Origin of the sequence: Microcoleus sp. B3-A4 (genome assembly GCF_036705385.1) — a bacterium.
GTDB lineage: Bacteria > Cyanobacteriota > Cyanobacteriia > Cyanobacteriales > Microcoleaceae > Microcoleus.
This window is the reverse complement of the sequence record NZ_JAUBUI010000028.1, coordinates 1-57,671: the sequence shown is the minus strand read 5'-3', so window position 1 is coordinate 57,671 and position 57,671 is coordinate 1. Positions and strand designations below refer to the sequence as shown.

Genomic DNA, 57,671 nt, shown 5'->3' with positions numbered 1-57,671 from the left:
TTAAGTCTGCACGAGCCTTGGCATGTTCCGCAATTTCTTGTAATAAATGCTGATTTTGAGATTCAATAGTTTGAGTTAAATGCCTCAGATCTAAATGAGTTTTAATTCTCGCTAAAACCTCTTCTTTTTGAAAAGGTTTAATAATATAATCTACAGCTCCTAAAGACAAACCTTTGACAACATTATCTGTTTCCGAAAGAGCCGTAATAAAAATTACAGGAATTTTACTGTATAGGGGGTTTACTTTCAAGCGTTCATAAGTTTCAAATCCGTTTATTCCGGGCATCATTATATCTAATAAAATTAGATCGGGAATCACATAATTTATTTTTTGGATAGCACTTTCTCCATCTTGAGCTACCAAAACCTCAAAACTAGCTTCACTGAGGAAATCCGATAAGATTTTTAAATTAGCAGGGACATCATCCACTACCAAAATTGTATTTGAGTAAGACCTTAAATTGTTCATAAATTTATTTCCTTGTATTGAGTGAGCATTTCCAAGATTTTTTTCTCTTGAAAGTCTTTAGCTAACTGCCGCAATTTTGACGCAAATGACATATATTTGGGATCGGTTTTTTCAAGAGTTTCTGTCTGTTTTATAATCTCTTTCAAATTACCTCGCAAAGCCAAATTAAACAGTTTATCTAATGCTTCTGGAGGAGGAGGAACAATTTTATCGTAATTGGGTTTTCTTCCTGAAGGCATCAATGATACAGCTTCATAAATCCACTCTATTTGTAAATGAAGTTCTAACTTTTCTAAAAGTTCTTCAGCTTGAACAGGTTTGGCTAAAAAGTCAACTGCTCCCGCTTGTAAGCTTTGATTTTGGTCTGTTTCAAAAACACTCGCTGAAGAAACAATTATTTTAATATCTTTTAATTCTAAGCTTGTTTTCCAGTATTCCATCAATTGAAATCCATCCATTTCTGGCATAACTAAATCTGTAATTACTAAATTTGGTTTAGCCTGAGTTGCTATGTTCAATCCTTGTTTACCGCTGGTCGCTTCTATTACTTCAAATCCTAGAGGAGTCAGTAAATTAACAATGACCGAGCGATTTTCCCAACGATCGTCAATCACGAGAATTTTTTGGGTATCTGCTTTAAATCCAATAATTTTACCTCTGTCAGTTTGAGAACTTGTATTAACCCATTCTGTGGCTTCTAATAAATCTAAATCAAACCCAAAAATACTGCCCATTTGTAATTGACTGGTGACTTGAATGGTACTGCCCATTAATTGAATGATTTTTTGAGTGATTGCCAGTCCTAATCCCGTTCCTTCTGCTTGATTTTTGCGAGATCCAACTTGTTCAAAAGGTAAAAATATTTTGGCGATTTCTTCTGGTTTAATTCCTATTCCTGTATCTTTGACACTGAAGCGAATTTTATAGCGGTTTTGATTGGAACAATTAATATTTTTTTCAATTAAACTGACACTAAAACTTATGTCTCCTATTTTGGTAAATTTGATGGCGTTACCAAGGAGGTTAATTAATGCTTGTCGCAAGCGTTTTTCGTCGGCGTGAATGGCAATGGGTAAATCGGGATCGGGTTGGTAGCTAAATTTGAGACTTTTTTGTTCGGCGCGAATGCGACAAATTTCGGCAACGGCTTGTAGAAAAGCGGGAAAATGAAATTCTGTAGGGTAGAGTTCCATTTTCTGAGCTTCTATTTTAGACAGATCGAGAATATCGTTAATCAAAGTTAGCAGGTGAGAACCGCACTGGTAGATAATGTCAATGCTATTTTGTTCGTGTTCTCCTAGTTTTACAGAACGTTTGAGGATTTGGGCATAGCCTAAGATCCCGTTGAGTGGGGTTCGCAGTTCGTGACTCATGTTAGCCAGAAACTCGCTTTTGGCTTTGTTGGCATTTTCTGCTGCTTCTTTAGCGGCATAAATTTCTTGTTCGGCACGTTTGGATTCGGTAATGTCTTCTACTGTACCTTCGTAGTAGAGAATATTGCCATTATCATCACAAATAGCGCGAGCATTTTCTGAAATCCAAATAATATTACCGTCCCGGCGATAAACTTGAGATTCAAAGTCGGCAATACTGCCGCGATCGCTTATAATTTTTATAAATTCTTCTCGACGGTTGGGATCTATATAAAGTTGTTGGTTAATATTGGTTAATTTGCTAATGAATTCGCCAGGAGAATTATAACCATAAATTTCAGCCAAGGCTGGATTAGCGCTAAGATATTCGCCGGCTGGCGTAATTTGGAAAATTCCATTAATTGAATTGTTAAAAATGCTGCGATATTTGGCTTCAGCAGCTTGCAATTCTTTTTCAAATTGCTGGCGCTTTTTGCGGTTGCTGATCAAAGCTAGAAAAACGTAAGTAACTACCGCTAATACTAGCAGTGCAAACCCGATGATTTGATATTTTCTACCAACTAACTGATTCAGCCGCTGTTCCAATAAACGATCTAAAAGTGGAAAAGCTGTATCGTAAAGGTTTAATTGCGACTTTAGGGCCGTTTCGGCTGTAGCTATATATACGAATGGCTGTAAGTTGATGCTGTTGGCATTAATGATATCTTTGTCGAGTAAGTCAATAAATCTTTTGATATCCTTGAAATTTTCGCGCATGCTCGTGGATAGTTGCCGGTGAATTTGCGGATTAGCATTAGCAGAAATTTGCAAGCCTCTTTCTACTGATTGTATAGGCGGTGCAATTAAACTCCGAATAATCAAAAGTTTTGCTCTATCGCTGTCGGCAATTTTTTGTTTAGCGTGTTGAGCGGCGATTTTTGCACCTATATCTTTAGCTTGAGCCGTATTTTCTACCGTTAATGGTAGCTGCTTGATCACGGTATCCATTAAATAATAACTGTCTAAAGCTGGATCGAGAATGAGATTAGAAACATCTCCGATGTGGGCAATTAAAGCGAGGATATCATTAACAATATTTGTATGCTCTTGCCAGCTTTTGGTAGGAGATAAGTTTAAATTTTGCTTTTTTAATCGCTGCCAGTTGCCATTAATGGAAGTTTTGAGCGCTAGCCATTGCGGGCTAGTTTTAAAGTGGGGCGATAGCTGTTTTTCCACTGCATTGAGGTTTTGGATTGCCGTCTCGATCTTTTGTGTTGCCGTGGCGATCGCAGGGGCTAAAGACTTGTCCCCATTTAAATATTGGTTAACTTGCGTGCGGTGTTCAATAACAGCGACAAGCAAATTTTTCAAAGGAGAGTTATAAGCCAAGCCGAGTTTTTCTTTTTGAGTAGATTCAATTTTAATATCAATTTCAGCAATTAATTGATAAACTACCAGAGCAAAAGGAAATATAAAAATCAACAACAATGCGATTAAATTTATGGGTTCTGTGAGGTGCTGATGTAAGGGCTTGTTCATAATCTAATAAGTAATGGATAATGATTGATTTTTAAAGGGCTATGAGGATAATTGTCAATCTGTATTCTAGCCTCATGGCGGAGTTTGACAATTTATTGAGTAGCTATTTGTCCATTCTGTAAAGAGACATACCCCGTTATTCCTACACCCCCAAAAATATTTAGGATAAAAGGTCGAACCAACAGGGTAAACGCATCTTGTCAATAACGAGGGGTTTTAGCACTGCGGACTTGGCTTTATTGTTGTTTATTGAGAACGGTTTTTCCACCTGTAGCGTTTGTGTCTCTACTCAAACGCTATATATGGGAATTTAGAAATTAGATGCGTTTACCCTAGTGGAACCAAGAGCAGACCTAACGGAACTTTGGGAGTTGCAGTCATCCACTAACTGGCTGAGGCTTTTTTAGAATTTGTCCAGGTACTTGGTTAATATCAATATTACGCTGTCTTTGGCCCAGCAATACGTATTATAGTTGAACGAAGATGCTAATCCCTGTCATTTTTATTACATTACATTAATTAAAATTCTTACAAAAAACTTTAGTCCTATAACTACTTTATCCTCTTCTCTACGGAAGACTCCTACCTTTGGTAAATATTCTATTCTTCGACACCATAGAGTCATACATTTTTTGACAAATTTATGTATAGAATTGTTTCTGATTCTCAGAAAAGACCGCTCCCCAGTATCTTACTTCTAAGACTTACGCATTGACAAAATATTTATATTGTGTATAACTGCCCCTAGAGGCGATCGCTATTTCCAGAGCAGACAGAATTAAGTAAAATTACTCAAGTTGTCATTGGGAGCAGAAACATTAGACATCTCCCCAAAAGCTGAATCACCTAATGGGACACAATTGTGCAGAATATGCACACCCAGTTGACTTCACCTCGATTTGACGACAACATCAGAATGAGAAGCAATTCTAGTTAAAAGCTAGTCCAGAAATAGCGCTTAGTTTAGTCGTTTTTCTGATAATGATGAGGGAGAGTCTACATCATCAAACGAGCGCTAAAGCTATTGAGTAGAGGATTGATATTGCTGGGGCGATCGCCCTTCCTTCCCTCGCATTCAAACAAACTTAGCTACAATAAGCTATACTGTGCTCGGCGACCCCCCAAATCGAACAATTTGCCGTGGTTTATGTCTAACTCCTCCCTCCTCACCCCTGGTTCGACTCTCGAAAAACGCTACCGCATCCTCCGCGAATTGGGCCGGGGCGGCTTCGGTCGCACTTATCTCGCCGAAGATATCAACCGCTACAACGAACATTGCGTGCTCAAAGAGTTTTCTCCGGTGGTTCACAGTCCGAAAGCTGCCGAATTGTTCGATCGCGAAGCGAGTATGCTTTACCACCTCCAACACCCGCAAATTCCCCGCTTTCGAGAACTGCTGCGAACCGATTTGGGCGGGAATCCATCTTTATTTTTAGTACAAGATTATATCAACGGTCAAACCTACGAAGAAATATTGATATCGCGCCAGCAGCAAGGTAAAAATTTTACCGAAGCCGAAGTTACTCAACTGCTATTTCAGCTTTTACCAGTTTTAGAATACATCCACTCAAAAAATTTAATTCACCGCGATATTTCCCCGGATAATATTATTCAGCATGATGCTGACAAACTACCCTTTTTAATTGATTTCGGTTCCGTCAAGCAAATCGCAGCCAATGCCGTACTTCAGTTTAACGGACAATCGGATACGGCGATCGGCAAACAGGGTTATTCGCCTGCCGAACAAATGCGACTGGGTAAAGTTTCTGCAGCTAGCGATTTGTACGCTTTAGCCGTCACGGCTTTGGTACTGCTAAGCGGCAAAAAGCCTCAAAAATTGTACGATATCAATAATAAAACTTGGGATTGGCGATCGCACGTCCGTGTCAGCTCAAATTTAGCCACGGTATTGGATCGGATGTTAGCAGAACAACCGGGCGATCGCTACCAATCTGCAAAAGCAGTCCGCGAAGCATTCAAAGATCCAAAACTATCTCAAATTGGCAGTATAATTTCCCAAATGGTGACAATGAACTTTGTCGGCCGCCCTTTCAAAAACACCACTCAAACTGCTACCAGCAATCATACTCCTGTTCACCAAAATCCTCAAATTGTTAACCACAACAGTACATTCAAGTTAATTCCTTGGAAAACCCTAGGGAGTTTAAGTGTGATTTTGGTGCCAGGAATTTTAGCTTTTAGTGTAGTCAAATCTGGTTTCACGTTGCCCAAGTTGCCGGATTTACCTAAATTTACTTCGCGCCAGCAACCTCCCGATACATCCTTAGAGGAAGCCGAAATAATTCGTCAAGAAAAGATTGGTAAACGGCGCAAAAATCTCAACATTAATCAAGATATTTTCTATCAAAAAGTTGATGAATTATATTACAATAAATATCCAGAATTACAAAGGCGCAGCTTGACAGAAAAGCCAGAAGATGCTGAAATTAGGCGGAAATGGTATGAAGTTGCTGAGGATTTACTCGACAAGTTGGAGAAAGGAGGAGAGTTATAAAATCTAAGATAGAATAAGAGTGATTGAACCGCAGAGGGCGCAAAGAGCGCAGAGGGAGAAGGAAAAGGGCAAAAAAAGAGAGAGAAGAGAAAGAGAACTTTATCTGGTTTAATACAAATTGGTATAGACAACGCACTTTTAGTTTATTGCAAAATGGATTCTATTCAACTTACAGGAATTCGCTGTTACGGATATACGGGCTATCTGCCGGAAGAGCAAGTTTTGGGGCAGTGGTTTGAAGTGGATGTTACTCTCTGGCTGGATTTATCGCAAGCTGGAAAAAGTGATGATATTCAACATACTCTTGATTACCGCAGCGCAATTACTCTAATTCAAAAGCTAGTCCAAGAGTCGAAATTTTTATTAATCGAACGCCTAGCAGATACTATTGCTCAAGCGCTTTTAGAACTACCGTTAGTGGAAAAAGTTAAACTACAACTCTCGAAACCTGCGGCCCCCATCCCTGATTTCGGGGGTAGAATTACTCTAGAAATTACTAGAAGTCATTAGTCCTTAGTCATCAGTCTTTAATCTGCATTAGTTTCTCGCTAATGACTGATGACTGATGACTGATGACTATTGATTAATTACCACTTCAGCAAGTTAAATTCTTCCATGTCTACGGTATTGCGGTTGCGATAAATCGCCAAAACAATTGCCAAACCCACCGCAGCTTCAGCCGCCGCTACCGTAACTACAAACACGGTAAATACTTGGCCCTTAACTTGTACGGGGTCGAGATAATTGGAGAAACCCATCAAATTGAGATTGACAGCATTCAGCATCAACTCGATCGACATCAACACGCGCACTGCATTTCGGCTGGTAATCAAACCGTAAATACCAATACAGAAAAGTGCGGCGGCTAATAACAGGAAATACTGGAGTTGCAGTTGCATAAATTTTTTGAGTCTTTCTCAATAAACATTACTACAAGACAGAGAGATAGGTGCAGTGAACACCCTACTGTAGCGTGTCTAAATCATTCATACACTAGGGGTAGTTATTAGCTACCTACCTCCGAGCGGGGCAACCACGGGTAAATTCCCCCTACCTTAAATGTACGAATCATTTAGACTAACTACTTTTATTTAGATTCTGGCGAAGACACATCTCCGGCAGAAACTAATTCGCGAGGTCTTTCCGGCAAACTCAAAGCAGGTGTTTCGGATAGCTTCTTTGAAAGTTCATCCGGGAAAAAATCGCGGCGCGCCAACACAATTGCTCCGACCATTGCCATCAGCAAAAACACTGATGCTAACTCGAAAGGCAGCAAAAAGTCGGTGAAGAAATGTTTGGCGATCGTGACGATCGAACTTTCTGCCGGTGCTCCCGTCGTTGCCACAATAGTCCAAGGAGTAGACACCACCATCGTACCCAAAAGCGCAAACAAGCCTACGCAAACTACTGCGGTTGCTACTTGACGCACCCAAGCGTTGGGAATTGTGCGGAAATCTTCTCGCTTGTTCACCAACATAATCGCAAACAAAATCAAGACGTTAACAGCGCCAACATAAATCAATACCTGCGCTGCTGCTACAAAGTCGGCATTCAGCAACAAGTACAAGCCGGCAATGCTGGTAAATACGCCGCACAGCAAAAAAGCTGAGTAAACGATGTTGGATAACAGCACTACTCCTAGTGCTCCTGCAATCATCATTACGGACAGTATGCCAAATGAAACAATTTGAACCCCTTCAGCTAGATTCACAATTTTTTATCCTTTGGTAATTGGTAATTGGGAATTGGTAATTGGGCATGGGGACATTGGGCATGGGGCCTTGGGCATTTGTTAGTAGTTATTTAGTTATTAGAAAAACTACTAACAAGTAACCACTCATCACTAATTACTAACTATGCCCCATGCCCCATGCCCCATTACCTACTTTTCGATAATTTCCTCTGGACGCAGACCGGCGCGGCGATCGGTGCTGGGAACTTCATGAGGGTCGATCGCACCTTTCGGCAAATAAGCGAATTCGCGCATCGGTGTCACCATCGGGTCATCTGTAACCTTGTAAGGTAAACGTCCGAGGGCCACGTTGTCAAAATTCAATTCATGACGTTCGTAGGTGGCTAACTCATACTCTTCTGTCATCGACAAACAATTAGTCGGACAATATTCTACGCAGTTGCCGCAGAAGATACAAACACCGAAATCGATACTGTAGTGCTTGAGTTGTTTCTTCTTGGTTTCTTTGTTAAATTCCCAATCCACTACAGGTAAGTTGATCGGACATACCCGAACGCACACTTCGCAGGAGATGCACTTGTCAAATTCAAAGTGAATTCTGCCCCTAAAACGTTCGGAAGGAATTAATTTTTCGTAAGGATACTGCACCGTAATCGGGCGGCGTCTCATGTGGTCAAAAGTAACACCTAGACCTTGACCGATATACTTAGCAGCTTGAAAACTTTCTTTGGCGTATTCGCCTACTTGATTGAGGAATTTTAACATGGTGTTCTCTCTCTGTACTTGAGTTTTTGGTAATTGCTAATTGATAATAGGTAATTGGTTAACAGCTATTTTTTTTAGCTGTTGCCATTTACCTATTATCAATTAACCGCCAAAAGCAAAGGGAAAGGCAAGCTTCAAAGCTGCGGTCAATAGCAAATTAACTAAAGCAACGGGCAGCAAAAACTTCCATCCCAAATCTAGCAATTGGTCGATCCGAACTCGCGGCAGAGTCCAGCGGAGTAGAACTGCCAGAAACAGGAAAAAGTAGGCTTTCAACATGGTCATTGTAATGCCCAGCAAGCCAGTAATTACCTGCAACCAAGGAGTCGTCTCGCTCAATCCCAGCGCATTTGTCAGCACTTCGACAGGAATGGGGGATTCCCAGCCGCCGAGGTACAAAACTGCTACTAGCAGGCAAGAAAGGACGAGGTTAACGTAGGAAGCGATATAGTACAAAGCAAATTTCATGCCTGTGTACTCAGTCTGATATCCTGCTACCAATTCTTCTTCTGCTTCCGGGAGGTCAAAGGGCAAGCGTTCGCATTCTGCTAGTGCTGCAATCCAGAAAATCAGGAAACCTGCGGGTTGGCGCCAGATATTCCAGCCGACAATGCCGTAGCCGGCTTGCTGGTGTACGATGTCGATCGTACTGAGGCTGTTGGACATCATCACGACTGCCAATACTGCCAAAGCTAGGGGAATTTCGTAGCTGAGGGATTGAGCCGCGGCTCTGAGTCCTCCGAGGAGGGCGTATTTGTTGTTTGAAGCATAGCCGGACATCAGCAAGCCGATCGGCTGAATGCTAGAAAGAGCAATCCACAGAAATATCGCTGTCCCGATATCGGCGATCAGCATATGCTCTCCGAAGGGCACGATTAAGTAGGAGAGAAAAACTGGAATCACCACAATTACCGGGCCTAGGGTAAATAGCAGCGCGTCAGCTTTGGCCGGTACAATGTCTTCTTTGAATACCAACTTCAGACCGTCAGCAACGGGTGCTAGCACTCCCAGAGGGCCGATAAATTCCGGGCCTACCCGCTGTTGAGCGGCGGCGGAAATTTTCCGTTCCAGCCAGACGCTAGTGAGTACCCCGAAAACGGCAGCGACAATCATCAGCAACATCGGCAGCGGTAGCCAAAGCACTTGGGCGATGTCCGCCGGTAAGCCCAAATTCATGAGGGCTTCTACGAAACTTCCTTGTAAGTCAATTCCTGGGTTCATTTGTCCAGCTTTTGAGCGGTCAGCATATAATTTTTCACCCGTCCTTCGTAGGAGTAGGCTTAGAAATCGGGGTCTTTGTAAAGATTTTTAATGCTTTACCGCCTAATAGTATATCGCCCGACAGGCTCCAAGAACGCACAGACAGGGTGAAGTTCTAATTATATGAGTCCGCAGCGTAGCTAATGGGTGGGTAATTTATGTATTTTTACTTAGTCGATCCAGCTAATCTATTTTAGATTTTAGATTTTAGGTTTTAGATTGAACATGGAATGCCAAACAAAAGGGCCCAGAGTTAACTCTGGGCCCTTTTAATGCTTTAAAGTAACTTTCAAATGGCTTAAACCATTGATTTTACGTCACTTTTTTTATGGAACTGGGCAGAATCGAACTGCCGTCCAAAGCGGGTATTTACCTTCCGATCGTTCACAGGTTTATCCCCTCTAATCCTCGGGGCGGGAACCATTTTTATCCCAAATGGGGGGATTTTCTAGTGATTGCTTTCCCAGCTAGCCGACTAGAAACGTTTAGCTAGGGCATCCGTTGGGGGTTGTTATGCTACCGTTAACGGAGTCAGGTGGCATACACTCTAAACCAAGCTCAAGAAGTTTTTAGGCTACAGCTACGGCTTTGCGAGCGAAAGGAACGATGTTGTTCGCATTTACTATTTTTTTTGAGCCGATATTAACGAGAGTAGACTCCCTCTCGACCTGCATCACGGAGCAGCTTTCGCCACCCTGTCGAAACCATTACAGCCCCTCGTGTGTTCTTTTATGATAGACAATATTTCGTGTTGCGTCAAGTCAACCGATTTTAGATTTTGGATTTGGGATTTTGGCACAAAGCTGAGTCTGGAATATTTACATCTTGCACCATTTTCTTGAACAGGCTTTCGGGCCTGTGGCACAAGAGTTGAGTTTTCCTGTGGGGTGGGCCGAAGATCCCGCCCAGGTTTATTGACAAGGGTGCAAAATGTCAGCCCTGCCAAGTTTAATGCAAATTTTCGTCCCAGACGCCGATGTAAATCCGATCGCGCTCGTTGCGTTCGATCATCCCTTCAAGCGAACCCTTCCTAAACGTAAACCGATTGCTCCGGCGCTGCTGCACGTCGCCCAATCCTTGCAAAATCTCCCGGCTGGCGCCGCCCACCATCCCGTTTAAGGCGGTTCGCACCACCAAATCGTCCACCGACTGGGCAAAAGAACCCTCTGTTTGTACTAGCTCGCCCGAATCGCGATCGTAAATGTACCCGAGAGTAATCCGATTGGGCAATATTTCGTAAAGTGCCGTGCGAGTATTCGGCCAATAGCCTCGCGCTTGAGAGTCAGTGGGTTCTCCCAATTCCGATAAAATCTGACTTTCCGCCGTACCAACGGTATACCCAGGGATTGTGGGACTCTTCTGATAATTGGTTCCCGGTTGTTCGCTAGGTGCGGGCGATCGATCTGGCGGCAACTCTTTGTCAACAAGTTTTTCCGTTGGTGTGGGTTCGACAGCTTCCGGAGAAGGCGCTGGTGTTGGCGCTGGGGCTGGTGTTGGAGTTTCAGCAGCGGGCGCTGGAGTTTCAACAGCCGGCGCTGGATTTTCACCAGCCGGCGCTGGTGTTTCAGCAGCCGGCGCTGGTGTTTCTCTGCGAGTCGGCGCTGGCGTTGGTGTCGGCGCGGGAATGGGTGCGGGGCTGGAGCGCGCGTCTGGATCTGCAGGGGCCGAAGTGCGATCGTCCTGGGCGACTGGTGCGGGTTCCGAAGACGGCCGGTTGAGGAAAACCCTAGCAATACCGACAAAACCTGCCACAATAAGTGCGATCGTCACGAACCCCAAAATCCACCAAACCTTGCGGTTGTTGTCCCCAGAAGACACCACAGCAGGCGCTGTTCTGGAACCTGCAGGCGACTGAGGCCCGTGTCCCGGAATCACCGCCACTGTCGGCCCGGTGCTCGGCGACGCTGCACCCCCCTGCCCATGCAGCAGCGACAGCCACTCATCCACACTAGCAGGGCGATTTTGAGCTTCTACCGTCATCCCCCGCATCACCGCAGAGCTGACAGTCGCACTTAGCTGAGGCCGCAAGTCACGGGGTGAAGGCATCGGCTGGCTGGTACGCAAAATTGCAGCCACCGGCACTTGTGCTGTCAGTAAGGTGTAAAGCGTCGCCGCCATACCGTAAACATCTGTGGCGGGCGTATATTTTCCTTGAGCGAAATACTGTTCTGGGGGCGCGTAGCCGTCGGACACCATATTAGTGTGACTTTGGGTTGCGCCGGGAGTAAACTCGCGGGCAATGCCAAAATCAATCAGCACGACTTCCTGAGTACCTTGGCGCAAAAGAATGTTTTGCGGCTTGACATCTCGGTGCAGCAAACCCTTTTGATGAACTGCCTTCAACGCAGCCCCAATTTGACTGATGTAGAGAATTGCGAGATTTTCTGGTAGCGGATTATTTGAACCGACTACATCGCCCAAATTCTGACCGGCAATGTAGTCCATCACCATATAAGGCTGCCCGTCTTCCACAAAGAAATCGCTGACGCGGACAATATTCGGATGGACGCAGGAAGCCAACCGCCTCGCTTCGTCTTGAAACTTGCGATCGAACTCAGCAAAATTGGGTTGCTGCCGCAGAGATTCGTTGAGGGTTTTAATGACTACAGGCTGTCCTAAATAGCGGTGATTTGCCCTGAAAGTTATTCCAAAGCCGCCGCGGCCCAATTCTTGTTCGAGGGTGTACTTTCCACCCTGTAAAGTTTTGCCGATTAGCGCATCCATAGGTTCAGGCGATCGCGTACCAGAGAATATGGCTGATTATTGCACGTCTAGTGGGTTCTCCTCACCACTCCAAAGAGCGATCGATCTACCCCTGTATTAGTTAACCTGTTAGAAACACTACTCATAATGCGTCCACATCCGCAAAATTTTTACCGTATTCTCGGACTCAATCACCTCGTACACCAGACGATGCTGAATGTTGATTCGCCGTGAATATGCACCTTCCAAATCTCCCACCAATTTCTCATAGGGTGGCGGATTCTGAAACGGATTGGTTTGAATGATGTCGAGTAACTCTTGCGCTTTGTCTCGTAAATTGCTAGAAGCGAGCTTTTTGGCATCTTTCTGTGCCTGTTTGGTATATACCAGATTCCAATTCACCACTCCAACTCCCTAGCGCAATCCTCGATCGGCGTTGCCATTCCTTCCCGAATCGATTCCCGCATCCCTGGTACTGATAGAAGATACAGTGTCTCCTGCACAGATGCCGAGTCAGCTTCAGAAAATAACACTGCATTGCTACTCTGTCCTGCAATAACAATGGGTTGATCCGCAATCTTAGTCATTGTCATGAATACAAGAACAACAACAGGCATGATGTAGGCTGCTGCCGTACCTATTACTGGGGCGATTGCTGCTGAAACAGAACTCACAAGAGTTTTTTGTAGTACCTCTGACGAAGAAAGTAGCTGTTTGTGTTCATCAGCGTATTTTTCATCGCCGCTTAAGAATTTTTCCATTTCCTCCCGGACTTTTTCAATAGATAGATTTTTCGCTTGTTGGGTTCCAAATGGGAATGTGTGCTCTGGCATTGCATTCAGCCACTGTTTTGCTGCCTCTTCGTAAGAGTTAGTGGAATCCACTAGCTGCTTGATCATTTTTTCTTGGTATTTAGGCAGCGTTTTGAGCCACTCTTCATTATCAACCTGAAATAATTGTTCTAATTTATTTTCCATATCTACAACATTTCCCTAACGTACTCAACAGAGACCGCATGAGTAGTCTGATGGAGGGTATGCGGATCTACTCCACCCAATGAAATACCGCCTCCACCACCCGGAGCATATGACCCAATGAGAATAGCAACGACTGTAGTAGTGTATGCAGAGAATATAGGGCTTCCAGATTGACCTGGGCGAGCCTGAGTATTTAGCACGACGTGCTTGGTTTTGACTATTCCATTTTTAATTAAGATTCGTGCACCGATCTCAGTTCGTTGATGAGTGAGTACCAATCTTCCATGATCTGCGTGAGGATAACCAAAAATATCAACAACACTGCCAAAATTTAGAAGATCTGTGCTACCCATCGATATATTAGAGAACGCATTAATATCAGCAGACAAAATACACAAATCTGTGAAAGGATCAATAGCTTCAATGCGAACCGGAATTCCCTGAACTCGCTCATCAGAAGTATCTTGATAGTCATTAATGCTCGAATTATCAGGTTTTACAACCACGACTAGATTCTGCTCATCTTTATTAGTAACATGGGCCGCCGTAACAAACTTTCCAGGACTATTTAGTAGAGTTGCTGTACCAAGCAGCGATATAACATTTGCTTCTGTTCGTCCGACCGGAAATACTATGTTTGCGAGAGATGAGTATGACATTTGACTTCTTACCATTAAAGTATGAACTTGCCATATAACTATTAATTATACTACAACGGCGGTAGAAGAACACTCTCATTGATAGATCATACCGCACTTTCGCCAAAGTTATGTTTCTAAGTCGAGTAAATCGTACCGCAACTTCAACATCATACCTGATCAGAGTATCAATTGGCGCAGCAATACCTCGCTCTTTCTCGAACCGCCTGTCTCGTCGGATTACTGATTGACATCTTCAGCCACCATGATTGCATTGATGTGGGTAAAGATACGATCTAATTCCCCAATGGCATCGAGTTCCGCTACCTCTTCTGCCATTAGTTGATCAGCCTTCTTCTTCTCTAACAAATTTTCCAGGCGCTGTTGCAGCGATTCACTAAATTTGAACAACTTCCACCCCTCGACTTTTTCAAGGCAAATCTCATGGATTAACGAGGAGGGGTTGTTGAGAATTGAAACCATTGTAGGCTCCGAGCTTCGGCTTTTAGGTAGTGACTAGATTATAGCTTTGATTCAATCTGGCAGATTTTATGCTCCAACCGAGAACCTTCAAATTACCGCCAAAACCAGTGACTTAAACAGCGAAACGGCGTTACAGTTCAAGTCGGATGATATTCATCCCTGCTTATTTGCCATCGCCATATCTTGCCTTCTTCAGGATCGTCCACCTCTACAATGAACTTCATTCCCACTTTTTGCAACACCCTATTTGAGGCATTTTTTTCAGCTAAAGTGTGGGCGATGACTGCTTTAACCTCCTCGTGAGCGAAAGCATAATCGATCATTCCCTGTACCACCTCGGTTGCAAATCCGCGATTCCAATATTCGGAAGCAATTTCATAACCTATCTCTATAGTCCCCGACTCATCAGGTGAGCCTTTGAAACCTCCATTGCCGACAAGCACTTCATTTTTGGGATGAAGAAAGAAGTAGTTGCCCCAGTCAGTTGGAGGTGGATTGGATTCGCAAGATTCGTCAGCAGGGAGGGAAAATGCTTCCGGGAAATGAGGCCAGCTATTCGGCAATATGACATTTAAAATTGCTGCAAGCTCGCTTTTATTGCGTAACAAAGCTTCTACGTGAATCCTTTCGACGGCAAGTAGTTCAAAATTGTTAGTTTTAATCATTTTTCTACCTTCTTTAACAAGTATGAGATCACACTATAGACACTAGCGAAACGCGGTTCTCGGAACCCTGGCGAGTTGGTAAGCGCCCCGACTCTCCACCAATTGATATTGATTTGGCTGCAATCCTAATTGCACAAATTTCTCGGGATATCCCAGCACCAAAATAGAGGGAGAAGTTGGGTTTTTAGATTCCTTAACGTAGTCGATCGCCTTTTGGACAGCTCGGTAGTAAGTCACCGGCCCTTCGGTATAAAAAACCAGACTTGGTTTCCAGAAACCAACCATCAGCAACTCTTCCCCCGGCAGTTTTTGTTGAACCGCAACCTGCGCTAACTGTCTCAGAGGTAATTGGCGGTTGATATCGACCACTTTGTAGGCTGGAGTAAGACCAAAGATGATAAATGCTACTAACCCGATCAGGTTAGCAACCAAAATCCAGCGCTGTTGCCGCTTCCAGAGTAAAAGTGCGATCGCCACCGCTGTAATTATCCAAATCGTACCGCCGACAATCAGCACTCCCGACTGCTGAATTGCTTGGGGAAAATTGGGCATTGCCGGGTCGTCTCCGAGCCAGTTGTAGCAGTAGAAAGTTGCTCCGGCTATAATTAATAAAAATACGACATTGAAAATGTATGTAGCTAACAGCCCTCGCGGTAAATAATTCGGTTTTTTTTCTAACTTTATCCGCCTGTTATCGGGTTCATTGCCTGCAATAATATCGCTCCACAGCAGCGTTACCAAAATCGCAGCGGCGGGGATTAAAGGCAATACATAACTCGGCAATTTGGTAACGGCGATCGTGAAAAAGCTAAAGATGCAGCCGAACCAAAATAGGGCAAATAAACTCAACTGAGCCGATCGCGGTTGACGACGCCAGTAACTGCGCTGCCAAAAACGGGTGCGGGCGATCGCCACAGGCAAATAAATCGACCAAGGCGCAAAACCCACTAGCACTACAAAAAAGTAAAAATACCAAGGCGCCGAGTGCTTGTTCACTACTCCAGTAAAACGCTGGAAATTGTGATAGCCAAAAAAGCTGTCAATATAAGTTTGACCGTTGGCTAAAATAACTAAAATGTACCAAGGCAACGCGATCGCCAGAATAATCAAGATTCCCGACACCGGACGCATTTCGCGCCAAAGTTGCCGAAAATTTCCCAAATAAAGCCCGAAGCTGCCAACAATCAGCGCTGGCACGACAATTCCCACAGGCCCCTTAGCCAGAATTGCTAAGGCAATTAGTACGTAAAAAATCAGATACCACTTATTGGGAAATCTGGAAGCGGAAACGGTGGAAACTTCTGCTTGTTCTCTCTGTTCTTCTAGAGTGTAACCGAGGAAAAAGGCAAGCAGTGCCGAACACATACAGCCGACTAATAGCATATCTGAAACGCCAGTCCGTCCCCAGGCAAGAGTTTGGGGATTTAAAGCTATTAGGGCAGCACCAATCCAAGGAGTAGAAAGAAAGATAGGAAGACGGGGAGTTTTGAGTTTAGAGTTTTGAGTGGGGAAGAATTTTCCTTCTTCTTCATTCCCTCTTCCTTCTTCCTCCTTCCTTCTTCGTTGTTCCTTCGAGTCAGTAAACTGTTGTAGGGTATAGAATCCCAGGCAAGTCAGACCGATCGCGCACAAGGCCGAGGGAAGACGCACGGCCCATTCGTTAACACCCAGAATGCGGTAAGCCACCGCCATCAGCCAGTAAATCAACGGCGGCTTGTCAAACCTGGTTTCGCCGTTGAAATAAGGAGTGATCCAATCCCCTGTCACCGTCATTTGACGGGCGGCTTCGGCAAACAAGGGTTCGGTTTCGTCAACTAAACCGCTGTTGCCCAGATTCCACAAGAAACCCACCCAGGCGATGGCGCACAGCCACAACAGCGACAGCAACAAAGGTGCGATCCTCTTCGAGGGCTTCGCTAACGGGCGATTTCTAAACTCTGACAAACTTTTAATAACTTCCTTCACCTAAACTTCCTGCGATTTTAGATTTAAAATTTTAGCTCGCATAGAGAGTCTACCGAAAGATTCGCATTCTCGAAACTCCCAAGTCGATCGCATCCGGTTAAACAGAGATGTTGCACCATTCTCAACAAGGCTTTCATGGGCTGGCAGGATGCCCACCCCACAAGAAAATTCACTCTTTGTGGAACAGGCCGGAAAGCCTGTTCTTTATAATGATGCCGCTATGCGAGGTTAACTCACATAGCGGCATCGTTCTCAATAAAACCCTATAAACCGGGTTTCTCGACCAAAATCTCGGCACTTGGAGCTAAGGGTTTAATGCTGCAAAATTAACTGCCATTCTCCGGCTGTGCTGTTCCAAGCCGGCGAGGATGTCTCCCCGGCGACGAAAGGCCCCCAGTAGCGGCGAGAACCATCTTGAGCAAAAACCACCAGAATGTCTCCCCGTTTGACTTGTAAATTGCCCTCGGGCAGCGATAGCATCAGGCCCTTGCCGCCGCCTTCCCCCGGCGCAAAATCCCAGTGCGCGGGCTTGCCATAGGATTCCTTGGCTTGCCGTTTCGACAGCAGGGCCACTCGCACTGGGTGTTCGCTGCGGTTGCTGACGCGCAAAAGGCCGGAGGCTTTAGCATCTAAAGGGATTGAGGAAACCAATTCCTCCTCTGACTCTGGGGGGGTTGGTGTTGAGTCGGGCTTGGACTCGCTGGCGGTGCCTGCAGAAGCTGTCGGGACTGGGGGAACCGGGGGTGTGCGGGGATGTGCGGTGGCTTGTGAGGGCCAATCGCTCGACTGATTTGAACCGTTGGAGATAGTGATTTCAAAACGTCCTAAAAACATTCCTGTAATTAAGACGATCCACACTCCAATTATGATCTGGTAAATTTTAAGATTCATAAATTTTAGGCTTAAAGGATAGGCTGCACCCGCAATTAGTCTTAACTATTTTTAATGTAAAACCCGGGGCTGCTGTGCCAAAAGATACAGTTACACTTTATTACTTGACCGTTCTCGGCTATAAGTCGCCGATCGCTCAATCCCATTTTAGATGTTAAATTTGAGATTTTAGATTGCGACATACTGACTCCGGTAAGGATTTGGAGTTGGTCGGGAGGGGCATTTGTTTACTCATGGGTATAACTTTTAATACCTGTTTAAAAAAAGAATGCCACTATAAGCCAGTTCTCCAAACCCCAGTAGTTATCAGTGATTCCCCATCTCCAATCTCTAATATCTCATCTCAAATGGTATAACTTTTATGCAGAATACCCGAATTAACAGATTGATTGATGTTCTGGGCGATCGCTTCCGAGGCTGGCTGAGCAATCCTTGGCGGCGGATTTCGCTCCTGCTAATTAGCCTGCTGTTCGGCACTTTTTTGGGAACAGCTATTTCGACCATTGCGGGACAATCTGCGGATTGGGATATTATCGCGGCCGGGCTGTTGGTGTTGTTGACCGAGTTGGTGAACTGGCTGGTTTACGGCGGCCCGCGGCCTGCGGCAGGTTCTTTGTGGGTGGAGATGCTCAATGCTCTGAAAATTGGTCTGACTTACAATTTATTTGTCGAGGCTTTCAAACTAGGTTCTTAAAAAATGGTGAAATATTTGTCTGCTGTAGATAGTATTTACATAAACGTGTTCTTAAAAAAATCTTAATTTGAACTAAGGTCGGAATTTTTGAACTCTCCACGACCCGAGTTGGGGCTTGTATCCGTTTTGAGTGGGGTCAAATATTTGTCAATTGCAGATAGGATTTGTACAAAACCCGCTTTGGCATCAAGACTTTTGAGAAGATGGATCGATCGACTGTAACGCCTGTTGAAATTTTACATCGGTGGCAAGCCGGCGATCGCCCCACCGCGCCCGACTTCGAGCACCTGGCTTTTTGGGAACTTGCAGATGATTTGCGAGCGCGCGCTTTTGGCATTACTCCCGACAATGCAGCCGATGTTGTCCGCTGCAAAACCGATTTATTCTTTTCTCTTCTTGACGAACTGCATACTTTCCCGCTAAAGTCAAATGTTTTTCTCGAAACTTTGTGGAATCTTTGGCTGCCGCTGGCAATGCAATTATCGACGGCCAAACAAAGTTTAAACCGTCCTTTAATTCAAGGAATTTTAGGGGGGCAAGGAACGGGAAAAACTACTTTATGCCAAGTTTTGAGGCTGATTCTGGCAAAATTGGGATATTCTACTGTCAGCCTTTCTTTAGACGATCTTTACAAGACTTATGCCGATCGCCAACAACTCCAAAAAGCAGACCCGCGTTTAATTTGGCGCGGCCCCCCCGGCACTCACGATATTGACTTGGGAATCGCAGTTTTAGACAAGTTGCGCGGTTCTCAAACTCGCAATTTAGCAGCAGTTGACCATCCCAAATCTGATGCCATCAAACCGGATATAATTAATAAAAATATAGAAATTCCCAGGTTTGACAAATCCGCCTACGCAGGTGCAGGAGATAGAAGTCAACCCGAAATTATTTCCGGTGCGGATATTGTACTTTTTGAAGGTTGGTTTGTCGGGGTGAATCCGGTGCTTGATGCCAAATTAAACGAGTTTTTGGCGGGTGCACCGTTTCCGATTTCTACAGAAAGCGACTGTCAGTTTGCGCGCGATATGAATGCAAAGCTGCACGACTATCTGCCGCTGTGGAACCGATTAGATCGGTTGATGGTTTTGTATCCCCAAGATTATCGCCTTTCTCAAGTGTGGCGCAATCAGGCGGAACGGGAAATGATGGCGACGGGGAAGTCGGGAATGTCAGAAGCTGAAATTAATCGGTTTGTCGAATATTTCTGGAAAGCGCTGCATCCCGAGTTATTTATTAAGTCGATCGTTGAGGAGGGCGATCGGGTGGATTTAGTAATTGAAATTTTGGGCGATCGCACTGTCGGCAAAATTTGTCGGGCGATCCACTTAAAATTAAGCGATTAGAAAGACTTAAAACTAATGCTTTAAGGACACAACAGTGTTGTGTCCCTACTGTATTGCAGCTTATCGTGCACTCACTTAACAATTCAGGATTTATGCAAAAAGTGATTTGACGCGCGAATTATAGGGGTAAGGCGCGCCATCAGCACCCTACAATACAGAGCTTTTGCATCGAGGATGGAGAATTTCTAAATTAACTGCCAGGAGTCCCAAGATCGATCGCTTTCTGCATCAAATCGTCGGTAACTTCGCCCGGTGTACCTGCAGGCGTAATGTCGTGAGCCATCGAACGAAAATCATTGGGATTGCCGCTTGTATCTGCAGGCTTTGCAATATTATCTGTAGGGGCGGGAATAGGAAATTTAGGTGCAGTTGCAGCGGCGGCAGCTTCGGCGCCGGCACTCGTGCGATCGATGTCACTAACGCTGAATTCTTTTGAAGCTTCGTAGTCTGCTGATACATTAACGGTCGGCAACTTTTGTTCTCCAGCTTCCGCGCTTTCAGTGATCTGCTGAGCGTCAAAGTTTTCAATGTTATTGACTTCTGGATTGATTTCAGACATAGCCGACTCCTTGCTAGTTTTATTTAACAATGCACTGTATCAATTATTACTTGAAGCCCAGGCTTTTTCATCTACCCGCAGATGTATCGTTGGCTTCTATCTTAAGGATGATTTATTCTAGGGTGGTGTGTTAACATTACACCACTTTCTGAAAATAATGCAACTTTAGGCAAGCTCCAAACCCATACATACTCAGCCATTCCCCATTGTTTAATCTCAAATCTCAAATCTCAAATCTCAAATGGTATTACCTCTAGGGGATGGTGACTTGCACTTACAAATCTTGATACTTATATATTCTGGAAACATTTTTAAGGAATTTTATTTATGAACTCACCCGCCGCGACCAATCCTCACTCTCTCTCCAACGAAACTCAAAACATAGTTCAGGCAATCAACGGGTTGGGTACAGATGAAAAACTGGCGCTGCTCTACTTTGTTTATGAAAAAATGGGAGATTCAGTTACACCAGCCGCTCCCGCCGCCGCCGACCCACAATTAGCTCCCATGCTGCTTGATGATTTTTACAAGCTTTCCCATGACCAACAACTGAATATAATGCGCGGTATTGTCAACGGCGACGACACGCCGTATTCTCACGCTTACGGAGCTTTAACTGCTAACAATCAGTTGGTTGTTTGGTATGCTTGGGCTATTGGTATGGGAGAAACAATTGTCGATATCCCCGAAGGATATGAGGCAACTGAGGCTGTCAATGGCGTGTTGGGTCAAATTGAAGGTCTTGAGTTTGAACAGCAAATAACAGTGCTGCGCGACGTAGCTAATACTATGGGCTACACCGATGTTAAACCAATTGCTACTCAGGCCGAAGTAGGGAAAACTTCTAGTCTGTAGATAAAACTCGGCGGTTCAAACCGCAGCAGAGAGTCAAACGCAGCCTGCGGATCGACTGATCTTCGCCTAACGTCCTCCGCAGACTGAAGAATAAAGGAGACATTAAAAGCCGGTTTTCTATGATTAGCGGACATAAATAAACCTCACTGTGTCCGCAGGTTTGTATACTAAATCCGGTTTTAATACTTGCTTTTTTTAGTTGCATGAGTATAGTATGTCAGGGCGAGCGATCGCGAAACAACCGCTCGCCCTGACTATTACACCACTCTTGAGATAAGCAATTTCCTGTAAATATAATACCAGTTTAACAAAGTCTTGCTACAGCACATTTCAACTGAGCGAACTACTTTCACTCCACCCGCCCTATTGGGAACACTTCTCTGATTCAAAGGGAAGAGAGGAGGCAGGATTATTCTGGTTTACCCTCTTAATAAGGGGGGAATTGCGGGGCGTGAATTTGACTTTTGCAAGAACTCTAATCATGAATCTTATACCAATTATTGAAAGTCGAAGCACCCCGCGCCGGACTTAGGTCTGGGCGTTTCCCTACAGATGCTCCCCTATAATCTATATACAGTCCTATTTTTCAGAAGTTCTAAAAAAAAGGTTTTCAGTCAGCCAGTGAGTTTTTTAGGGTAAAGTTTTCGCGGGAATTCCATCCGAAATATCGAACCTTTTTTGGGTTGACTTTCGGCAGTAATTGTACCGTCGAGCATCTTGACTAAAGAAGCACAAAGAGCTAGTCCTAAACCGGTGCCTGGATAGTGGCGAGTTGTGGTTTGGTCGCCTTGGTGGAACTTGTCGAAAATGTGGGGAAGATACTTTTCACAGATGCCGATTCCTGTATCCCGAACGGTTATACTTAGCCGATCGCAATTTAATTGCCGCACCTCAATGTAAATGCTGCCCTCATGCGTGAATTTAACCGCGTTGGAAACGAGATTGACCAAAATTTGCCGCAGGCGCAACTTGTCATTAAGTATAAACTGATCCTGCAAGCAGACGCTGACGGCCATTGCCACGTTCTTATCGGTGGCTTGATTTCCGAATTCCCGGGCGACATCCATTACTAAATGCCCTAAATGAAATTTTTCAATTTTTAATTCTGTGCGACCACTTTCGATTTTGGAGAGGTCGAGGATATCGTTAATTAGCAGTAGCAGGTTTTTGCCGTTATGTAAAATGCGCCCCACCATTTCTGTTTGCTGGGGGGTCAGCAGTTGTTTGTGCTGGCGCAGCAGCAATTGGGAAAAGCCGATAATCGAATTCATGGGAGTTCGCAATTCGTGGGACATAATGCCCAAAAATTGCGATTTTAACTTCGCTGCTTCTAGCAGTTGCAATTTTTGCTGTTGAATGCGTCGCCCCTGATTTTCCAGTTCTTCCTGCTGGCGAATTAGCAGGTCGTTTTGCAAGTCTAAAAGCTGTTCCTGTTTTTTTAATATTTCGATCGCCCGCGCGTTGTTAATCGCGATCGCAGCTTGTTTTCCCATCACCGCCAGCAGTTGCTGAGTATGGGTGTCAATCGCCGTCCTGTCTTTGCCGTTGCCGATGGCCAACACGCCCAAACGCCCGCTTGGCTCAGACTCGATCGCCGCAGCACAAGCCGCCGCCGGCAGCAAGCCGTCGCTCGACTCCGACCGCAACAGTACAGCCTCTCCCGTCGCAAATGCTTTCCACAGCAGCTTGTTTTGCAAGTGCGGGGTTTTGCCCCCAGCAAAGTTTTCCGTACCCCCGACAGCGCTGAGTTTGAGACCGCTGCAATCGCACTCCAGCAGAGCAACTAGGCAATATTCAGCTCCTGCGATCGCCTCTACAGTCGCGTCCGCAATGCCTTGCAACAACTGACCCAAGTTACCAGCGCGCTGGCTCAACAGATTTGTAAACCGCTCGATCGCGTGCAAATCCAGCCCCCTGTCCCTTACCGTCCCGGCTTCACACAACTTTTCTGCTGTGAAATTGGCTTCCGAGGGCGCTTGATGGGGCAAAAATTCTGGTTCTGCTTGGGGTTCGGGTTGAGTTTGTTGGAGCGCGTCCATATCTGTGTAGGTTCCCACCCATTCTAGAACTTCCTGGCTGTCGGGATTAGCGGGCGTTGCTCTCGCCAGATTCCAGCGGTAAGTGCCCTGCCGCGTCCGCAGACGAAATATAATTTCGTAACTTGCTGGCGGGAACTTAGAAGCCTGCGATCTCGCCAACAGACGAGAACGGTCTTCTGGGTGGATCTGCGCCAGATAGCCGAAACCCAAAGCTGCTGCTGCTGGTACCCCCGTATATTCCTCCCAGCCCTGACCTAAATAAGTCACCCACCCGTCGGCATATGCTTTCCAAACTATATAAGGATTTGCCTCCCACAAGCGATCGTCCGGAGTTTGGGAGTCGCAAACTTGCGGTTGGGGGGATGTTATTTCAGATACTTTGTGTAAGATTTCAGAGCCGGAAAACTCCGACTGAAAAGACTTATTGCGGGGATACTGAGTCATAACAGGTTATATAAATAAGCATTGGACTTAAGCCCTAACACCGGCTAAAGACTCGTGCTGCTAGCTTTATTGATTTTGACGAGCCAAGTGCATCAAAATTTTTTATACTTTAAATTTATATGGGTAGTGGTATCTTTACCTCTATCAACGGGCGGACAATGAGATAATTCAGTTAAACTGTTGAAACATTGAGAGCTTACCTGTCCCGATCGGGCTCGTGCAGGCATCGCCGCAAAATAACTTAAAAATTAACTTGCATTGTTGGCGGCTACATGAGTATGCTTAAAAATGATGTGCAGCCTGTAAAACCCTAAATCAGGACACATTCTCAAATTTTCTCAGTTTAGCTGAGTCAGTTGACGATATTTTTAAAGTTTACTGGACTATTGGAAGAAAGATGAGTAAAATTCGCGTTGCTTTGATAGAAGACCACGACCTGACAAGAGTCGGCATCCGCACAGCTCTACAACAGCGTGACACGATAGAAGTTGTCGGGGATGCCGCTAACGCTACTGAGGGATTGAAACTGCTTCAGTCTTCAAAACCTGACGTGGCAATTGTAGATATTGGGCTGCCGGATTTTGATGGCATTGAATTGACACAAAAGTTCAAAAAAACGGTAGCGGAGTCCGATCCGGATACCAAAATTTTGATTCTGACTTTTCAGGACAATGAAGAAGAAGTTTTGGCAGCTTTTGCCGCCGGAGCTGACTCTTACTGCATGAAAGATATTAGCTTCGATCAGTTATTAGATGTAGTAAAAGTAACTCACGAAGGTAACTCTTGGATCGATCCGGCGATCGCCCGCATCGTCCTGAAACAAGCTCGCACTCAAGAGTCCGCGCCGGAAGAACCGAAGGCTGAGGGCAAAAGAGTCACAATTAAGGCTGCCGAACCCGAGTTTAGTCACATCATTGAGACTTACCCTTTAACCGAACGGGAATTAGAGGTTTTGGAACTGATCGTGCAGGGTTACAGCAATGCGGCAATCGCCGAAAAGCTTTACATTACTGTCGGTACAGTCAAGACTCACGTCCGCAATATTTTGAACAAGTTGTGTGCTGATGACCGCACTCAGGCTGCCGTTCTCGCCCTGCGTTCTGGCTTGGTTGGATGAAGCCTGATCGTCAGGCAAAATCAAGTTAAAAGTAGGGTGCGCCCAGCGCACCTTACGGCCACTGATTTAGGGTGTGCAGTGCACACCGACTGACTAATTATTACCAAAAAATTATCGCAGGCAGTGTGCACCAGCCGAGCAATTATTGGTTGTTAAAAAATTGATAAAGTTTAAACCCGCATCTATCCCAGTACAGATATTTTCTTCACTTTTAAAAAAAAGTAAATATACCTTAAGATAGATGCTAAAAAAATAGCATATTACTAATACTTATTGTTGAGCGATCCCCAGTTAGATAAATTTCGCTCCCACTGCCAATATTGCGCGATATCACTTCATAAAAGGCGCAGACCCAGGCCAGATTACGATACTTTTAGGAATAGTTAAGCCTTAAAGAAATTATATCCGCAGAGCGATGCTGAGTTCGCTTAAAGTTGCGAAATTAAAAGTATCAACTACTACTGAAATATTTTAGAAAGAGGTATTATGGCCGCTCCAATTGAATTCAAATTATTTGCTCCCTACAACAAAGGAGCTGCCTTGATTGGCTCTTTTTCTAATTGGGAAGGGATTCCGATGGAAAAGGACGAAGAGGGTTTTTTCCGCACGCGAGTTGAGTTGGAGGATGGCGTTTATCAATACAAATTCCGCGTTCAGTCGAAAAGCTGGTTTGTGGAAGCGGATCAGTGGGTAGATATAGTCGATCCCTACGCGACTGACATCGACGATCCTACTCAAAACGGCCTGGTTCGGATCAAAGACGGCGATCGCATTATCGATACCTACGTCTGGAAACACGACGATAAACCGCTACCGGCCGATCGGGAATTAGTGATTTACGAAATGCACGTTGCTGACTTTTCCGGCGGCGAAGCCGATCCCCTGGCCCGCGGCCAGTACAAGCACGTCGTCGAAAAACTCGATTACCTAGTCGAACTCGGCGTCAACGCGATCGAACTCATGCCCCTCAAAGAATACCCAGGGGACTACAGTTGGGGCTACAACCCCCGCTACTTCTTCGCTGCCGAGTCCAGCTACGGAACCACAGAAGAACTCAAAAACCTGATAGACGAGTGTCACGGGCGCGGCATTCGCGTCATCATCGACGGGATTTACAACCACGCGGAAGCATCGAGCCCCCTCACTCAAATCGATCACGATTATTGGTTTCACCACGAACCCCGCGATGCAGACAACAATTGGGGCCCGGAATTTAACTACGAATTCTACGACGAAAACTTAGGAACTTTCCCCGCACGCAGATTTGCTGGCGATACAGTCCGCTTCTGGATTCAAGAATATCATCTCGACGGCATTCGTTTCGACGCGGCGCGACAAATTGCTAACTACGATTTCATGCACTGGATCGTTCAAGAAGCCAAAAGTGTCGCCGGCCCCAAACCGTTTTACACCGTTGCCGAATACATTCCCGACAATCCCAGCATCACGAATCTAGACGGGCCGATGGACGGCTGCTGGCACGACAGTTTCTATCACTCCCTAATTCCACAACTCTGCGGCGACAATTTTGATTTAGAACGGCTCAAAGAGGTAATCGACTGCAAGCGGCAAGGTTACTTGGGTGCTACGAATGTAGTTAATTATTTGAGCAATCACGACCACGATCGCCTTTTTGCCGAATTGGGTTCGCGCGGCATTTTGGATGAAGCCGCCTTCAAGCGGGCGAAGTTGGGAACTGTACTGTTAATGACAGCAGTTGGCGTGCCGCTGATTTGGATGGGCGAAGAATTTGGCGAATACAAACCCAAAACAATTGAGCAATCTAAAATTGACTGGACGCTGCTAGGAAATGACCTGAATAAAGGTTTGTGGGAATACTACAAAGGCTTGATTCACCTGCGTAAAAATAACCAGGCACTTTACACAGAAAACATCGACTTTTTCCACGAAGACCCCGACTCGAAAGTTTTTGCTTACACTCGCTGGAACGATGAAGGTTCGAGAGTTGTAGTAGTGGCGAATATGTCGGAAAATTATTTAGCAGGTTACAGCGTGCCCCACTTCCCGGCCAACGGAACTTGGCACGAATGGACAGGGAATTATGATATTGAATCGGGCGATGACAATATTATGATTGACTTGCCGGAATACGAAGCGAAAGTGTTTGTTTGGCAGTAATATCATTTCCGGTTACACCGGAATGATGTTGACTGTTGACTGTTGACTGTTGACTGTTCACTGTGAGTCAACAGTCAACAGTCACGGACGGTGAAACTGGAATCGATATTATTTCCCAGATTGATTTTCTAAGCACAATTGGGTTATAGCCGCCGCCGGTATTGGTTTGCTAAAGAAGTAACCCTGACCCATATCGCAGTGATGCGATCGCAAAAACGCCAACTGTTCTGCTGTTTCCACTCCCTCAGCAATCACCTGTAAATTCAGGCCTTGTCCCAAGGCGATCGCCAGTTTCACAATAGTAGCACCGCTGCTGCCGGTCACCAAATCGGCCACGAAAGATTTGTCTATTTTTAAATTATTGAGGGGAAAGTTTTTCAGAGACCACAGCGAAGAATAACCGGTGCCAAAATCGTCCAGAGAAATGTGAATTCCCATGTCCTGCAACTGCTGCAATACCGACACAGTAAAGCTCACATCTGTCATGGCAATGCTCTCGGTAATTTCTATTTCTAAATACTCGGGATTTAACTGGGTTTCCAATAAAATTTCAGCTATGGTTTGTACCGTGTGAGGTTGCAGAAACTGCCGGGCTGATAAATTCACCGCTATCCGCATCGGCGGTAATCCCAGTAACTGCCACGCTCGATTTTGCAAGCAAGCAGTCCGCATCACCCATTCGTCAATTTGGCAGATTAATCCTGTTTCCTCAGCTAAGGGAATAAATCGATCGGGAGAAATCAAACCGCGTTCGGGATGTTCCCAGCGAATCAAAGCTTCCAGGCCCACTATTTTGCCAGTCTTTAAGTTTATTTGCGGCTGATAGTGCAGCACAAACTCAGAATTTTTTAGAGCTTTGTAAAGATGATTTTCTAAGTTAAGATCCTCGGAGACTTTACTGCCGATCGCCTTTGTGTAAAACTTATAATTATTGCGACCTTTCTGTTTAGCTTTGTACATCGCAGCATCAGCATTTTTCAGCAAAGTTTCTGCATCTTCTCCGTCATAAGGAGCCAAAGCAATTCCCAAGCTAGCCTTAATATAAAGTTCCAGACCCTCAAAATCAAAAGGACTGCTTAAACTCTGGATAATTAGCTGGCAAATTTTAGTTGCTTCCTCTGGGCTGTTGATATTGTACAGCAGCACAGTAAATTCATCTCCGCCCCAACGAGCCATCGAATCCCCCACGCGCAAACAGTGAGTCAAACGCCGAGATACACTTTGCAGCAACAAATCGCCCACTGGGTGACCGAGAGTATCGTTAACATTTTTAAATCTATCTAAATCTAGAAAGATTACCGCCAGCATTTCTCCATTTTGGTGAGCGCTAGCTAAAGCTAAAGACAGCCTTTCATTAAAGAGTAATCTATTAGGTAAACCAGTTAATGGATCGTGAGAAGCTTGATGTCGGATCATCGCCTCGACGCGCCTCTGCATTGCAGCCATGTACAGGTGAGTTCCTAAAGATTGTGCTAGCTTCTGTTCTTCGCTAGTCCACTTTTGAGCTTCGCCTGTTTTGATTTCTTTCCAAGCTGCAAAGGACTGTCGGGGGCGATCGTTCCGGGCGTCCGAACTGCAACGGCCCGCCCACAAAATTTCTGTTTCTATAGGGCTGCGAAAAACGGTGAGACAGCCGATGCACTGTTGGCGGTATTGCAGCGGTACTGCCAAAAATGAACGAATGGAAGCTGCGACTAAATTGGCAGATACAGATTTAAGTTGAGGTTCTTTAGAAATATCGGAAATCGCGTACAAGTGCGGTACGAGAAAACTGGGAATATTTGTGTCAATTGAGCTGTAGTGCTGGGAATATAGATTTTCAAAAATACCTACTTGGCTGGTATGATTAGCAGTTTGTGCTCGATCGTCTTCGTTGACCCTCCCCATAATCTGCTGCCAAAACGGGCTGAGTTCAAGGTCGATGTCAGCGGGCTGCTCGCCACAGGTATAAAGCAAAGCGGGCCGATCGCCAAACTCGGCGGCAAGGTAGAGTCGCCCTCCCGAACCATGCAAATGCTTGACAGTTTGTTCGAGAACTGATTTCCGAATTTCGTTGAGTTCCAGAGGAGAATGCAGCAAACTGGTAATTTGGTTGATCACGGCTTCGTCACGCGCTTGCTGTCTAGCTTGACTCAGCAGAAAAGATTGGGCGATCGCAATTGAAAGTTGATCGACAAGCAACTGCACCATTTTCAATTCTCGATCGCTAAACCGTTTCGGTTGGCTGTGGTGAGACACCAACAGCCCCCAAAGCTGATTTTGATGCAAAATCGGCACCGTCAGAGAAGAACGCGCCCCCATAGCCTTCAGATATTGAGCGTGACAGGGGTCTACAGGACTATAGCTAATATCTTCAACTGCTAAAGTTTTGCCGGTTTCGGGACAATCTAACCGATTAATTGTTTGATGCTTCAATTCCACATCTACAATCACTCGCTGGCGCGCTTTGAGAAACATTTCCCGAGCACTCTGGGGAATGTCGCCTGCTGGAAAGCGCAAACCCAGCATAGATGGCAACTTGTGGCCGTTGATGGACTCAGCAATCACCTCACCGCTACCGTCGGTCTCAAAGCGATAAACTTTTACTCGATCGCTATCTAAAAAGCTGCGGATTTCTCGGGCAGTTGTCGTCAAAATCTCTTGGAGTTCTAAAGAGTTGCGGATGCGATTAGTAATTCGATTGAGTAAAATCTCTTGTTGTAAAGTCGATCGTGACATTTGTCTAGCTTTGGTGCGGGTCATGCCTTTTGATCTCCCGGGCTGTTGACAGCATTTTTGCGAGCCACCGTCTTAAGTTGCCCTGTATTATACATTACAACACTTTGCCTCTGTCTAGGGGCTTGACCCAACCCAAGATCGCCAAACTCGGTTTCTGGGGATATTTTTGGTTTTTAGACAAATTGGGGTGATAAACCGGGTTTTTCACAGCACTTACAAGGCAAGAAAAGAGCGATCTGACAATGAGTGAGGACTCAAGTCCGATCGAGTTCGATCGGGACTCAAGTCCTCACTACAAAGCAGTTGCAGAGCTACCAGACAAAAGGTATAGAGAAACCGGGTTGACCAAACAGTATTCTGCCCTCGGCAGGGAGAATACTGGTTGGTCAACCCGGCTGGTAAGTATTTATACCTTAAAAGGTCTTGTTAAGCCGACTCCCACATTTCCCGAATTCTGTCCGGCAAAAAGCCAGCTATTTCCTGAATTCGCTCCTCGGACAGCTCATCCTTCGTTGCCGAAAATACAGCCGCGATCGCAGTTTCCGGTTTTACTCCCGAAGGAAGTGAGCCTTCTAGTTCCACCCTCCGTGCAAACAAATTGCCATCGATCCCCGCAGGTGCAGGCGGGCCGGTCAAAGGCTGACGTATCCGGCTGAGCAATCCCACCAGCGGATTGGTATCTTTCCAGAGGTCTGCTATTTCTTGTTGCAGGGTTTTGTCATCCGTAGGCAAAACTTCTTTGTGCAATTCAGATTCCACGTGTTCGATGGCATCTTTTGTCATCACATCGCGCATGACCCGGTACACTACTTCGGTAATGTCGCGGGCATCAAAAATATCCTCCAAGTGACCGTTTACCAACACTTTTTCCAAAAACGGCATATCCTTTGAAGCGATAGGAACTGCCGATCCTTCGTGGTGGAGCGAGGTCGGAGGATTCGTCTCCATTTTGTGTAACAGTTTGCGGCCTTTTTCTGTTAACTCGGCTTCTTGAAATGCCACTAAAGGCGGCAATAACTCAGTTCCTCCATAAGGCTCGCCACTAAACTCCGCTTTGATAAATTCTCTTTGGTTGAGGTAGTCCAAATGACCGAGCAATTCCGCTTCTGCCACCGGGTGACCGACATATTCTTCCGCTGCATTCCTAATTTCCGACTCTCCCCTGCCGTTGCCGCTGCCAATCTTTTTGAGCAAAATGTAAGTCAGGTCGTCTCTGATTGGAATTGTCATTAAAACCTCCTAGGTTAATATCCGGTAAAGCTCATGTAAAAACTAAATTTTTTTACTGGCTTAAATTGTGATTTACTACTTAAAAACATTGAAGTCTAAAGTAGAGTAATCAAGTATCTCTCAGCAGGTGGAAGTTAGAAAACTTAAGTGTCCGCTATAATCTTCCTTTAGATAGATCCGTCTAGGGGAACCCATGTCTAATGTGGTTAATATCCTAAAAAGCTGTCGCCAGTATGAAATGCTATTAAGCGAGGATGCTTTATTGGTAAGATTTTTCGTAGTTATTGCGTACTTTTACCAAGGCTGACGCCAAGAGCGCCTCTGTTGGTAATTGGCGCTAGAAGAGGTAGAATAAGCAGATGCTATGGGGTTAATCCACTGCGGTCGTTTTGCCGGCACCTTGTAGCGATATTGTATCGGCTTAGACCAAAAACTGGTCTTCGGAGAGCTACAAATACGAGCCAATCTGTTTCAAGTGCCACAGCGCCACTTGAAGAATGCCTCGGGGGCAAATTTTTTGATCGTTTCGTTCGGCATTTATGAACTACCCTCACTGGAACAATAAATTGGAATCCTCGTTTGTAAATAGCGGTCAACCGGCGCTAGACCAGCGTCCCTTAGTGTTGGCTGTAGACGACAATCACGACAACTTAGAGCTGCTGACACAAATACTCGATTTATGCGGCTGCGAGTGCATGGGAGCCGTTGACGGGTATGCAGCTATTTCAGCAGCAGTCGATCGACCTCCCGACCTAATCGTACTCGACATTTGCTTGCCGGATATAGACGGTATGGAAGTAGTAAGGCGCGTCCAAGAAAACCCCGAACTCAGACATATTCCGGTTGTTGCTGTCACAGCACTAGCAAAACCAGAAGACCGGGCTCGAATTCTCGAATCCGGCTGCGTGGACTACCTTTCCAAACCTTTTAACATCAAAGATTTAGAAAGAATTATCCGCCAGCACGTCAACTCTCAAATGCTTTTGGTTGAGTTGTAGATTTATAATTAGAATCACGAACTTGAGGTGCAGAGGCCAAAATTGCGATCGTTCCAGTGCGGCCAGTTTCCAAGGTCGCACCCCGGAGCAAATCAATGACTCCCACGCCCAAAACCTTTTGGATTAACTCTTTTAGTGGCAATTCCAGAAGTGATTCTAATTGTGTCCGCACCTGCAACGCCAAATCTTGCTGGCCGTTCTGAGCCAGCAGTTTTTCGGGTTGAGTAAGCCCATTTTCGACAACTATTATCAATTTGTTATCCCAAAGATTGCAGAGCGTCTGACTCGTTGAGTGTCCGAGTTGAGAGCGGTACAAAGCTTGAATTCCCTGCGAAAGAGTCCGTTCTAATTTCCCGCGAGTAGGTTCTAAGGTTTCCCCTGTCATATTTTTTAGTTAAACCATAATAGATAAAAAAGACTGTTAGCAGTTAACAGTTAACAGTTCACTGCTAACTGCTAACTGCTAACAGCTAACTATTAGAAATAACCGTCGCGTTAGCCGACAGAAACTTGATCGGTTTCCACCCCAGTTGCACCCTTAACACCTTTAGCAATTGTCACCAACCGGCTGACAATTTCCTGACTGGGAACTGTACCTTTGAGAACCACCGTAGTGCCATGTTGAGCCACATAAACAGTCTCAATATCCGCAACATCTGGATTTGCATCGAAAGCCTGAGCCACCCGTTTAGCTAAACCGCTTTGATCGTATTCTCCATTCAATCCCATGCGTTCCGGCGGGATTGTTTGAGCGCTCCCACCAGACTGAGCTTGAGCTTGAGCTTCAGCTACAGGTGCTTGGTAAGCAGGAGCGTCAACAGTTTCTTGATTTTCAAGTTTTTCTAAACCAAACAATCTTTTTAACCAACCCATAGAGTTTGTCCTCCGACAAAGTTTGTGTTAATTGACGTGTTAATTGACGTGTTAATTCACGTTTGGCAAGTCGCCCTGTAATTGTTATTGTCAATACCAGGAATTACGATCGCACTCTTGGATGCAGAAACCGAGTTTTTTTACAAAAAAGTATCGTTACAGCAATCCACCTAGGTAGAAAAACCCGGTTTGTTGAGTTTGGTGCGCCCGTTCTAAATACAATTTACTGTTGTACAACTACGCCGATCATCTGCCTGCAGACATAATTCTCCCACTCTCAAACAAATACTTGAGCTGACCATTCCGGCAAATCAAACTTAAACCCTTCTTCCCCAACTTCTACTATTTTGTTATACATCCACTCGTGCCAAGTTTCGGCAGCCGGAAACTTAGGAATGCTGTTACCAGATAGATAAGTATCCGAAAAATTAGCGACAACTACTGCTCGCGTTCCCTCATCGCTCCAGCGGCAGTAAGCCAGCACTTTTGCTTCGGCATTTTCGTGGATAAATTCAATATTTTCGGTATAAAGTGCCGGAACTTTTTCCCTCAGCCGAATCACCTGTTTGTAGTATTCCAACAACTCATGATTTGGCTGATTTTTCAACAAAGACCATTGCAGTTTATTCGGCTGGTTGGGAGTTTGCCGAGCGGATTGTCCAAACTCTTGGGCTATCCACAGCATCGGTATTCCTACTGCTGTGACTAACAAAACTGCTCCCAATTTAGCGCGTTTCAAAGCAGCTTCTGGGTCGAGAGTCCGAAAGCTTTCTTCCGCCAGCAAGTGCGATCGGTCGATCGGTCGTGACTGGCTAAATAATGGATAACATTAGTTACCTTTTGATAGCCTTGTTGTTTGGGTTCTAGAACTTCCTTGAGTTTTTCAATATCGAAAGTATCCCCCGCGAGATTTTCTATGGCAAAAATGCGAAAAATTTCGTGCCAGCACCCATCTATCGGCCCGTCTGCAGCGACGAGTTTGGGAAGTTCGAGAATGTGTTCTGCTAGGTTGTAAAATGGCTTTTTGTCGGCGGTTTTTTTCGCTTCGCGAGTTATCCAGTGCAGGAAATCTCGATTGTCGAACTATCGCACTGCATCTCCGGCGAATGCCGTCAATATGATATTCTTGAATCCAGAAATTAACGACATCGCCGATGAATTTCCAAGCAGGACGAATGCCGAGTTTTGGGTCGAAGTTTTCGTAGTTAAACTCCGATCCCCAGTAGTTAGCGGGATCTTCGGGATAGTGTTTGTCGCGGTAGTACCAATAATTGCGATCGATTAGCAATAAGGGACATTCTTCATCGCAGTGATTGTAAATCCCGTCCAGAATCACCCGAATGCCCCGTCCGTGGCACTCGTCAATCAATTGCTTCAAATCAGCAGTTTCGCCGTAGCTGGACTCTACGGCAAAGAAATCGCGGACTTTGTAGCCCCAGCTATAATCGCCCGGATATTCATTAACTGGCATTAGTTCGATCGCATTTATCCCCAAACCCCACAGATAATCTAATTTCTCCCTCACCTGCTGGAATTTACCGCCACTTTCGGAACCATCCAGCCCGGAAAAATCAGCAACGTGCATTTCGTAAACGACTAATTCTTCATTATTGGGGAGTTCTTTGTTGTCGTGCTGCTAAAAATAGGTATCAATAATTCTCGCGCCTGCTTTGATGCGAACTGTACTTGTATCAGTAGTGCGGTCAATTTCAGTCGCGTAGGGGTCATTGACTTCTACCCATTCGTCCGGTTCAAAACATGGACTTTGCGACTGAACTCGGAATTTGTATTGATAAATACCGTCTTCTAACTTAATGTTAGTGCGGAAATAACCTTTGTCATCTTTTTCTAAGGGAATTTCTGCCCATTGGGAAAAGGAGCCTCGCAGTGTAGCTGCTTTGTTGTTGGGAGCGAAGAGTTTGAATTCAATTGCAGCGGTCATGAATACCTGGTTTGCAGAACTTAGAAGCGTGATTAGTAGTGATTTTTACAATTTGGTAAACCTGTGGCCATCGTTCTTAAGAGTTAAACCTGTAACTCTTACGTTGTAAGGTACTTGGGGGCGCAGCCGCAGGATTTAGTAGTGCGAACCCTAGCGATTGAGTAAGGTGCGCCCCTAGGCATCCTAAACCTGCTTTTAATCAAAAATGTAGTTAAAGTAACTAAAAATTATTAAGTGCTGTTTATGAAAAATAGTTCGGACTCTTTTGAGTTTGCAGTCTGAAACCCTAGATTTTCCGTTGGTAGCGAACTTGCCTTAGAGCCTTGAACCCTTATTCTACGGTTGGCTATCCAAAATTGTCCGAAGTATTGTATGAAAAGTAATTTAACTTTTGATAACTAAATAAATCGTGGTGAATATTTAAGATTTGTAACTAAAGAAACATTTTTTAGCGGACAGGAATAATACCGTAGAAAGAGGTCATTTTATGCGGGAACAGAGAGGATGAGCTTGTAATTATAAGGCAAGGGAAACCAGAAACATGAATCCTATATTCAACTGGGTTTTCCTGCGACTTTAAGCCAAGTTTGAGCCGAGAATAGCAATGATTATTTTTGCTTATGTCTTGGCAACACTTGTTTTATAGTTTTTGACTGGTAAACTTTGTAGAACCAAAATCAGCTTTAACGACTGCTGCTACCTCAGTAATTGGTAATTGGTGAAAATCTCATTCGTCCCTGTTACCCGTTAGATATTCCGAGCAGTGGCTCTAAGGCTCTAAAAGTTTAATGTGGGATGTTGGCGAATTACCGTTACTGTAAAACTCTGGAGTGTTAAATATGCTAAAACAAATGTGTTGGTTGCCCAGACTCGGAGGCAATGGAGAAAAGATATTGCACTTGCGTACCGATGCCCGTCAGGCGTGGCGGCCTTATACAGCTTTTCCGCAGTTCGCTGTATCCGACTACCGGGAACCGGGCGGTTCTAAGGGATGGGCAACATTTCAGAAGCTGAGAGTTCAAGGGTGGAATTTAATATCGACTGAAGAAGGGCAGCAGTCGATTTTTGGCGAACAGAAAAGTGCTTAAAAAGCCCGAAACCCCAGCAATAAAAAGAAGAGGTCAAATCCTCTTCTTTTTATTGGTTTTGGACGCAGAAACTGGCTTTTTAACCATCCTACTTCGTTGCAGCGGTAAGGGGTGGACTGCACACCCTACATACTTTTGAGACGTTTGCCAGTTGCAAGTAAATTAGGCGAGCTCCCTTTGTCTCTCTGCTGTTGTTGCTGCGCTATCAAACACCGGCTGGCGAGTTTTCAAGTTAAACCGATATCCGTGGGGGAGGATGTGCAATTTGGCCCCGCAAATCGCTAAACCCTCATCCTTCAAACGTCCCTCAATATTGTCGTGGAGTTTTTCCGACTCGTCGATGACAGTTACAGCGCTTTCGCCAATGACTTCCAACTCGTCACCGTGGACTAAAATAGCTGTATTTTCGTCAATACCAAATCCCAACACAGCCGGTTGCAGCAACAGTGCTGTAACTAAGCGTCCCAGACGACCTCGTTGGGCGAAATGCTGGTCGATGACAACATTGGGAAGGAAACCCATTCCCGGGCCCATTGCTACCACATCAACGCGGGGATTTGTCTCCGAGTCTCCTTCAATAATCATCATGTCTGGCATCATCGCCGCGCCGGCACTGGTGCCGCCAATAATAATCCCTTCAGAGTAGCGTTTGTGCATAGCTGCGTCGAGTTGGGTGTCTTTCAAGCAGCTAATAATCCGCGCTTGATCTCCGCCGGTAAAGAATATGCCCGTGGCTTGTTCGATCGCTTCTAAATATTCTGGATCGCTGGCATCTTCGGGTCTTTGAGTGTCAATAACTCGCACATCTTCAGCGCCAAGTCGCTCAAACACTCGGATGTAATTATCTCCTACTTCTCCCGGTAAGCTTGTTGCAGCGGTCATTACTACAATGCGGGCTTTAGTGCCTCCGGCGCAGCGCAAGAATTCCCGCAAAATTTTGCAGTCCCCCTCTTTGTCTTCCGCGCCACCAATAATTAGCAACTTCCCCTGAACTTCGTTGCTCGCCATATTATCTCCACTTTTAATTTATTAAGTTTCACTAAAACACAAAATTCCTTTTTCCCAAAACTGCCCAAAGGTATATATAGATACCAAAAACATCTCAGACTTCTACCCCTCCAGGACGTACACAGCTCAAGCGTTATAGTGGTTTTTTAGTCTTGCTCCGGGCTGTAACGATGGTTTGTAAACAGTCCTGGAGGCACTAGACTAAAGAAACCGGGAATAAGAACGAGAATTCTACGTTTGAACGGAAAAACTTAACTCAGAAACCCCGGTTTTTGAGAAAGCTTTTGCGTTTGCGACTGGTAAAAAAAACCGGTTTCTGCGTCTAGGACTATCTACTTAACTCATCCTCGACGATCGCCACAAAAAACTTACCCCCCCTAACAGGAGATAGGAGGGGTCAAAAAATGAGCTTAAATTACAAGGCCGACGCGCGGGGGGTGATCGATCCGGTTTCTGACCAGATTCTTCGCTAATCCTCCTCTGATTGCTCGTAGAAATCAGATTGAGCGGCGTCAGTCCTCAATTAGTCCGATCGCCCGTTAGTGCGATCGCTCGATCAAATTGCTCAATATGGTGCTCGCCCGTTCTAAAGGTAGGTGTCTGGGTTTGCCGTTCCAGACAATCTGATATTCGTTGCTGTTTTGACCGTCGCCGTAGCCAGAAATTAGCTTCCTGTGAAATGCTTCCTCAGCTAATTCATGAACTTTCTCCCTGAGAGCAGTTTGTGCGATATTCATAATTTGCTGTTTCTTAAATTTTCTTTCACAGTCATAAACAATTATAAGTGGGGAGTGTACCTCTCTAAAGTTATAGGTTTTTCCTGAACGGGGAAGGAAGCAGTCATTAGTTATAAGTGCTTAGTTATCAATGCTTAGTCATGAATGCTCAGTCTGATGTTGAAGAAAAAAGGAATATTTTCCCACTCTCCCCCTCTCCCATCTCCCCCACTGCCCCACTGCCCCACTGCCCCACTCCCCACTCTCGCAATAACGCTGAAGGCAGAATGGGCCGGAGTAGTTGTGTCAACTGAGCAGTGCGATATCTATGCCTGCAGGTAGTATCCCCTGCACCGAGTATAAAGTTACTGTTAAAAATTAGCTAAAAGGAGGTTAGAAAATGCTGCAAGAAAAAAGCACCGAAACAGCCCGCGTCAATGCTCGAAAAACAGATGTTTTTGATGTTTTCAACTTCAAACACTATATGGGGCCAAACCCTTATTTAGACACAGCAGCTTTAGTTTTCGATTTAGCGTTGACGGGCGCGAGCGAACCTTTGCCGGTCGCACATTACCAGGAAATTATTGGCGATCGCTACCCGCAACTCCTGCACGAAACTTTCTCGAACCACGCCCAACTCTTCGGCCGTACCGCCTCAGAAGTAGCCAAACTCGACATGGGTTTGCACTTCCAAAACTGGAACATCCAGCCGTTTTCTCAGTTTAACAGAATTAGCATAGAAGCACTTCACGCCCGCAGCGCCAGAGCCGTAGTTTACGCAGTTTGGGATTGGTTTGAAGCCATCAATCAAAATCAAGACTTTCCCTTGGAAGCACAAATGGGCACGCTGCAAAATATGTTCCGGCAGTCTGTTTACGGAGGCCCGACAGTTTATTCGTTAATGCGAGCGGCATCTCAAAAAGACATTCCCGTATTTTATTTGTGGGATGAAGGATTGATGCAATACGGTTACGGCAAAAAACTGGTGCGCGGCTCTGCAACTACTTTTGATTCTGACAGCCATTTAGACTCAGATTTTACCACGCGCAAAGACGATTGTAAAGCTTTTCTCGCTACATTAGGATTTCCTGTTCCCAAAGGCGATATCGTCTCCACAGAAAGCGGAGCTCTGGCAGTTGCTAGAGACATTGGCTATCCAGTTGCTGTCAAACCAGTAGTCGGTCATAAAGGAATTGGCGTCACAGCAGATATCCGAGATGGTGAGGAATTGCAAGCCGCTTTTAAAAGAGCAGTTAAGGCCATTCCCGAAACAGAACCGGTGCGAGTAATTGTGGAAAACAGCATCAAAGGATCGGATTTTAGGCTGTTGTGCGTTGACGGCAAATTTGTTTCGGCCACTGAACGCCGGCCCGCTTGGGTAACAGGTGATGGCGACTCAACAGTTCGCGAATTGATCCGCCGCGAAAACCGCAAACCAGAACGTTTGGATACGCCAACTTCGGCCCTGAGCAAAATTCAGTCCGACGAAGCGATGGAAATGTATCTGGCAGAACAAGGGCTGTCATTAGATAGTGTCCTAGAGCGCGATCGCGTTGTGTCTCTACGCAAAGTGGCCAATCTTTCCGCAGGCGGCGTCAGCATCGACGCTACCCACAGTATTCACCCGGATAACATTGTTTTAGCGCAAGATATCGCCCTACATTTTCGGTTAACTTGTTTGGGGGTTGATGTGGTAACAGAAACTCTCGCCAAATCTTGGAAAACCGGCAATTTTGGGATTCTCGAAATCAATGCCGCGCCTGGAATTTTTATGCACCTCAACCCGGCTGTCGGAGAAGGGGTTGATGTGCCGTCGCATATTGTCGAAACTTTCTTTGACTCGGGAAAATCCGCCCGAATTCCGATTATTACTTTCAACCGAATTTCGGTGCACGACCTGCAAGAAACAATCGACCACATTCTTTTGCAGCATCCCGATTGGACGATCGGTGCTGTTTGCCGCGGGGGACTTTTTGTTAACCGTTCTGAAAAAGTTTTGCATAAGAATTACAATCTTAACGTGCAAAGTTTGCTGCGGAATCCCAAGCTCGATTTGTTAATTGCTGAATATCCCGGAAATATTTTGGAAGCTGAGGGAATGTTTTATAGGGGGAGCAATATGGTGGTGCTGGACAATCCGGAAGAAACTGAGATGATGTTGAGCCGAGAAAGCACCGATCACGATACTGTTGTGGTGAGGGAAGGAAATACTATTTCTATTCGCCGCCAAGGGTTGATCGAACAGTATACTCTGGGAGATGATGAACCGTTTACACGGGTTTATTTGAAGGAAATAGGGACTGTTTTGTAAGCTGTTCCACATTTAAGTTGGCTTTGTGGGGCGGGTATTGAGTACCCGCCCCAGCAGATAAAGGCTTTTTCTCGTTCTCGGGTGCTTCCGGGGAAGTAACTTGGGGTTCGCCCAGATTTGAACTCGCTTCGTTACACTTAGTTACAATTGGTGGCAATCCCTCAGTCGTGGATGCAGTATTCGTAAAAAGCCGCTTTCTTCCCCACTTTCTCGTTACCACACCAATATTTTCGTAGAAAGTGGGTTTCTCAGGGTAAGTCCTATTCCTGCGATCGTAAGTTTTTAGACAATCTGGTTTCTGCGCTGTCGATCGTGCTATCAAGGAATTTCACAAGTCCTTAAACGAATTGCACTCCGGTGGCACAAGGTGTGGGAATATGAATGTTGCGAGCAATTGGTTTAATTCGCTGACCGAAAGTTTACTGTCGCACCGTCGTTACATTCCAGCAGCGCTGACTCTTTGCACAGGTACGAGTTTGTCATTGGTAGCCGCAGCCGTTGTGTGGCATTCGGAAAACCAACGAATGCAAGCGGAATTTCATCAGCAAGCCGATCGCCTGAATGTGACATTGCAGCAAAGCATCAATAAAAATTTAGAAGTTCTGTACTCACTTGAAGGATTCTACAGGGCATCTACTGAAGTTAGCCGACAAGATTTTAAGCTATTCGCTCAACCTGCACTTGCCCGAAATACTGCTATACATTCTGTTAACTGGATTCGGCGCGTGCCTGCTGCCCAAAAAGCAGCTTACGAACAAACAATTCGAGCCGCAGATTTTCCGGCCTTTCAAATTTACGAGCGAACTCCTGACAAAAAGCAGGTCAAAGTAAAAGCGCGATCGGAATACTTTCCAATTATTTACAGAGAAGCACTAGAAGAAGATAACAAAGTGATCGGTTTTGATGTTGCCTCCAGTCCCGATCGCAAAGCAGCTTTAGAGAAATCGGTGAATACCGGGAAAATAGCGGCTTCGGCGCGGATTAGATTAGTCAGCAACAATCAACCGGGATTGCAAGTATTTCTACCAGTACCCCGCCGCACAACTTCTGCCGATAACTCGGTTAACAGCCGCCAAAACCTCATGGGAGTTATTGCGGGTCTGTTTCAGATCACGAGTATGGTCGATTCCTCTTTAGAATCACTAAATTTAGACAACATTAATTTTTACCTCTATGACAACTCTGCTATAGAGAAAGAACGCTTTCTGGTGCGCTACGACTCACAAGCTAAGCAGTTGATAGATAACCCAAAACACGAAAAGCCAGAGTTAGCTAATTTGCGGGGAAAAATCTGTCAAAATCCTAGTGCTTGCACTCGCTTATTTAACGTAGCAGACCGCCAGTGGAGGCTGCTAGTTTTGCCTGGAAAGGGGTACAACAGTATGAGGACGCATCAGGGCTCGCTGGCAATTGGCGCGATCGGGCTATTGATGACTGGCGGCTTGACGATTTACCTGTTGATGTCTCTAGAACGTACTGCAAAAGTAGAACAGCAAGTGTACGATCGCACAATTCAACTAAAACAGCGCACCGCTGAACTAGAAACGGCACTAAAAAATTTGCAGGAAGCTCAATTTCAACTAATCCAAACTGAAAAAATGTCCAGCTTGGGGCAGTTGGTGGCTGGAGTTGCCCACGAAATTAACAATCCTGTCAACTTCATCTCTGGCAACCTGCTCCATACAGGCGAATATACTCAAAGCTTGCTGGAACTTGTGGAAATATACCAGCAGCAATATCCAAACCCAACACCAGAAGTGCAAGCCAAACAAAAAGAGATCGATTTAGAGTTTATCAGTGAAGACTTGCCTAAAATCCTAAAATCTATGAATATGGGAGCTGAACGCATCCGCCAAATCGTGCTTTCTCTGCGGAACTTTTCGCGCTTGGATGAAGCTGAAATGAAGTCGGTTGACATTCACCAAGGCATTGACAGCGCCTTGATGATTTTGGATAGTAGGCTGAAACCCCAACCTGGTTTTCCAGGCATTCAAGTCCTCAAAGAATACGGAAATTTGCCCTTAGTGGAATGCTGGGCGGGACAATTAAATCAGGTATTTATGAATGTTTTGAGCAATGCCATTGATGTTTTACATGAAAAAAAGAGTCACATTTTACCAAACGGTAAAAATTCCTATGATGCAGCTTTTTTACCTAGGATTCGCATTCGCACTGAACTTTTAAGTTCTAATTGTGTATGCGTGCGAATTGCTGACAATGGATCGGGCATGACGGAGAATGTAAAAAAATGTTTGTTCGATCCGTTTTTTACTACCAAACCTGTAGGCAAAGGTACTGGGCTGGGTTTGGCGATCGCCTATCAAATAGTGGACAAACATCAAGGTTCGCTCAGGTGCGTATCGGCTCCGGGAGAGGGAACTGAATTCTGGATTGAGGTGCCGGTGCGACAACAGTCTAAGCAATCTGTTTCTAAGGTTTCACCGGCAGTAGGTGCCAGTTGGAATTAGCGGGAGAAATCTCGCTTCTATCTGAGTATTGCTGGAAGCATCTCAATGAAAGCAGCCCAGCTAGAAATGGGAGTTGGGAGGCAAGAGGCAGGAGGAAAGAGGAAGAAAGAAGTAGCCATAAGAATTGTTTTTACAAATATAAAATGCTCCCTAATTCCTATTTAGAAAAGGTGAACTATCCGCACTCTACTTGGGAAAGTTTCGGATTTCGCACTCTACTTTCAACAGTTAACAGTTAACAGTCAACAGTCAACAGTCAACAGTCAACAGTCAATTGTTATAGTGATTGGCAAGCGCCTGCTAATTTCCAGTGGAATATTGCCGAAAACAAATATATGGGTTTTACCCGTCGTGACAATTTATAATTGTAGCAAGGCCAGATTACCAATTATTAACTACGATGTCTTTACAATCTATTAGCATTCCGCCCACAACGGATCGCAAACCTGTCGCTTTGATGGTCGCTTTACATGGATGGGGTGCTAATGCTCGGGATTTGACTTCCTTAGCACCCTTTTTCAATTTGCCGGATTATCAGTTTGTGTTTCCCGATGCCCCCTTTCCCCATCCCCAGGTAACGAGCGGCAAAGCGTGGTATAACCTTCAAACCAAAGAGGCTCAGGGATTGGTAGAAAGCCGGCAATTGCTGAGGGAATTTTTGCTGTCTTTGGAAAGCAGCACGGGCGTGCCTTTGTCTCGCACGATTTTAAGTGGCTTTTCTCAAGGCGGAGCGATGACTCTAGATGTGGGATTGACTTTGCCCCTAGCTGGTTTAATTTGTCTGAGCGGTTATTTACACCAGATTTCACCAGTTGCGGGGAGTGTTTTGCCACCTGTTTTAATCGTACACGGTACTCAAGATACTATTGTGCCTGTTAGTGCTGCTGTCCGATCGCGCGAGAGTTTGACGGCTTGGGGAGCTGCGGTGCAGTATCGAGAATTTAACATGGGACACGAGATTCTGCCGGAAGTTATAGAGGTAATACGAAGTTTTGTTGTAGAAACTGTGTCGAAATCTGATTAAAGGTTTAGTATATAGTATGGCGGAAGTCTCGGGCAGGGGAAAAAAATGAAAACTTTAACCAAAGCATCGCGCGATATAGCTGTACTTACTTCTCAGGACGTGGCAGAATTGGCTGTCCGTTTGGAAGTTGACGATTATACAGATCCTTTTGAGGGATTGAATGATTGGCATTTGTTGCGATCGCTTGCTTTTCAGCGGCCGGAGCTAGTTGAACCTTATCTCCACCTTCTGGATATGGAAGCCTACGACGAAGCATAGACTGAAAAATCTAGCTCAAAATTTTCGACGGAATTGAGGAAGAAGTTAGCAGCATATTTTGTTGCGGATTAAACAGATGAATTAGGGATTTTAGCCTGTTTTTATCTTAATTTCTTTCTTGATTCTTTTTTATGAAAAAATGACATGAAAGGCAGACGAATTTTAATCGGCGTTAGTGGCGGGATTGCGACTTATAAAGTTTGCGAAGTAGTTTCAACTTTAGCGAAAGCTGGAGCGGAAGTTAAAGCTATTCTTACTGATGCGGCCGGCGAGTTTGTAACGCCTTTGACTTTTGCTACTCTGTGCCGCCATCCTGCTTTTACTGACAAAGATTTTTGGCAACCAAGTCACGGGCGCCCCCTGCATATTCAACTGGGAGAATGGGCGGAAGTTTTTGTTATTGCTCCCCTGACGGCTAATACTTTGGCTAAGTTGGCGGGGGGTTTTGCTGATAATTTGCTGACTAATACTGTCTTAGCTTCTAATTGCCCTATTTTGCTGGCACCGGCGATGAATACGGATATGTGGGAACAGCCGGCGGTGCAGCGGAATTGGCGGGAAGTGTTGAGTTATCGGCGCTATCATGCTGCGAATCCGGGGGCGGGAATGCTGGCGTGCGATCGCGCGGGTGTCGGCCGCATGGCAGAACCTGGTGAGATTTTGCCTCATATTGAATCGCTGTTGTATGCGAAGGGCGATCGAGATTTAGCGGGCATTCGGGTGTTGATCAGTGCGGGAGGAACGCGGGAACACCTCGATCCGGTGCGGTTTATCGGCAATCCTTCCAGCGGCAAAATGGGTATAGCTTTGGCGCAAGCTGCACAGCACCGCGGCGCTACAGTGACGCTGGTACACAGTATAACTGGCGAATTGCCGCTCTCAGGTGTGCGGGCGATCGCAGTTGCGAGTGCAGAAGAAATGCGGCAGGCGATGCTGCAATGCTTTCACGAGGCGGATTTGACAGTGATGGCGGCGGCGGTAGCGGATGTGAAACCTGCCGAGTACAGTAGTGAGAAATTGCCGAAGCGATCGCTCCCGAATTGTTTACCGTTGGCACCGGTAGCGGATATTGTGGCAGAGTTGGGAAAGTTGAAACAGCCGCACCAAAAATTAATCGGGTTTGCAGCACAAACTGGGGATATTGTCAAGCCAGCTTTGGAGAAATTGCGGACAAAGAAACTGGATGTAATTGCCGCAAACCCGATCGATCAAATAGGTGCTGGTTTCGGCAGCAATACCAATCAAGCAATATTAATTAATGCCGCCGGGAAGCAAGTAGAAATAGCACCTTGCAGCAAGCTAGAAATGGCTCACCGATTGTTAGATTTTGTGATGAACGGGTGAGGGCGCGAATTACTCATTAACTGGGATTAATTACTACTGGTTCGGGCGATAATTCTGATTTCCGAATCTCCGTTGATTCTGAGTCAGCGAGCAACTTAATATCTGCGACAGTAATTAATTTCTAGTTTAAATCCTAACGCTTCGAGCAATTCTACCAAACTGTAAATTTCTGAACCGCCGCTTTCAGTCAGTATCTTATCGAGTTTTTCGTGATGTTCTTTTGCTGAATCAGAAAGAGCATTCATCCTGATTTTAGCCTCAATTACCTTTCTGATGGCATTTCTCAGGAGTGCGGGTTCAGGGTCTTTTTCTTCCAAGATAGCCCCGATAAAACCAGCAGCGTGTTCGGCATCTTTGAGAGATTCAATTAGGGACTCGCGGTAGCTATCACTCGTAGGCATTTTCATTTCTTTCATACTCGGCCGAATACTCCTTCGCTTTGCGAATATCTTGTTCTTGGGTACTTTTATCCCCACTACAGAGCAGAAGCACAATTGTGGCTCCTATTTGTCTAAAATAAATCCGGTAGCCAGGGCCGTAGTTAATCCTGAGTTCGTAGACACCATCTCCTACTGGCTTATAATCCCCCAGATTGCCGAGACTAACTCGCTCAAGCCTTGCATCAACCTTAACTTGGGCTTTGCCATCTCGTAGGGCGTAGTACCACTCTAAGAAAGGAATTCTGCCATCAGGTCGGATGTAACGTCGAATTTCTCTCTCTTGTACTTCCATGATTTTATCCTAATTCATTAACAATTCCTATCGTAAGTGCGGTGACAGTGCATTAAGTGGGCAAATAAATCATACTTAAGACAGAGGTATTCGAGCGACAAAATAGTAAACCTTGTTTCAGGAAACACAGTTTAAATCTAACAGGGGATTGTGAATGAATTTTAAATCGATCGCAAAAACCAATCTACTATTCGGCAGCCTGATAATTAGCCTCGGATTGCAATCACTTCCAGCAGCAGCGCAATCAGTCACCGACGCGCAAGTTTCCGCCCTTGTAGAAGCGCTGCGACAAGCCGCCCCGCCACAAGCCGCCAATGACGGAATGTACAGTCAGTGGCAAGTTTTACCAGGCAATATTTCCCGCTGGGCCAAATTCTGTACCAAACAAGATTTAACACCGCAACAATTTGAGGCCGACGCGACAAAAGCCAAATCAATTGTTACCTGTATCGTGGGCGATTTGCTGCGCGACGAATACAAAGCTAGCAGCAACAATGAATTAACCGCCATACGTCGCGCCGCTTGCTGGTGGATGACAGGGGACTCCGCAGCTTGCAAAAGTGGCGCAACTGCTACTTTTGCCGATAAAGTTGTCAGCGTTTACCAGAAGCAGCAACCTAAAAAGTAAAGTTTTTGCGGGCGGAATTTAGATTTTTTCACCGCAGATTGACGCAGATGGTTTTGTGCTGATGGACAGATAATAGGAATTGGATATCAAATTCAATTATCCTATAAGCGCCAAAGATTCTTGAGAACATTAATCAGCTCTTTCTGTCGTCGAGCGATTACTTCTGGCGTCCATTCCTGTTCCCGCAGCACTTGGGTAGTAAGCACAAAGGGTGAAACGCCCGTTTTAGTAGTGAAATACTTCTGCTTTTTTACCTCAAAATCATAATTTTGGGCCAGACTGTTTTTCGCACAAGATAGCAAAACTAAGTTGCCAAGACGATGCACATATTGATCGCGCTCTTGCTGACTAGGAAACGACTTCATCCACTCACTATTAGGCCCTGGATTTTGGGGAAGTACGTGCTCGACAGTAATGTTGGAGAAGTTGTAAGATGCTTCACCTTCTGACAGAGCAGCATCTAAGCGCAGCAAAACATAACGACGAATTTTTTGAATTAGGTAAAGGTCACTATCGAGGACTCTAAGGATATTGTTTGACTCTTCAGGAGTAAACTGGAGCGGTGAATTGGAATTGAATAAATCTTCCTCTTGCTCAATAGCAGTAAGCAATTTGCTGTAACGTTCAATGCGCTCATTGATATTGGCGCGGACAATCATTAAACCTGCGGCTAGGCGGTCTAAATCTATAAAGAAACGCACCAAATTATCAGGGTTATTACGGTTGCGCGATAGGTAAAAAATGGCAGGCGGTATCCAGTCGAAATTATCAATTCTGTCTAAATATTTAAAGAGTTGATTTATTTCTTCTGCACGCCAAACGCTTTCATACCTTAAGTTCTGAATTTCCGAAAAAGCCTTAGCATACGGATCTAAAATTTCATCAATGAATTGCTGAGGCCCAGCCGCAGGATTGATGTTTTCCTGAAAATCTTTAAGGACGCTCTTGTTGAGTTTTTTCTTTTCCTTAATCATGCGAATATGAGAAAACAAATCTTTGAATAAGTCGCGTCCCAGCTCCTCCTCAATATTTTCCCACTTTTTAGTATATTTTTCTTGTTGGCTTTCCGGTATTTTTCCGATAATGTCAGCTTTCAAGATATCAGTTAGAGAGAGATCCAATCCCCTATTGTTCAACACAGAAAATATCCGATATGCAGAGTCAAAGTCAGGCGTAGAAACCACTACCAAGAAGCACTGAGTAATGATGAACTGGGCAAGGCGTATACAGCACTGTTCGCCTATCGCCTGCAAACGTTGCAAGAATAAATGTGCATTTTCTTGAATCAGCTTCTGACTATCCATCAGCTCAGCACTGTTCAATTCTTTGAGCTTGTCAATACCACCTTCATTTTGAATATATGCCTTGAAAAAGTCTGCATCTCGCTCGCGCAAAGTCAGACGGTAACGATTAGGAGTACCCGCAATTAAACTGCCTTTTTGGTATAGAAAAGTCGTCAAGTCATTGGCGTGTTCTTTTGGCAATGATGCCCTGAGAGCAGCTAGTAGTATGGTGAGGGTGGTTAGACGTTGCTGACCATCTACAATTTCAGCGGCTGGTTGCTCCGATTTAATCAAAACAATGCTGCCTAGAAAGTAGGGGTTGAGTTCATCAATCGTCTCGTTACCTTCTCCCAAGAATGTTAGCAGGTCTTCCAGCAGTTCCCCAGCTTCCTCCTTTGTCCAAGCATAGGGACGCTGGTAGAGGGGAATGGTGAACACAAAGTCATCGCTAAAGATTTTCTTAATGGGGTGTTCCTCACCCTTGATGCTGACACGGTTCATGCTTGGTTCCTGTGTTAGGTGTGGTTGGTAATTGCTTCCCGAAAGTCAATTTTCCCTGTTGCTAGAATACCATGCTCAAGCTTGGAAAGGCGAGCTCTCAACTTAGGCTGTGCAGGCGGGTTTCATTCGTCCCGCTGTAGGCTTAAATCTGTGACTGAATTATCCATTTTCTGCCTGACTTCTCATCAACTTTTGCACGCTGGCTAAAGCCCGATTTAATTCATAATTTTTTCTTTCTGAATTCTGCAAAAAAGCTTGTTGTTCTTCTTCAATCATTAACACATCCTGCCGCACCAAACCATCTAATAACTTTTGAGCCGCACCGAAACAACTATCTTTGATAAACCTGCGAAACCAAACAGGCAATTTGTGCAGCCGCCAAAACGCATTTAATGAGGTAAAGTGAATTAAATAAGCCCGAGTTGCTCTCTCGCTGACCGGACAAACCAAGCAGTAAATCTTAAAGTCGCTCCCCAAAGTTGAAACCCAATGCGGGTAAACATAACTCACCTCCAGCGGTTCCGGGTGCAGTCGGCGCAAAGACTTAAAAAACAACTGAGAAATCGACCAGATTTTATCTATTTTGTAATAACTTTGTGCCTGATAGCGAGCAGTTACTTGATGCTTGTTTTCTTCTATAGTATCTAACACCGGATTTGCCCAAGCTTGCCAATCATCGTGCAAGTGTCCGTGGTACATATCCATCAAGTTTTCAATTAAAAATGAATAGTGTGCCTGACAGTCGATGACTGAAACTGTGGCAATATAATTGAGATGTTCCCACTCGGGCAAATCCAGTAAATCTATTTTTTCTGCTTGCATTTCTTCGCCGGGAAACAGCCAGATAAAACCGTTTTTTTCCTGGACTGGATAGGAGCGAATTTTGCAGTTAGGTAGCTTTTGGTTTTCTGCTAAATAATCGACTTCGGCGCATTCTCCGCTTGCATTTAACCGCCATCCGTGGTAAGCACATTCGATTAAATCGCCTTTAACTTGACCGTGGCTGAGTTTAACTTGTCGGTGCGGACATCTATCTTCTAAAGCGTTGATTTTGCCTGCACTATCGCGAAAAAGTACGATCGCCCGATTCCAGATTTTCGCAGCTAGCGGCTGAGTTTGCACCTCGGTGCTGCGGGCGATGGCATACCAGCGATCGAGATTAATGCCCAACTGGCGGATGTGAGTTTTTTCTCCCCTTGCAGATACCGATTTTATCGCGTTGTTTTGCATTACAAATGTTCCCAAATTACGCCCATAAAACAACCCAATTTTACAAAATAACAGCCCGGAAAGCAACGACTGTAAATTCTTCTAAATCTCCGTTCTGACAAATACCTATCGTTAGCTAAATGCTTCAACCACCCCGGAGACAATCGAAATTTTAATAATCTTAAAGCCTTGCGAACTCCGTAGGTGGAACAGTCGGGCATAAAATCTCTGGCTGCACCTAATATGTAGCCTACTGTAGCAGGTGTTTCGACTTCCGAAATATTATCTAAAAAAACGATTTTTCCGTGGGGATTTAACATTTTTTTTATGGCATCGAGGGCGGCGGGTAGGTTGGGCAGGTGGTGAAAAGTAGCAGCACTAACTATTAAATCAAATTGGCGATCGAGCGCTAATTGACTGGCATCCATTTGGATGTATTCGATATTGGGGGCTGAGCGTTTTTGACGGGCGATGTCCAGCATTTTTGCTGACACATCTACGGCGACAACATTCTCGTAATACTGGGCTAATTCAAAAGCAAGAATTCCCGAACCGCAGCCAATATCTAATGCTGCACCTTTGCTGGCCGATAGGTTGTTAGTAAAGAAATCGTTCTGGTTTTGCAAGGTGGCAGCGAAATCGTATTCTGTTGCAAAAGCATCAAACATTACAGATTTATTGCGAATTTTGCAGTTACTATTCAGCATCTATTATTGCTTTATACTCATTCAATAATATTTTAACCGTATATCCACCCCCCTCAACGCAGATATTTTTTTTGTTCGCAAGCTCTGCCTTTTCTCGTTAGGGAAACCACACCCACAAACCGTAACTCATCTTAAAAAAAGAATGCAACTGTAGGAAACCTCCAAACCCTTCTTGAATCAGTGATTCCCATTTCTTCAAATCTAAAATCTAAAATGGTATGACAGGGGGCGGGTTTCACCGAGGATAGCAGCCAATAATTGACGATTTATAAAACCCGCCCCTGCTGCAAACCTTAGATTTTTAACACGCCTTCGGGATTCACCGTCAAGAGCGATCGCCTCTGCAAACCCTCCTGATATAAAATAGCATTAGCTGCCAACAAACCGCTGCTAACTGCCCTTTCCATTAAACCGCAAGGAAACGGCATTTTTACCCAATCTCCTGCAAACAAAAGATTGGGAACAGCGCAGCAAGTCTCCGGGCGTTCCGCATAACTACCGGGCGGATATCCAGAGAAATTCTTTTGATTTACCAATTCCCGGTGCAGCATATTTGCCTCTTTTAATTCCGGTACAATTTCGTACAATTCTTGCTCAAAAGTAGCCAGTAAAACTTCCTGGTTCGGAAATTCCTTTTCCTTGTAACAATAAGCGTGCAGTTCCACTACACTACCGCCAGTTTTCTGATTCCACTCGATGAACTGATCCTGAATTCGGTGGTAAAGCGTAATGCTGTCAGTCAGTTTGTAGCCGGAAAGCGAGCTGAAATTGCTGTGTTCCCATGAAAATTCGCGATCGAACCAAAAACGACCCACCGCAAACGGATCGGCTATTTTCAAACTCTCGATCCGGCTCTGCACCTGCGGATTCACCTCACCGCTCGCTAAACTAAACAAATGCTGCATCCCCGGAACATCTGCCGCCAAAACATAGTAATCAGCCTTCAATGTTTCTCCCAATTTTTGCGGCTGCGATTGGTTAACCGCTGCTGCTAACTGTATTTCATCTGCTTTTTCATCTACTACCTTAAATCGAGGCAAATCCCGCTGAGCAGGCCCGCTCACAACTCGCCCTTCGGCATCAAAAACGGCCCCGTGACAAGGACAGTGAAATTGACCGTCGTTCTGTTTCTGAACTGTGCAGCCTTGGTGAGTGCAGCTCAGAGAAATTGCCTCTTTTCCCGACGGTGCCGCAGCAAATACGCTGTCCCCAGCGCCGAAATATTCGGTAGAGTTGCTGTCAGTTAACAGCCTGTTTCGCTTCACCCAAAAAGGTATTTTACTTTGCACGTCTCCAGACTGATAACTCAGAGAATCAATCTTGCCGTTTTCCCAGCGAATCTCACTGACTGCGACATCTGTCAATACTTTGCCGCCTTTACTTTCAATGGCTCTGGCAATAGGCTGCACCAAACTCGTTCCCATATCTTGCCGCGTGCCGTTGAAGGCCAAACCCTCTGGATTTCCGAAAAAGTAAAAGTGGAAAAATTGCATTAATTCTCCCGCGCTCAATTCGTCTGGAGCGTTGAGGCTGGACTTGGCAAAAGGCAGAAAATACAAGTCATAAAGCCCGCGCGGAAATTCACCTTTTACCCAGTCGGCAACTGATATATTGTCGAGGCGATCGAAAGTTTTTTCAGTTTGAAAACCGCCGATTTCCCGAAATACTTGCCAGTGAGCGGGTTGTGTCAGATTGATTCCCCACTTGAGCCGATTGGGAGAAGATATCCCCAAATCAACTATATTCCAGGGAAAAGCTGAATGGTTGGGACGGAAAACTTCGGGTTTGTATTTGCCGTCTCGAAACAGAACGGCGTAGGATTCTAAAGATACAAAGTTATCAGTAATTTCTAGTTCTTCAACGACACTTTTGAGGTTGTAGTATTGCGGAAAAAAACCGTGGAAACCGTGTTCCATCATAAAAGTTTCGTTCCCGACTTGAATCGGCCAACTAGCAATTTTGCCGCCGAGTTGGGGCGATTTGTCGAGCAATGTTACCGCGAAACCCCGCTGGGAGAGTTCGTAAGCACAGGCGAGCCCGGCCAAGCCTGCCCCTACAACTGCAACGGTTTTGCGGTTATTCAGCATTCGCGGCAAGTCAAGAGAATCTTGCACAAAAATGGTGGGTTCTGGCTTGGAAAATCGAGAGTAGCCCAGCAGCCCGCCTGCGGCACCGACTCCGAGGAATTTGAGGGCGGTTCTTCGAGAAACTGGTTGGGATAGCGGTGAATTGGTTGATTGACTCATCAGCGGTACGCGGTAACGGGCTTTAAACACAAATACGCCATAAGGCATATATCATAGACCGAAATCAGGATATGTGAAGAAATACTAAGACACATCCCCCAATCGGATCGCGATCGTGTCAAGTTCGATCGCACACAATGTATAGCGGAAGGAAGCAGGCTTCAGTTATCTAGGAGAGAAGGAAGAATCAACAAGGAAAAAGCGATCGACCCCATAGCGTAAAATCCTCTAAATAATTAGGTGTTTTTATTTATGTTGCTCAACTCTTGGCATCCGCCGCCAATGATGTTAAAAAATTAGGAGGTTTTCAGGCAAAATCTTAGGCAAAAGGCAGTTTCGGCGAAGTGTACGAAATAACCTCGCAGATATCCGAGGCAAAATAATTAAGCACTCGATGTTTAACTAAGTTGGCGCGAAAAAACCTAACTATTTTAAAATAACTAAATACAGAGAATATATCTACTGAGGTAACTCAATATATCGGCGCTCGATTCAGGGTATTCCTCACTTAATACCAAGACAAAACCCTATTAAAACTGAAAAATGGGTATGTGTCGCAAAAAATAAAAGACGCCCGTATAGGTAATGCCGATTAAATCTACCTGGCTGCTATGGAAAAAACAGGACTTACTTGAACAAACCGGATTTTTGCGTAAGTCCTGTTTATGCAAAACCCCTGCATAATTTGCAAACTTTTACATAAATCGCGAATTTCTTGGTGCGGAGACTTTGTTGCTGCTGCTGTCCACACCCTAGGGTAGATATTTGCGGTTGGCCTTGAATGCTATGCTCGTGTCGCGATCGCCAGCACAGTCAAAATTCCCAGCTACATCCAAATTTTTGCCAACTGCTGCCGCCAACGGCGCCCTTAACCGCCCCAAAATCATGCACTACCAATCCCAGCAGCAACGGCAAAAACACACTACTCAGAAAAAAATTAAAAAAGCTATTTTTTACTGTTTGATAGCAATATTTTTCTGCTGGAGTACCGCGAACCTCGCTACAATTGCCCAAAACACAGGCCAGGGCGGGCTTAACGGGCAAGAAATGAGAAATTTGCTCGATCGGGGAAACCTCACCGAAGCCGTCACCAGAATCGAAGAAACCTGGGAAGGAGACTATCAAAAATACTTTGAACAAGACTTTGACACCCGTGGGGAAACCGCCGAAGCAATATCAAAAACTCTCTCCCGCCTAGCAGTTCAAACAAAGAAAAAACCTGCTTTAATTTACGCTATCCCGCGCACCGACCAACTAGAATTAATCTTAATATTACCCGATCGCCCGCCCATTCTCCGCAGCATCCCGGAAGCCAAACAAGAGAAACTCCTCTCAGTAGTCCAAGAATTGGGGAGCGAAATCACCAATCCCCTAAAACTCAACACCACCAGCTATCTAGAACCAGCCCAACAACTCTACAAATGGATAGTTGCGCCCCTAGAAACAGATTTGCAAACAGCAAAAATTGAAACCTTGCTGTTCTGCGCCGGCGCAGGTTTACGAACCGTACCCTTAGCAGCAATGCACGACGGACAGCAATTTTTAATCCAAAAATACAGCCTCGCCCGCATCCCCGCCTTCAACCTCATAGACATCAATTACGCCGACCTCAGAAACGTGCAAGTCCTAGGAATGGGAGCATCAGATTTCGCAGAAACGGCAAACAAAGAACCGCTACCAGCAGTTCCATTAGAACTCGGCGCGATCGCCCGACAGTGGCCCGGTCAATCCTTTCTCAACGAAGATTTCACCATAGTAAACTTGCAATCCCAGCGACTGCAACAAAGATACGGAATCATCCACATTGCCACCCACGCCGAATTCCGCCCCGGAACCCCAAATAACTCCTACATTCAATTTTGGGACACCCAACTGCGCCTCGATCAAATGAGAGAATTAAAATGGAACAATCCGCCCCTCGAACTGTTAGTATTAAGCGCCTGTAGAACCGCCTTGGGAGACAAAGAAGCAGAATTCGGATTTGCCGGTTTAGCACTGCAATCGGGAGCAAAATCAGCCCTCGCGAGTCTGTGGTACGTCAGCGATGCGGGGACTCTCGCCCTGATGACAGAGTTTTACCAGCAGTTAAAAATCAGCAGGCCAAACGACCCTCCAATCATTAAAGCTGAAGCTCTCAGGCAAGCACAAATTGCCGAGATCGAAGGCAAAGTGACGATCGAACGCGGTCAACTGCGAAGTTCCCGGGGTGAAACTCCCTTGCCCCCGTCCATCCCCAAACTCGACAGCAAAGATTTATCCCATCCGTATTATTGGGCAGCTTTCAGCATTATCGGCAGTCCTTGGTAAGTGGGCCTCTTGACCGACAGTGGTGATAGGCTATAAAACATAAAGTAATTTAATATCTGTAGCTGTCGCTCAACCAACCACCACCAACCTGTGACGAATCAAGCGGGAGCCTTCAAGGGGAAAGAAAGATGAAAAAATTAGAATTTTTGCTACAGAAAGAAGGCGATCGCGCCTGGTTGCCCCTAGAAACCTCCGACGTGGAAATTCTAGAAGGTAAATACCGTGTTGTTGCTCGCATTCAGCACCCCAACACCGACATCGAAATTCGCGTTACCCATACTTCCTTCGACCCAGGGGCGCAGCGGAAAGTCCAAAGCAGATCGGCCCGCACCAACCCCGAAGGATTAGTCGTGATCATTCCCTACACCAGGCTCAAACCGGGACTGTGGGAACTCTCCTGCTTGCCAGATCCCAAAGCAACACCACTAAAACCTTGGCAGTACGGCGTTCAGTTGGAAGTATTGCCCGCAGAATCGGAAACCTCCGAACCCCTACCGCCGATCGACCAAACCGAACCCGCAACTTCCCCTCCAGCCCCACAAATTGCAGCACCAGTCGATCGCCCAGCCCCACAAATCGCAGCACCGGTCGATCGCCCAGCCCCACAAATCCCTGCACTGGTCGATCGCGCAGCCCCACAAATCCCTGCAGCCAATTCAGCACCGCCGCAGACCAAAATCTACCAATTCCCCATTCCCCAAACCCCCGAACCCAAACCGGGCGTCCAACTCGAACTCGTCCTCGATCGAGAAACCTTCGTCACCCAACTCGGTCGCCCCTTAATCATTTCCGGCAAAATCGACCTTCCCCAGCCCCCCCAAAAAAACCGAAAAACAGCAACTCTCATCCCCGAATCCGAAGCACTAGAACTCAAACAACTCATCGGTTCAGCACAACTGCAAATTTACCTGCGCGACCCCCAAACCTCAAAAATTCTCGCAGAAATCCAGCAGCCGATGCCAGAACAAGTTCCCCCCTGCCTCTTTGCCTGCGTCACCTACATTCCAACCGAGTGCAAAAGCCGCCTAATTTTAGGAGAAGCAGTTCTCAGCAGCGGCGGCGTCACCCTAGCCACCAAACTATTCACAATTACAGCCCGTTTAGAGCACCTTCTACAGGAAATTAAAGACAATTTCATCGAAGAAAAGCATCAAGCCGAACCCTCCCCAACTGCCTCAAAACCGTCTGGAAGCACCAAAAATATATCCTTCCTCAAGTTAGTAGAAAAATCCTTAGACCCTCCATCCCCCGCCGAAGTCCCAACCACTGAAGCCTTACCCCCTCTACTGGCTTCGCGTCACACCCCAAGTGGAGGCGGCCTAGAACTGCCCGCATTCGGTAACAAACTGCCCGACAGCAGCCGATCGCAATTGCTGTCGGAAATCTCCAATTCGCCTCGAACTGCCGCAGAGTCGATCGACCCACAAACCAAACCCTCAGACATCCCAACTTCCCCTAAAACAGCGGAAATCGGAGCGATCGACCAAAAACCAGAAAACAGCCCCGAATTAGAAAAAACAGCCCCAGAAACCCAGCCAGCACCCACAAAAAAGGCATTTCAAACCTTAAACGTCGAAAGTCGATTTTGGTCGCGACTGAGTTCCTTAGCCAGCAACGGCGAATCCCCGGAATGGCTCAAAGCAACCACCCTGTCGCCCACTCCAAAAGCCACCGCAAATAGCAGCGATGCTATTGCTGTTGTGGAAGAAAGCAGCGCAACCCAGCAGCAACCCGAAACCAGCCAAACAATTTCCGACCCCAAATCCACTAGCCCGGAAGCCAGAGAATTTGTGGTTTTTGACGAACCCCCGCAACCGAAAAAAGTTGCTAAAAAAACCGCAACTGTCGCAGAAGAAGTAACTCCCCCGACTCCCTACGTTTTGCCAGAAGACGAATTAGTACCGATGCCGATTTTGGAATTGCCGCGGGCCGAAATCCTCGCCGGCGGCCCCGTAAAAGTGCAAGTGCAACTGCCGGAATTAATGCCCCGGATTTATGTGAAAGTTTGGGTGTACGATCGACAAACCTACCTGATTCTCGACGGGCCGCGTTGGATTACCGAATTTCAATCTAACGGGTTGGGAAAAGTCCGAGCAAGTGTCGAGTTAGAGATTCCCTACGGCTGCATGGAAGTCGAATTTGAGGCGATCGCCGTCGAAATGCAAACTCAGCGGGAAAGCCACAAAGTAAGCGTTCACCGCCAAGTTTTGCCCCCAGCCGGGCCAACTTTACCCCTGGATGAGTAAGCCTAAATCCGCGTGTATCCCGGTTCATTCCCTGACATCTGCGGTTAAAAAAAGCCTCTTGACAAAAGACTATTAAAAAAATCTGGATTGGGTGGCGAGAAATCGAGGAATATTCCCGGTTTCTCGCCCGCGCCCAAGTCTGAATCTACTTAGGGTTTGCTGAATAAGTTAAAAAAAATCGCGATCGGAATTGATGGATGATTCAAGCTCGGCGACACATAATTTTTTGTTTTCTATAACTTGCCCAGTTATAGCTTTTGATAATGACTGACCCATAAACAGGTGTGATTTTCGGTTTGTGACATAAAAATACACAAAAAACCCGTCTTAACCAGGTAGAAAGGTTCATTACTAAAAAAATAATAGCAATGGCTGTACCAGAAGTACGATCACGTTTAGCCATTACTCGATTCAAGCTAAATCTTCTTTTTCCTTGTCCAAATTTACCCTCAATTGCCTGACGAATCCTCTCATCTTCCCTGGCTTGCTTTTTTGTTTCTTTACTAATAGTTGCTGGTGGCCTTCCTAACGGAGGCCCACTGATTCTAATTCAATACAGTTCAGTTAAGGCTCAAACGGTGGTAAATTAGGTAGGGTGTCTACAAAAGGAGAGCAAGTTAGCGTGCATCTCAAAGAATTCTCATTAGTCTCTCCCAAAATCCCAAGTAAGGAGATATTCAAAGCCATAGAGATAGCAATTCCAGCAAGTGCCATCGAACAAGCTAT

General features: G+C 45.4%; 49 protein-coding genes, 1 other RNA gene and 1 pseudogene (1 of these 51 running past the window's edge). 17 read left to right on the top strand and 34 right to left on the bottom strand.

The genetic code is table 11. The features are described from left to right. Together QUB33_RS13750 and QUB33_RS13745 are read right to left on the bottom strand one after the other, a co-directional pair. A protein-coding gene (locus tag QUB33_RS13750; protein ID WP_333351189.1) for an EAL domain-containing protein crosses the window boundary here: on the bottom strand, positions 1 to 469 show its 5' end (the start). 1,349 nt of this gene lie to the left of the window's left edge; the window shows 469 of its 1,818 coding nt (coding positions 1-469); the start codon lies at positions 467 to 469; its stop codon lies off the left edge, out of view. Then, complete coding sequence (locus tag QUB33_RS13745; RefSeq protein ID WP_333351188.1) at positions 466 to 3,360, bottom strand: ATP-binding protein; 2,895 nt, start codon at positions 3,358 to 3,360, stop codon at positions 466 to 468. Before QUB33_RS13745 ends, QUB33_RS13750 begins: the two co-directional genes overlap by 4 nt. 1,147 nt (positions 3,361 to 4,507) lie before the next feature. On the opposite strand from QUB33_RS13745, the gene QUB33_RS13740 reads away from it, so the two are divergent. Both QUB33_RS13740 and folB read left to right on the top strand, forming a co-directional pair. Next, positions 4,508 to 5,875, top strand: coding sequence for a serine/threonine-protein kinase (locus tag QUB33_RS13740; RefSeq protein ID WP_333351187.1), 1,368 nt, complete (start codon positions 4,508 to 4,510; stop codon positions 5,873 to 5,875). Between the two features lie 153 nt (positions 5,876 to 6,028). Beyond that, the gene (gene folB / locus QUB33_RS13735) at positions 6,029 to 6,385 is read left to right on the top strand and encodes a dihydroneopterin aldolase (RefSeq protein ID WP_190662829.1); all 357 of its coding nucleotides are present in this window, start codon (positions 6,029 to 6,031) and stop codon (positions 6,383 to 6,385) included. A gap of 77 nt (positions 6,386 to 6,462) precedes the next feature. On the opposite strand, the gene nuoK is transcribed toward folB, so the two are convergent. The 13 genes from nuoK to QUB33_RS13670 form a co-directional block, all read right to left on the bottom strand. After that, on the bottom strand, positions 6,463 to 6,768 hold the full coding sequence (nuoK, locus tag QUB33_RS13730) for an NADH-quinone oxidoreductase subunit NuoK (RefSeq protein ID WP_199292736.1): 306 nt from the start codon (positions 6,766 to 6,768) through the stop codon (positions 6,463 to 6,465). 194 nt (positions 6,769 to 6,962) lie between these two features. Beyond that, positions 6,963 to 7,586, bottom strand: a complete 624-nt coding sequence (locus QUB33_RS13725) for an NADH-quinone oxidoreductase subunit J (RefSeq protein WP_190662828.1) — start codon at positions 7,584 to 7,586, stop codon at positions 6,963 to 6,965. Between the two features lie 171 nt (positions 7,587 to 7,757). Then, complete coding sequence (gene ndhI / locus QUB33_RS13720; protein WP_333351186.1) at positions 7,758 to 8,333, bottom strand: NAD(P)H-quinone oxidoreductase subunit I; 576 nt, start codon at positions 8,331 to 8,333, stop codon at positions 7,758 to 7,760. A 102-nt stretch (positions 8,334 to 8,435) separates the two neighbouring features. Continuing rightward, positions 8,436 to 9,554: an NADH-quinone oxidoreductase subunit NuoH gene (gene nuoH, locus QUB33_RS13715; protein WP_333351185.1), complete on the bottom strand. Its 1,119-nt coding sequence runs from the start codon at positions 9,552 to 9,554 to the stop codon at positions 8,436 to 8,438. 365 nt (positions 9,555 to 9,919) lie between these two features. After that, positions 9,920 to 10,310: a transfer-messenger RNA gene (gene ssrA / locus QUB33_RS13710) on the bottom strand. A 231-nt stretch (positions 10,311 to 10,541) separates the two neighbouring features. Further along, entirely contained in the window at positions 10,542 to 12,317 is a 1,776-nt protein-coding gene (locus QUB33_RS13705) for a serine/threonine-protein kinase (RefSeq protein ID WP_333351184.1), read from the bottom strand. A 117-nt stretch (positions 12,318 to 12,434) separates the two neighbouring features. Further along, a complete protein-coding gene (locus QUB33_RS13700; protein ID WP_006632711.1) occupies positions 12,435 to 12,698 on the bottom strand; it encodes a Txe/YoeB family addiction module toxin in 264 nt (87 codons plus the stop codon). Then, positions 12,695 to 13,273, bottom strand: a complete 579-nt coding sequence (locus QUB33_RS13695) for a hypothetical protein (RefSeq protein ID WP_333351183.1) — start codon at positions 13,271 to 13,273, stop codon at positions 12,695 to 12,697. Before QUB33_RS13695 ends, QUB33_RS13700 begins: the two co-directional genes overlap by 4 nt. 2 nt (positions 13,274 to 13,275) lie before the next feature. Further along, complete coding sequence (locus QUB33_RS13690; RefSeq protein WP_333351182.1) at positions 13,276 to 13,932, bottom strand: serine protease; 657 nt, start codon at positions 13,930 to 13,932, stop codon at positions 13,276 to 13,278. A 219-nt stretch (positions 13,933 to 14,151) separates the two neighbouring features. Then, positions 14,152 to 14,394: a hypothetical protein gene (locus QUB33_RS13685; protein WP_333351181.1), complete on the bottom strand. Its 243-nt coding sequence runs from the start codon at positions 14,392 to 14,394 to the stop codon at positions 14,152 to 14,154. A 137-nt stretch (positions 14,395 to 14,531) separates the two neighbouring features. Beyond that, on the bottom strand, positions 14,532 to 15,059 hold the full coding sequence (locus QUB33_RS13680; RefSeq protein WP_333351180.1) for a GNAT family N-acetyltransferase: 528 nt from the start codon (positions 15,057 to 15,059) through the stop codon (positions 14,532 to 14,534). A gap of 42 nt (positions 15,060 to 15,101) precedes the next feature. After that, positions 15,102 to 17,024 (bottom strand): glycosyltransferase family 39 protein, encoded by a 1,923-nt coding sequence (locus QUB33_RS13675; protein ID WP_333351179.1) that lies wholly within the window; start codon positions 17,022 to 17,024, stop codon positions 15,102 to 15,104. Positions 17,025 to 17,336: 312 nt separating this feature from the next. Continuing rightward, positions 17,337 to 17,915, bottom strand: coding sequence for a hypothetical protein (locus QUB33_RS13670; protein WP_333351178.1), 579 nt, complete (start codon positions 17,913 to 17,915; stop codon positions 17,337 to 17,339). Positions 17,916 to 18,276: 361 nt separating this feature from the next. Here QUB33_RS13670 and QUB33_RS13665 point away from each other — a divergent pair, with 361 nt between their 5' ends. Together QUB33_RS13665 and QUB33_RS13660 are read left to right on the top strand one after the other, a co-directional pair. Continuing rightward, entirely contained in the window at positions 18,277 to 18,609 is a 333-nt protein-coding gene (locus QUB33_RS13665; protein WP_333138997.1) for a DUF565 domain-containing protein, read from the top strand. Between the two features lie 203 nt (positions 18,610 to 18,812). Continuing rightward, positions 18,813 to 19,955 (top strand): glycerate kinase, encoded by a 1,143-nt coding sequence (locus QUB33_RS13660; RefSeq protein ID WP_333351199.1) that lies wholly within the window; start codon positions 18,813 to 18,815, stop codon positions 19,953 to 19,955. A gap of 190 nt (positions 19,956 to 20,145) precedes the next feature. On the opposite strand, the gene QUB33_RS13655 is transcribed toward QUB33_RS13660, so the two are convergent. Then, positions 20,146 to 20,514 (bottom strand): hypothetical protein, encoded by a 369-nt coding sequence (locus QUB33_RS13655; protein ID WP_333351177.1) that lies wholly within the window; start codon positions 20,512 to 20,514, stop codon positions 20,146 to 20,148. A 327-nt stretch (positions 20,515 to 20,841) separates the two neighbouring features. Here QUB33_RS13655 and QUB33_RS13650 point away from each other — a divergent pair, with 327 nt between their 5' ends. Continuing rightward, positions 20,842 to 21,369, top strand: coding sequence for an orange carotenoid protein N-terminal domain-containing protein (locus QUB33_RS13650; RefSeq protein WP_333351176.1), 528 nt, complete (start codon positions 20,842 to 20,844; stop codon positions 21,367 to 21,369). 614 nt (positions 21,370 to 21,983) lie between these two features. On the opposite strand, the gene QUB33_RS13645 is transcribed toward QUB33_RS13650, so the two are convergent. Next, positions 21,984 to 23,852 (bottom strand): PAS domain-containing sensor histidine kinase, encoded by a 1,869-nt coding sequence (locus QUB33_RS13645; protein ID WP_333351175.1) that lies wholly within the window; start codon positions 23,850 to 23,852, stop codon positions 21,984 to 21,986. 397 nt (positions 23,853 to 24,249) lie between these two features. Between QUB33_RS13645 and QUB33_RS13640 the strand changes: the two genes are divergently transcribed. Further along, on the top strand, positions 24,250 to 24,969 hold the full coding sequence (locus QUB33_RS13640; RefSeq protein ID WP_190662814.1) for a response regulator transcription factor: 720 nt from the start codon (positions 24,250 to 24,252) through the stop codon (positions 24,967 to 24,969). Positions 24,970 to 25,455: 486 nt separating this feature from the next. Continuing rightward, entirely contained in the window at positions 25,456 to 27,108 is a 1,653-nt protein-coding gene (locus QUB33_RS13635) for an alpha-amylase family glycosyl hydrolase (RefSeq protein WP_333351174.1), read from the top strand. Positions 27,109 to 27,216: 108 nt separating this feature from the next. On the opposite strand, the gene QUB33_RS13630 is transcribed toward QUB33_RS13635, so the two are convergent. Then, on the bottom strand, positions 27,217 to 29,850 hold the full coding sequence (locus QUB33_RS13630) for an EAL domain-containing protein (protein ID WP_445299522.1): 2,634 nt from the start codon (positions 29,848 to 29,850) through the stop codon (positions 27,217 to 27,219). 402 nt (positions 29,851 to 30,252) lie between these two features. Continuing rightward, a complete protein-coding gene (locus tag QUB33_RS13625; RefSeq protein ID WP_333351172.1) occupies positions 30,253 to 31,056 on the bottom strand; it encodes a DUF2267 domain-containing protein in 804 nt (267 codons plus the stop codon). Between the two features lie 539 nt (positions 31,057 to 31,595). Here QUB33_RS13625 and QUB33_RS13620 point away from each other — a divergent pair. Further along, positions 31,596 to 32,054 carry a response regulator gene (locus QUB33_RS13620; protein ID WP_333351171.1) on the top strand — a complete coding sequence of 153 codons (459 nt, stop codon included), beginning with the start codon at positions 31,596 to 31,598 and terminating at the stop codon, positions 32,052 to 32,054. Here the strand turns inward: QUB33_RS13620 and QUB33_RS13615 are convergent. From QUB33_RS13615 to QUB33_RS13595, 5 genes are all read right to left on the bottom strand, one after another. Then, positions 32,023 to 32,439, bottom strand: a complete 417-nt coding sequence (locus tag QUB33_RS13615) for a DUF2294 domain-containing protein (RefSeq protein WP_333351170.1) — start codon at positions 32,437 to 32,439, stop codon at positions 32,023 to 32,025. The genes QUB33_RS13620 and QUB33_RS13615 overlap by 32 nt on opposite strands. Positions 32,440 to 32,549: 110 nt before the next feature. Further along, positions 32,550 to 32,927, bottom strand: a complete 378-nt coding sequence (locus tag QUB33_RS13610) for a BON domain-containing protein (RefSeq protein ID WP_333351169.1) — start codon at positions 32,925 to 32,927, stop codon at positions 32,550 to 32,552. Positions 32,928 to 33,204: 277 nt separating this feature from the next. Beyond that, on the bottom strand, positions 33,205 to 33,711 hold the full coding sequence (locus QUB33_RS13605; protein WP_333351168.1) for an alpha amylase C-terminal domain-containing protein: 507 nt from the start codon (positions 33,709 to 33,711) through the stop codon (positions 33,205 to 33,207). Between the two features lie 99 nt (positions 33,712 to 33,810). Further along, positions 33,811 to 34,512 (bottom strand): alpha-amylase family glycosyl hydrolase, encoded by a 702-nt coding sequence (locus tag QUB33_RS13600; RefSeq protein ID WP_333351167.1) that lies wholly within the window; start codon positions 34,510 to 34,512, stop codon positions 33,811 to 33,813. 51 nt (positions 34,513 to 34,563) lie between these two features. Further along, on the bottom strand, positions 34,564 to 34,869 hold the full coding sequence (locus QUB33_RS13595; RefSeq protein ID WP_333351166.1) for a glycogen-binding domain-containing protein: 306 nt from the start codon (positions 34,867 to 34,869) through the stop codon (positions 34,564 to 34,566). Positions 34,870 to 35,708: 839 nt separating this feature from the next. Between QUB33_RS13595 and QUB33_RS13590 the strand changes: the two genes are divergently transcribed. Further along, positions 35,709 to 35,957, top strand: coding sequence for a hypothetical protein (locus QUB33_RS13590; protein ID WP_190662808.1), 249 nt, complete (start codon positions 35,709 to 35,711; stop codon positions 35,955 to 35,957). A 162-nt stretch (positions 35,958 to 36,119) separates the two neighbouring features. On the opposite strand, the gene QUB33_RS13585 is transcribed toward QUB33_RS13590, so the two are convergent. Beyond that, positions 36,120 to 36,965, bottom strand: a complete 846-nt coding sequence (locus tag QUB33_RS13585; protein ID WP_333351165.1) for a cyanophycinase — start codon at positions 36,963 to 36,965, stop codon at positions 36,120 to 36,122. A gap of 539 nt (positions 36,966 to 37,504) precedes the next feature. After that, the gene (locus QUB33_RS13580) at positions 37,505 to 37,702 is read right to left on the bottom strand and encodes a hypothetical protein (protein WP_190662806.1); all 198 of its coding nucleotides are present in this window, start codon (positions 37,700 to 37,702) and stop codon (positions 37,505 to 37,507) included. 379 nt (positions 37,703 to 38,081) lie between these two features. Between QUB33_RS13580 and QUB33_RS13575 the strand changes: the two genes are divergently transcribed. After that, entirely contained in the window at positions 38,082 to 39,992 is a 1,911-nt protein-coding gene (locus tag QUB33_RS13575; RefSeq protein WP_333351164.1) for an ATP-binding protein, read from the top strand. Here the strand turns inward: QUB33_RS13575 and QUB33_RS13570 are convergent. After that, positions 39,952 to 40,314 (bottom strand): hypothetical protein, encoded by a 363-nt coding sequence (locus tag QUB33_RS13570; RefSeq protein ID WP_333351163.1) that lies wholly within the window; start codon positions 40,312 to 40,314, stop codon positions 39,952 to 39,954. The two genes, QUB33_RS13575 and QUB33_RS13570, sit on opposite strands and share 41 nt — an antisense overlap. A 55-nt stretch (positions 40,315 to 40,369) precedes the next feature. Here QUB33_RS13570 and QUB33_RS13565 point away from each other — a divergent pair, with 55 nt between their 5' ends. The 4 genes from QUB33_RS13565 (at position 40,370) to coaBC (ending at position 45,086) form a co-directional block, all read left to right on the top strand. Continuing rightward, entirely contained in the window at positions 40,370 to 42,460 is a 2,091-nt protein-coding gene (locus QUB33_RS13565; protein WP_333351162.1) for a CHASE domain-containing protein, read from the top strand. A gap of 400 nt (positions 42,461 to 42,860) precedes the next feature. Further along, complete coding sequence (locus QUB33_RS13560) at positions 42,861 to 43,484, top strand: alpha/beta hydrolase (protein WP_333160664.1); 624 nt, start codon at positions 42,861 to 42,863, stop codon at positions 43,482 to 43,484. A 45-nt stretch (positions 43,485 to 43,529) separates the two neighbouring features. After that, positions 43,530 to 43,742 carry a protein IsiD gene (gene isiD, locus QUB33_RS13555; protein ID WP_006632739.1) on the top strand — a complete coding sequence of 71 codons (213 nt, stop codon included), beginning with the start codon at positions 43,530 to 43,532 and terminating at the stop codon, positions 43,740 to 43,742. A gap of 144 nt (positions 43,743 to 43,886) precedes the next feature. Further along, positions 43,887 to 45,086 (top strand): bifunctional phosphopantothenoylcysteine decarboxylase/phosphopantothenate--cysteine ligase CoaBC, encoded by a 1,200-nt coding sequence (gene coaBC / locus QUB33_RS13550; protein WP_333351161.1) that lies wholly within the window; start codon positions 43,887 to 43,889, stop codon positions 45,084 to 45,086. A 95-nt stretch (positions 45,087 to 45,181) separates the two neighbouring features. On the opposite strand, the gene QUB33_RS13545 is transcribed toward coaBC, so the two are convergent. Then, positions 45,182 to 45,487 carry a transcriptional regulator gene (locus tag QUB33_RS13545; protein WP_333351160.1) on the bottom strand — a complete coding sequence of 102 codons (306 nt, stop codon included), beginning with the start codon at positions 45,485 to 45,487 and terminating at the stop codon, positions 45,182 to 45,184. Continuing rightward, on the bottom strand, positions 45,474 to 45,818 hold the full coding sequence (locus QUB33_RS13540) for a type II toxin-antitoxin system RelE/ParE family toxin (protein ID WP_333351159.1): 345 nt from the start codon (positions 45,816 to 45,818) through the stop codon (positions 45,474 to 45,476). The genes QUB33_RS13545 and QUB33_RS13540 overlap by 14 nt, the downstream gene beginning before the upstream one ends. Before the next feature lie 154 nt (positions 45,819 to 45,972). Between QUB33_RS13540 and QUB33_RS13535 the strand changes: the two genes are divergently transcribed. After that, on the top strand, positions 45,973 to 46,446 hold the full coding sequence (locus QUB33_RS13535) for a hypothetical protein (RefSeq protein ID WP_333351158.1): 474 nt from the start codon (positions 45,973 to 45,975) through the stop codon (positions 46,444 to 46,446). 101 nt (positions 46,447 to 46,547) lie between these two features. Here QUB33_RS13535 and QUB33_RS13530 read toward each other — a convergent pair whose 3' ends face one another. The 4 genes from QUB33_RS13530 to QUB33_RS13515 all read right to left on the bottom strand — a co-directional run bounded on the left by QUB33_RS13530 (position 46,548) and on the right by QUB33_RS13515 (position 52,392). Next, entirely contained in the window at positions 46,548 to 48,230 is a 1,683-nt protein-coding gene (locus QUB33_RS13530) for a DUF262 domain-containing HNH endonuclease family protein (protein WP_333351157.1), read from the bottom strand. Between the two features lie 159 nt (positions 48,231 to 48,389). Then, a complete protein-coding gene (locus tag QUB33_RS13525; RefSeq protein ID WP_333351156.1) occupies positions 48,390 to 49,460 on the bottom strand; it encodes an aromatic ring-hydroxylating dioxygenase subunit alpha in 1,071 nt (356 codons plus the stop codon). Further along, positions 49,460 to 50,146 (bottom strand): class I SAM-dependent methyltransferase, encoded by a 687-nt coding sequence (locus tag QUB33_RS13520; protein WP_333351155.1) that lies wholly within the window; start codon positions 50,144 to 50,146, stop codon positions 49,460 to 49,462. Before QUB33_RS13520 ends, QUB33_RS13525 begins: the two co-directional genes overlap by 1 nt. 293 nt (positions 50,147 to 50,439) lie before the next feature. Then, entirely contained in the window at positions 50,440 to 52,392 is a 1,953-nt protein-coding gene (locus QUB33_RS13515) for an FAD-dependent oxidoreductase (RefSeq protein ID WP_333351154.1), read from the bottom strand. Between the two features lie 786 nt (positions 52,393 to 53,178). Here QUB33_RS13515 and QUB33_RS13510 point away from each other — a divergent pair. Continuing rightward, positions 53,179 to 54,699 (top strand): CHAT domain-containing protein, encoded by a 1,521-nt coding sequence (locus tag QUB33_RS13510; protein WP_333351198.1) that lies wholly within the window; start codon positions 53,179 to 53,181, stop codon positions 54,697 to 54,699. A 128-nt stretch (positions 54,700 to 54,827) separates the two neighbouring features. Further along, a complete protein-coding gene (locus QUB33_RS13505) occupies positions 54,828 to 56,945 on the top strand; it encodes a hypothetical protein (protein WP_333351153.1) in 2,118 nt (705 codons plus the stop codon). Between the two features lie 202 nt (positions 56,946 to 57,147). Here the strand turns inward: QUB33_RS13505 and QUB33_RS13500 are convergent. After that, a pseudogene (locus QUB33_RS13500) lies at positions 57,148 to 57,495 on the bottom strand (transposase); the annotation flags it as partial. Positions 57,496 to 57,671: the final 176 nt, after the last annotated feature.

Bases quoted from the DNA above. Each gene is read 5' to 3' on its own strand.
- QUB33_RS13520 (WP_333351155.1), bottom strand. From the start codon at position 50,146: ATGCTGAATAGTAACTGCAAAATTCGCAATAAATCTGTAATGTTTGAT.
- QUB33_RS13575 (WP_333351164.1), top strand. From the start codon at position 38,082: ATGCTGCAAGAAAAAAGCACCGAAACAGCCCGCGTCAATGCTCGAAAA.
- QUB33_RS13690 (WP_333351182.1), bottom strand. From the start codon at position 13,932: ATGTCATACTCATCTCTCGCAAACATAGTATTTCCGGTCGGACGAACA.
- QUB33_RS13600 (WP_333351167.1), bottom strand. From the start codon at position 34,512: ATGCACGTTGCTGATTTTTCCGGGCTGGATGGTTCCGAAAGTGGCGGT.
- QUB33_RS13535 (WP_333351158.1), top strand. From the start codon at position 45,973: ATGAATTTTAAATCGATCGCAAAAACCAATCTACTATTCGGCAGCCTG.
- QUB33_RS13630 (WP_445299522.1), bottom strand. From the start codon at position 29,850: ATGACCCGCACCAAAGCTAGACAAATGTCACGATCGACTTTACAACAA.
- QUB33_RS13625 (WP_333351172.1), bottom strand. From the start codon at position 31,056: ATGACAATTCCAATCAGAGACGACCTGACTTACATTTTGCTCAAAAAG.
- QUB33_RS13680 (WP_333351180.1), bottom strand. From the start codon at position 15,059: ATGATTAAAACTAACAATTTTGAACTACTTGCCGTCGAAAGGATTCAC.
- QUB33_RS13665 (WP_333138997.1), top strand. From the start codon at position 18,277: ATGCAGAATACCCGAATTAACAGATTGATTGATGTTCTGGGCGATCGC.
- QUB33_RS13695 (WP_333351183.1), bottom strand. From the start codon at position 13,273: ATGGAAAATAAATTAGAACAATTATTTCAGGTTGATAATGAAGAGTGG.
- QUB33_RS13640 (WP_190662814.1), top strand. From the start codon at position 24,250: ATGAGTAAAATTCGCGTTGCTTTGATAGAAGACCACGACCTGACAAGA.
- QUB33_RS13515 (WP_333351154.1), bottom strand. From the start codon at position 52,392: ATGAGTCAATCAACCAATTCACCGCTATCCCAACCAGTTTCTCGAAGA.
- folB (WP_190662829.1), top strand. From the start codon at position 6,029: ATGGATTCTATTCAACTTACAGGAATTCGCTGTTACGGATATACGGGC.
- QUB33_RS13740 (WP_333351187.1), top strand. From the start codon at position 4,508: ATGTCTAACTCCTCCCTCCTCACCCCTGGTTCGACTCTCGAAAAACGC.
- QUB33_RS13590 (WP_190662808.1), top strand. From the start codon at position 35,709: ATGCTAAAACAAATGTGTTGGTTGCCCAGACTCGGAGGCAATGGAGAA.
- QUB33_RS13745 (WP_333351188.1), bottom strand. From the start codon at position 3,360: ATGAACAAGCCCTTACATCAGCACCTCACAGAACCCATAAATTTAATC.
- QUB33_RS13505 (WP_333351153.1), top strand. From the start codon at position 54,828: ATGAAAAAATTAGAATTTTTGCTACAGAAAGAAGGCGATCGCGCCTGG.
- QUB33_RS13540 (WP_333351159.1), bottom strand. From the start codon at position 45,818: ATGGAAGTACAAGAGAGAGAAATTCGACGTTACATCCGACCTGATGGC.
- nuoH (WP_333351185.1), bottom strand. From the start codon at position 9,554: ATGAACCCAGGAATTGACTTACAAGGAAGTTTCGTAGAAGCCCTCATG.
- coaBC (WP_333351161.1), top strand. From the start codon at position 43,887: ATGAAAGGCAGACGAATTTTAATCGGCGTTAGTGGCGGGATTGCGACT.
- QUB33_RS13615 (WP_333351170.1), bottom strand. From the start codon at position 32,439: ATGACAGGGGAAACCTTAGAACCTACTCGCGGGAAATTAGAACGGACT.
- QUB33_RS13580 (WP_190662806.1), bottom strand. From the start codon at position 37,702: ATGAATATCGCACAAACTGCTCTCAGGGAGAAAGTTCATGAATTAGCT.
- QUB33_RS13660 (WP_333351199.1), top strand. From the start codon at position 18,813: ATGGATCGATCGACTGTAACGCCTGTTGAAATTTTACATCGGTGGCAA.
- QUB33_RS13645 (WP_333351175.1), bottom strand. From the start codon at position 23,852: ATGACTCAGTATCCCCGCAATAAGTCTTTTCAGTCGGAGTTTTCCGGC.
- ndhI (WP_333351186.1), bottom strand. From the start codon at position 8,333: ATGTTAAAATTCCTCAATCAAGTAGGCGAATACGCCAAAGAAAGTTTT.
- QUB33_RS13635 (WP_333351174.1), top strand. From the start codon at position 25,456: ATGGCCGCTCCAATTGAATTCAAATTATTTGCTCCCTACAACAAAGGA.
- QUB33_RS13595 (WP_333351166.1), bottom strand. From the start codon at position 34,869: ATGACCGCTGCAATTGAATTCAAACTCTTCGCTCCCAACAACAAAGCA.
- QUB33_RS13560 (WP_333160664.1), top strand. From the start codon at position 42,861: ATGTCTTTACAATCTATTAGCATTCCGCCCACAACGGATCGCAAACCT.
- QUB33_RS13655 (WP_333351177.1), bottom strand. From the start codon at position 20,514: ATGTCTGAAATCAATCCAGAAGTCAATAACATTGAAAACTTTGACGCT.
- QUB33_RS13610 (WP_333351169.1), bottom strand. From the start codon at position 32,927: ATGGGTTGGTTAAAAAGATTGTTTGGTTTAGAAAAACTTGAAAATCAA.
- QUB33_RS13545 (WP_333351160.1), bottom strand. From the start codon at position 45,487: ATGCCTACGAGTGATAGCTACCGCGAGTCCCTAATTGAATCTCTCAAA.
- QUB33_RS13670 (WP_333351178.1), bottom strand. From the start codon at position 17,915: ATGAATCTTAAAATTTACCAGATCATAATTGGAGTGTGGATCGTCTTA.
- QUB33_RS13705 (WP_333351184.1), bottom strand. From the start codon at position 12,317: ATGGATGCGCTAATCGGCAAAACTTTACAGGGTGGAAAGTACACCCTC.
- QUB33_RS13510 (WP_333351198.1), top strand. From the start codon at position 53,179: ATGCTCGTGTCGCGATCGCCAGCACAGTCAAAATTCCCAGCTACATCC.
- QUB33_RS13685 (WP_333351181.1), bottom strand. From the start codon at position 14,394: ATGGTTTCAATTCTCAACAACCCCTCCTCGTTAATCCATGAGATTTGC.
- isiD (WP_006632739.1), top strand. From the start codon at position 43,530: ATGAAAACTTTAACCAAAGCATCGCGCGATATAGCTGTACTTACTTCT.
- QUB33_RS13530 (WP_333351157.1), bottom strand. From the start codon at position 48,230: ATGAACCGTGTCAGCATCAAGGGTGAGGAACACCCCATTAAGAAAATC.
- QUB33_RS13650 (WP_333351176.1), top strand. From the start codon at position 20,842: ATGAACTCACCCGCCGCGACCAATCCTCACTCTCTCTCCAACGAAACT.
- QUB33_RS13585 (WP_333351165.1), bottom strand. From the start codon at position 36,965: ATGGCGAGCAACGAAGTTCAGGGGAAGTTGCTAATTATTGGTGGCGCG.
- QUB33_RS13525 (WP_333351156.1), bottom strand. From the start codon at position 49,460: ATGCAAAACAACGCGATAAAATCGGTATCTGCAAGGGGAGAAAAAACT.
- QUB33_RS13565 (WP_333351162.1), top strand. From the start codon at position 40,370: ATGAATGTTGCGAGCAATTGGTTTAATTCGCTGACCGAAAGTTTACTG.
- QUB33_RS13620 (WP_333351171.1), top strand. From the start codon at position 31,596: ATGAACTACCCTCACTGGAACAATAAATTGGAATCCTCGTTTGTAAAT.